This is a genomic window from Mesorhizobium sp. ArgA1 (assembly GCF_053714375.1).
Genome location: NZ_JBSKBQ010000002.1, coordinates 455165 through 512383 on the forward strand (window position 1 = coordinate 455165; position 57219 = coordinate 512383).

Annotated in this window: 50 protein-coding genes (2 of these 50 only partly in view); 32 read left to right on the forward strand and 18 right to left on the reverse strand. The window is 64.0% G+C overall.

What is annotated here, in order from left to right; translation table 11 throughout:
* The 3 genes from ACWGTI_RS09445 to ACWGTI_RS09455 form a co-directional block, all read left to right on the forward strand.
* On the forward strand, window positions 1-49 hold the end of the coding sequence (locus tag ACWGTI_RS09445; RefSeq protein ID WP_454586852.1) for a DsbA family protein. The gene continues 602 nt to the left of window position 1, outside the view; the window shows 49 of its 651 coding nt (coding positions 603-651); the start codon falls outside the window, past its left edge; its stop codon occupies window positions 47-49.
* Between the two features lie 36 nt (window positions 50-85).
* Window positions 86-694: an NAD(P)-dependent oxidoreductase gene (locus ACWGTI_RS09450; RefSeq protein WP_454586853.1), complete on the forward strand. Its 609-nt coding sequence runs from the start codon at window positions 86-88 to the stop codon at window positions 692-694.
* Between the two features lie 157 nt (window positions 695-851).
* Window positions 852-1589 (forward strand): SDR family oxidoreductase, encoded by a 738-nt coding sequence (locus ACWGTI_RS09455; RefSeq protein ID WP_454586854.1) that lies wholly within the window; start codon window positions 852-854, stop codon window positions 1587-1589.
* Here the strand turns inward: ACWGTI_RS09455 and ACWGTI_RS09460 are convergent.
* Window positions 1540-2475, reverse strand: coding sequence for a LysR family transcriptional regulator (locus tag ACWGTI_RS09460; RefSeq protein WP_454586855.1), 936 nt, complete (start codon window positions 2473-2475; stop codon window positions 1540-1542). The genes ACWGTI_RS09455 and ACWGTI_RS09460 overlap by 50 nt on opposite strands.
* A gap of 223 nt (window positions 2476-2698) precedes the next feature.
* Here ACWGTI_RS09460 and ACWGTI_RS09465 point away from each other — a divergent pair, with 223 nt between their 5' ends.
* Window positions 2699-3766, forward strand: coding sequence for a pyridoxal phosphate-dependent aminotransferase (locus ACWGTI_RS09465; protein ID WP_454586856.1), 1068 nt, complete (start codon window positions 2699-2701; stop codon window positions 3764-3766).
* Window positions 3767-3797: 31 nt separating this feature from the next.
* A complete protein-coding gene (locus ACWGTI_RS09470; RefSeq protein WP_454586857.1) occupies window positions 3798-4703 on the forward strand; it encodes an allantoinase PuuE in 906 nt (301 codons plus the stop codon).
* Between the two features lie 26 nt (window positions 4704-4729).
* Here ACWGTI_RS09470 and ACWGTI_RS09475 read toward each other — a convergent pair whose 3' ends face one another.
* From ACWGTI_RS09475 to ACWGTI_RS09485, 3 genes are all read right to left on the reverse strand, one after another.
* A complete protein-coding gene (locus tag ACWGTI_RS09475; protein ID WP_454586858.1) occupies window positions 4730-7150 on the reverse strand; it encodes a GcvT family protein in 2421 nt (806 codons plus the stop codon).
* Window positions 7151-7295: 145 nt separating this feature from the next.
* Complete coding sequence (locus ACWGTI_RS09480; protein ID WP_454586859.1) at window positions 7296-8954, reverse strand: ABC transporter substrate-binding protein; 1659 nt, start codon at window positions 8952-8954, stop codon at window positions 7296-7298.
* Window positions 8955-9149: 195 nt separating this feature from the next.
* Window positions 9150-10037: a LysR substrate-binding domain-containing protein gene (locus tag ACWGTI_RS09485; RefSeq protein WP_454586860.1), complete on the reverse strand. Its 888-nt coding sequence runs from the start codon at window positions 10035-10037 to the stop codon at window positions 9150-9152.
* Window positions 10038-10204: 167 nt separating this feature from the next.
* Between ACWGTI_RS09485 and ACWGTI_RS09490 the strand changes: the two genes are divergently transcribed.
* The 5 genes from ACWGTI_RS09490 (at window position 10205) to ACWGTI_RS09510 (ending at window position 16654) form a co-directional block, all read left to right on the forward strand.
* The gene (locus ACWGTI_RS09490) at window positions 10205-11623 is read left to right on the forward strand and encodes an MmgE/PrpD family protein (protein WP_454586861.1); all 1419 of its coding nucleotides are present in this window, start codon (window positions 10205-10207) and stop codon (window positions 11621-11623) included.
* 85 nt (window positions 11624-11708) lie between these two features.
* Window positions 11709-12617, forward strand: coding sequence for a dihydrodipicolinate synthase family protein (locus ACWGTI_RS09495; protein WP_454586862.1), 909 nt, complete (start codon window positions 11709-11711; stop codon window positions 12615-12617).
* A gap of 10 nt (window positions 12618-12627) precedes the next feature.
* Window positions 12628-13596 (forward strand): D-2-hydroxyacid dehydrogenase, encoded by a 969-nt coding sequence (locus tag ACWGTI_RS09500; protein WP_454586863.1) that lies wholly within the window; start codon window positions 12628-12630, stop codon window positions 13594-13596.
* 20 nt (window positions 13597-13616) lie between these two features.
* Window positions 13617-15158, forward strand: coding sequence for a trimethylamine methyltransferase family protein (locus ACWGTI_RS09505; protein ID WP_454586864.1), 1542 nt, complete (start codon window positions 13617-13619; stop codon window positions 15156-15158).
* 5 nt (window positions 15159-15163) lie between these two features.
* Window positions 15164-16654, forward strand: a complete 1491-nt coding sequence (locus ACWGTI_RS09510) for an N-acyl-D-amino-acid deacylase family protein (RefSeq protein WP_454586865.1) — start codon at window positions 15164-15166, stop codon at window positions 16652-16654.
* Here the strand turns inward: ACWGTI_RS09510 and ACWGTI_RS09515 are convergent.
* The 7 genes from ACWGTI_RS09515 to ACWGTI_RS09545 are packed head-to-tail and all read right to left on the reverse strand — an operon-like array spanning window position 16639 to window position 23754.
* Window positions 16639-17304, reverse strand: coding sequence for a cysteine hydrolase family protein (locus tag ACWGTI_RS09515; protein WP_454586866.1), 666 nt, complete (start codon window positions 17302-17304; stop codon window positions 16639-16641). The two genes, ACWGTI_RS09510 and ACWGTI_RS09515, sit on opposite strands and share 16 nt — an antisense overlap.
* Window positions 17301-18566, reverse strand: a complete 1266-nt coding sequence (locus ACWGTI_RS09520) for a Zn-dependent hydrolase (RefSeq protein WP_454586867.1) — start codon at window positions 18564-18566, stop codon at window positions 17301-17303. The genes ACWGTI_RS09515 and ACWGTI_RS09520 overlap by 4 nt, the downstream gene beginning before the upstream one ends.
* On the reverse strand, window positions 18563-19720 hold the full coding sequence (locus tag ACWGTI_RS09525) for an NAD(P)/FAD-dependent oxidoreductase (RefSeq protein ID WP_454586868.1): 1158 nt from the start codon (window positions 19718-19720) through the stop codon (window positions 18563-18565). The genes ACWGTI_RS09520 and ACWGTI_RS09525 overlap by 4 nt, the downstream gene beginning before the upstream one ends.
* The gene (locus tag ACWGTI_RS09530) at window positions 19717-21045 is read right to left on the reverse strand and encodes a Coenzyme F420 hydrogenase/dehydrogenase, beta subunit C-terminal domain (protein WP_454586869.1); all 1329 of its coding nucleotides are present in this window, start codon (window positions 21043-21045) and stop codon (window positions 19717-19719) included. Before ACWGTI_RS09530 ends, ACWGTI_RS09525 begins: the two co-directional genes overlap by 4 nt.
* On the reverse strand, window positions 21038-21964 hold the full coding sequence (locus ACWGTI_RS09535; RefSeq protein ID WP_454586870.1) for a nitrilase-related carbon-nitrogen hydrolase: 927 nt from the start codon (window positions 21962-21964) through the stop codon (window positions 21038-21040). The genes ACWGTI_RS09530 and ACWGTI_RS09535 overlap by 8 nt, the downstream gene beginning before the upstream one ends.
* Window positions 21949-23379 (reverse strand): dihydropyrimidinase, encoded by a 1431-nt coding sequence (gene hydA / locus ACWGTI_RS09540; RefSeq protein ID WP_454586871.1) that lies wholly within the window; start codon window positions 23377-23379, stop codon window positions 21949-21951. Before hydA ends, ACWGTI_RS09535 begins: the two co-directional genes overlap by 16 nt.
* A gap of 24 nt (window positions 23380-23403) precedes the next feature.
* Complete coding sequence (locus ACWGTI_RS09545) at window positions 23404-23754, reverse strand: RidA family protein (protein ID WP_454586872.1); 351 nt, start codon at window positions 23752-23754, stop codon at window positions 23404-23406.
* Window positions 23755-23976: 222 nt separating this feature from the next.
* Here ACWGTI_RS09545 and ACWGTI_RS09550 point away from each other — a divergent pair, with 222 nt between their 5' ends.
* From ACWGTI_RS09550 to ACWGTI_RS09595, 10 genes are all read left to right on the forward strand, one after another.
* Entirely contained in the window at window positions 23977-25224 is a 1248-nt protein-coding gene (locus tag ACWGTI_RS09550) for an MFS transporter (protein WP_454586873.1), read from the forward strand.
* Window positions 25224-25985 carry an SDR family NAD(P)-dependent oxidoreductase gene (locus ACWGTI_RS09555; RefSeq protein ID WP_454586874.1) on the forward strand — a complete coding sequence of 254 codons (762 nt, stop codon included), beginning with the start codon at window positions 25224-25226 and terminating at the stop codon, window positions 25983-25985. Before ACWGTI_RS09550 ends, ACWGTI_RS09555 begins: the two co-directional genes overlap by 1 nt.
* A gap of 30 nt (window positions 25986-26015) precedes the next feature.
* Window positions 26016-27032 carry an NAD-dependent epimerase/dehydratase family protein gene (locus tag ACWGTI_RS09560; RefSeq protein WP_454586875.1) on the forward strand — a complete coding sequence of 339 codons (1017 nt, stop codon included), beginning with the start codon at window positions 26016-26018 and terminating at the stop codon, window positions 27030-27032.
* A gap of 12 nt (window positions 27033-27044) precedes the next feature.
* Entirely contained in the window at window positions 27045-27968 is a 924-nt protein-coding gene (locus tag ACWGTI_RS09565; RefSeq protein ID WP_454586876.1) for an allantoinase PuuE, read from the forward strand.
* A 15-nt stretch (window positions 27969-27983) separates the two neighbouring features.
* On the forward strand, window positions 27984-29318 hold the full coding sequence (locus ACWGTI_RS09570; protein ID WP_454586877.1) for a dihydroorotase: 1335 nt from the start codon (window positions 27984-27986) through the stop codon (window positions 29316-29318).
* Between the two features lie 106 nt (window positions 29319-29424).
* Window positions 29425-30198 carry an SDR family NAD(P)-dependent oxidoreductase gene (locus ACWGTI_RS09575; protein ID WP_454586878.1) on the forward strand — a complete coding sequence of 258 codons (774 nt, stop codon included), beginning with the start codon at window positions 29425-29427 and terminating at the stop codon, window positions 30196-30198.
* 151 nt (window positions 30199-30349) lie between these two features.
* Window positions 30350-32200, forward strand: a complete 1851-nt coding sequence (locus ACWGTI_RS09580) for an ABC transporter ATP-binding protein (protein WP_454586879.1) — start codon at window positions 30350-30352, stop codon at window positions 32198-32200.
* Entirely contained in the window at window positions 32200-34092 is a 1893-nt protein-coding gene (locus tag ACWGTI_RS09585; protein ID WP_454586880.1) for an ABC transporter ATP-binding protein, read from the forward strand. Before ACWGTI_RS09580 ends, ACWGTI_RS09585 begins: the two co-directional genes overlap by 1 nt.
* A gap of 258 nt (window positions 34093-34350) precedes the next feature.
* Window positions 34351-34515, forward strand: coding sequence for a DUF3309 family protein (locus ACWGTI_RS09590; RefSeq protein ID WP_023667887.1), 165 nt, complete (start codon window positions 34351-34353; stop codon window positions 34513-34515).
* A gap of 92 nt (window positions 34516-34607) precedes the next feature.
* Window positions 34608-35822, forward strand: a complete 1215-nt coding sequence (locus ACWGTI_RS09595) for an NAD(P)/FAD-dependent oxidoreductase (protein ID WP_454586881.1) — start codon at window positions 34608-34610, stop codon at window positions 35820-35822.
* 45 nt (window positions 35823-35867) lie between these two features.
* On the opposite strand, the gene ACWGTI_RS09600 is transcribed toward ACWGTI_RS09595, so the two are convergent.
* Both ACWGTI_RS09600 and ACWGTI_RS09605 read right to left on the reverse strand, forming a co-directional pair.
* Window positions 35868-37043, reverse strand: a complete 1176-nt coding sequence (locus ACWGTI_RS09600) for an MFS transporter (protein ID WP_454586882.1) — start codon at window positions 37041-37043, stop codon at window positions 35868-35870.
* Between the two features lie 97 nt (window positions 37044-37140).
* Entirely contained in the window at window positions 37141-37371 is a 231-nt protein-coding gene (locus tag ACWGTI_RS09605; RefSeq protein WP_454586883.1) for a DUF1127 domain-containing protein, read from the reverse strand.
* 121 nt (window positions 37372-37492) lie between these two features.
* Between ACWGTI_RS09605 and ACWGTI_RS09610 the strand changes: the two genes are divergently transcribed.
* Window positions 37493-39010 (forward strand): winged helix-turn-helix domain-containing tetratricopeptide repeat protein, encoded by a 1518-nt coding sequence (locus tag ACWGTI_RS09610; protein WP_454586884.1) that lies wholly within the window; start codon window positions 37493-37495, stop codon window positions 39008-39010.
* A gap of 167 nt (window positions 39011-39177) precedes the next feature.
* On the opposite strand, the gene ACWGTI_RS09615 is transcribed toward ACWGTI_RS09610, so the two are convergent.
* The 4 genes from ACWGTI_RS09615 to ACWGTI_RS09630 all read right to left on the reverse strand — a co-directional run bounded on the left by ACWGTI_RS09615 (window position 39178) and on the right by ACWGTI_RS09630 (window position 43817).
* Window positions 39178-40278: an alcohol dehydrogenase family protein gene (locus ACWGTI_RS09615; RefSeq protein ID WP_454586885.1), complete on the reverse strand. Its 1101-nt coding sequence runs from the start codon at window positions 40276-40278 to the stop codon at window positions 39178-39180.
* Between the two features lie 12 nt (window positions 40279-40290).
* On the reverse strand, window positions 40291-41670 hold the full coding sequence (locus ACWGTI_RS09620; protein ID WP_454586886.1) for an aminotransferase: 1380 nt from the start codon (window positions 41668-41670) through the stop codon (window positions 40291-40293).
* A gap of 32 nt (window positions 41671-41702) precedes the next feature.
* A complete protein-coding gene (locus tag ACWGTI_RS09625) occupies window positions 41703-43196 on the reverse strand; it encodes an NAD-dependent succinate-semialdehyde dehydrogenase (protein WP_454586887.1) in 1494 nt (497 codons plus the stop codon).
* Between the two features lie 129 nt (window positions 43197-43325).
* Window positions 43326-43817: an Lrp/AsnC family transcriptional regulator gene (locus tag ACWGTI_RS09630; RefSeq protein WP_454586888.1), complete on the reverse strand. Its 492-nt coding sequence runs from the start codon at window positions 43815-43817 to the stop codon at window positions 43326-43328.
* An 81-nt stretch (window positions 43818-43898) separates the two neighbouring features.
* On the opposite strand from ACWGTI_RS09630, the gene ehuR reads away from it, so the two are divergent.
* From ehuR to doeB, 10 genes are all read left to right on the forward strand, one after another.
* Window positions 43899-45284 carry a MocR-like ectoine utilization transcription factor EhuR gene (gene ehuR, locus ACWGTI_RS09635; RefSeq protein ID WP_454586889.1) on the forward strand — a complete coding sequence of 462 codons (1386 nt, stop codon included), beginning with the start codon at window positions 43899-43901 and terminating at the stop codon, window positions 45282-45284.
* 123 nt (window positions 45285-45407) lie between these two features.
* A complete protein-coding gene (gene ehuA, locus ACWGTI_RS09640) occupies window positions 45408-46193 on the forward strand; it encodes an ectoine/hydroxyectoine ABC transporter ATP-binding protein EhuA (protein WP_454573529.1) in 786 nt (261 codons plus the stop codon).
* A 64-nt stretch (window positions 46194-46257) separates the two neighbouring features.
* On the forward strand, window positions 46258-47109 hold the full coding sequence (gene ehuB / locus ACWGTI_RS09645) for an ectoine/hydroxyectoine ABC transporter substrate-binding protein EhuB (protein WP_454586890.1): 852 nt from the start codon (window positions 46258-46260) through the stop codon (window positions 47107-47109).
* Between the two features lie 65 nt (window positions 47110-47174).
* Window positions 47175-47834, forward strand: a complete 660-nt coding sequence (gene ehuC, locus ACWGTI_RS09650; protein ID WP_112620826.1) for an ectoine/hydroxyectoine ABC transporter permease subunit EhuC — start codon at window positions 47175-47177, stop codon at window positions 47832-47834.
* A 34-nt stretch (window positions 47835-47868) separates the two neighbouring features.
* The gene (ehuD, locus tag ACWGTI_RS09655) at window positions 47869-48528 is read left to right on the forward strand and encodes an ectoine/hydroxyectoine ABC transporter permease subunit EhuD (RefSeq protein ID WP_454573526.1); all 660 of its coding nucleotides are present in this window, start codon (window positions 47869-47871) and stop codon (window positions 48526-48528) included.
* 7 nt (window positions 48529-48535) lie between these two features.
* On the forward strand, window positions 48536-49315 hold the full coding sequence (gene eutA, locus ACWGTI_RS09660; protein ID WP_454586891.1) for an ectoine utilization protein EutA: 780 nt from the start codon (window positions 48536-48538) through the stop codon (window positions 49313-49315).
* A gap of 5 nt (window positions 49316-49320) precedes the next feature.
* Window positions 49321-50307, forward strand: a complete 987-nt coding sequence (gene eutB, locus ACWGTI_RS09665) for a hydroxyectoine utilization dehydratase EutB (RefSeq protein WP_454586892.1) — start codon at window positions 49321-49323, stop codon at window positions 50305-50307.
* A complete protein-coding gene (locus ACWGTI_RS09670) occupies window positions 50304-51296 on the forward strand; it encodes a cyclodeaminase (RefSeq protein ID WP_454586893.1) in 993 nt (330 codons plus the stop codon). The genes eutB and ACWGTI_RS09670 overlap by 4 nt, the downstream gene beginning before the upstream one ends.
* Window positions 51297-51334: 38 nt before the next feature.
* Window positions 51335-52513, forward strand: coding sequence for an ectoine hydrolase DoeA (doeA, locus tag ACWGTI_RS09675; RefSeq protein WP_454586894.1), 1179 nt, complete (start codon window positions 51335-51337; stop codon window positions 52511-52513).
* A gap of 5 nt (window positions 52514-52518) precedes the next feature.
* Window positions 52519-53520: a N(2)-acetyl-L-2,4-diaminobutanoate deacetylase DoeB gene (gene doeB / locus ACWGTI_RS09680; RefSeq protein ID WP_454586919.1), complete on the forward strand. Its 1002-nt coding sequence runs from the start codon at window positions 52519-52521 to the stop codon at window positions 53518-53520.
* Window positions 53521-53563: 43 nt separating this feature from the next.
* Here doeB and ACWGTI_RS09685 read toward each other — a convergent pair whose 3' ends face one another.
* On the reverse strand, window positions 53564-54691 hold the full coding sequence (locus tag ACWGTI_RS09685; protein WP_454586895.1) for a serine hydrolase domain-containing protein: 1128 nt from the start codon (window positions 54689-54691) through the stop codon (window positions 53564-53566).
* 536 nt (window positions 54692-55227) lie between these two features.
* On the opposite strand from ACWGTI_RS09685, the gene ACWGTI_RS09690 reads away from it, so the two are divergent.
* Window positions 55228-57219: the 5' portion of a mechanosensitive ion channel family protein gene (locus ACWGTI_RS09690; protein ID WP_454586896.1), read on the forward strand. Its footprint extends 288 nt past the window's final position; only the first 1992 of its 2280 coding nucleotides appear in the window; the start codon lies at window positions 55228-55230; the stop codon falls past the right edge of the window.

Consider the following 57219-nt stretch of genomic DNA (forward strand, 5'->3'; position numbering starts at 1 on the left):
GCTGTTCGGCAGCTACGACAATCTCGTCGCCCATATCCAGGCGGCGTGACCTGAAAACATCCTCCCCAACGAAAGGAAAATCCCCATGAAAATCGCACTCATCGGCGCGTCCGGCCAGGTTGGCTCACGCCTGCTGAAAGAGCTCTCCGATCACGGCCATTCCATCACCGCCATCGCCCGCAATCCCGACAAGATTGCAGCCCTTCCGGGCGTGACCGCCAAGAAGGGCGACGTCTTCGACAAGGATGGTCTTGCCGCCCTGATCAAGGGGCATGACGCAGTGATCTCGTCGGTGCATTTCCTCGACAGCGACCCCGACACGCTGATCGCGGCGGTGCGTGCTTCCGGCGTAAAGCGCTACCTCGTCGTCGGCGGCGCCGGCAGCCTCGAAGTCGCGCCAGGCAAGCGCCTGGTCGATACACCGACCTTCCCTGATATCTACAAGGCCGAGGCTCAGAAGGGCGCCGACTTCCTCGACACGCTGCGGACGGTCAATGATCTCGACTGGACCTTGCTGTCGCCATCGGCGCTGTTCGTTGCCGGCGAGCGGACCGGCAATTACCGCATCGGCAAGGACACGCTGCTGACGTCAGACAAGGGCAGCAGCATTTCCTTCGAGGATTACGCCATCGTCATGGCCGACGAGATCGAAAAGCCCAAACACATCCGCCAGCGCTTCACGGTCGGCTACTGATCGCATTAATGCATAGGAGCCACTCGACGGAGTGGCTCGCGACCCATCGACGATAGCGCCATCGGAACTTCCGATGGCGCTATCGTTTTCTTCCGTTTCCGCTCCTGCCGCCGGTCTGCGAAATCTCGCCCGAAACGGTTCAGGATCGGAACGGAACATGGCAGATACGGAAATCGCGAAATCAAAAATCGTCATTGTCGGTGGCAGTTCCGGCATGGGCCTGGCGCTGGCAAGGCGCTGTCTGGACGCCGGTGCCGAAGTCATCATCGTCGGGCGCAACGCGGACAAACTGGAGTGCGCCGGCAAGACGTTGCAGAACCCAGCCAATCTGAACGTCATCGCAGCCGATATTGCACAGGAAGATAAAGTCGCCGACCTGTTCGGGCGCATCGGCCGGCTCGACCATATCGTCAGCACGGCGGCCGATATCGAAGGCGCCTATGAATTGCTGCCCGCAATCGACCTGAGGGCCGCCCAGAGGGTGGTCGAAAGCAAATTCTACGGGCCGCTGCTGCTCGCCAAACATGGCGCGCCGCAGCTTTCGGCCAACGGCTCCATCACCTTCACCTCGGGGATCGCCGCCTACCGGCCGGCGGCGCGCGGCTCGGTCGTCGCCGCCGTCAACGCGGCGCTGGAAGGTTTGGTACGGGCGCTCGCGGTCGAACTGGCGCCGGTCCGGGTCAACGCCGTCTCGCCAGGCTGGGTCGACACGCCGATCTGGCACTTCGTTGCCGGCGACAAGAAGGACGAGACGCTTGATGCAATGGCCAAGCGGCTGCCGGTCGGACGTGTCGGACAACCGGACGACATTGCCGACGCCATCGCCTTCCTGATGGGCAACGGCTTTACAACAGGGACGGTTCTGCATGTCGAGGGCGGTCACCGGCTGATCTGACCGGGCCGAAAGTCTTGGCTGCCGCCAGCAGCAGTTTCAGCGCCGGCGGCTGCACGCGGCGGCGGCGCCAGATCATCACCAGCGACGCTGTACGGACCGAACCCGGCCACGGCAGTTCGACGATCTCGCCGCGATCGAGCGCATCGGCGACCGCAAGCCGCGGCACAAGGCCCATGCCGACACCGCTCGCCACCAGGCCCACAATGGCGCCGATGCTGCCGACTTCGGCGGCAAGTCTTGGCGCTCCTACACCTGTTTCCGCAAAGGCCGTGTCGAACAGATGCCGGTAGACGCATCCGGTTTCCGTTGCCACGAAACGCAGCGCGGCGAGCGCGGCAAGGTCGTTCTGTCGCGATACAGCCGCATCTTCGGCGGAGGCGACAAGGACCAACGGCTCGGCTGTTAGCGTGCGTCGGGCCAGGCGTTCGTCGAGCCCACCTTTGTCGAAACAGATGGCCACGTCGATCTCGCCCTCTTCGAGCTGCCGCAGCAGAGCATCGCTGCCGGCGATTTTCAGCCGCAGACCGATCTCCGGATGGTCGCCTCGAAAGGCCGCCAGCCATTGCGGAAGTTTCACCGCGGCGATCGTCTCCAGCGCGCCGACCGTCACCGTCGCGGCGGTCGTTCCCGTCATTGCCTCGACAGCAATTCGCGCCTCGTCCGCCAGCTGTAGAATCTCTTCGGCATAGGGTTTCAGCACTTCGCCGGCCGCCGTCAGATCGAGGCCTTGGCGTGAGCGGATGAAGAGGGCAACGCCGACTTCGCTTTCCAGTGACTGGATCTGGTCGCTGACGCTCGACTGCGCCAGATGAACCTCCCGCGCTGCGCGGGTAATGTTGCGGTGCCGCGCCACGGCGAGGAACGTCTTGAGCAATCTTGGATGCATACCGTTTCCGGACCCGTTGTCTCGAACATTTCGGGTCTTGCCCGGCCTTTTGCAACCATTGACGCCGATGCCCATCCGATTGCGCGGACAGAAGGGCCAGAATTTCGCGGCCATTGCGCGGCGAGTTTTTGCTTGTGAACAGGCCGGCGGCTTGTAGCTTGCTCGAAAGCCGGTCCAACGGAGGCAGTTCGGGGGAAATGAGCGTCATCAGGATTGTTCTGGTATGCCGCTGAAGGCCGCCGCCCATATCGAGGCGATGTCGGCCTTCGCGCTGGCGAATTTCGGCGGCAATGATCGGCCGACCCTTGCCCAGAACGAGAGCGCCTTCCCGCCAAGCCCCAAAGCGATCGCCGCTGGCCAGGACGCGATCGCGCGCAGCCATCTCTATCCCGATCCGGATTGGATCATGCTGCGCGAAGCGATCGCGCAAGCTTATGGCGTCGAACGCGGGCTGATCCTGTGCGGCGCCGGATCGATGGACCTGATCAGCTGCACCATCGCGGCATTTGCCGGCCCAGGCGACGAAGTGCTCGCCACCGCCTATGCCTATAATTTCGCGGCCTCCGCCGCCTCGCGTGTCGGTGCTGCCTACATCAAGGCGGTGGAACGCGACTTCGTCGTGTCCGTCGACAGCATTCTCGCCGCCGTTACACCGGCGACGCGGATCGTCTTCGTCTGCAATCCCGGCAATCCGACCGGCACCCGAATCCGCAATGCCGAACTGCTGCGCCTGCGCGCCGGATTGCGCGGCGACGTGCTCCTGGTGATCGACCAGGCCTATGGCGAGTTCGACGACCAGGATCCGCAGCCTGTTTTTGCGCTCGTCTCGCGCGGCGATACCGTCGTGCTGCGCAGCCTTTCCAAAGCCTATGGACTGGCCGGCGCGCGGGTCGGCTGGGGATTGTTCCCGCCTGATGTCGCAGCTGAAATCCGCAAGCTGCAGAACTCCAACCAGGTCACCACGCCAAGCCTCGCAATGGCGGTCGCGGCAATCGACGACCAGGCCTATATGTGCGAGACGGTGGTGCGCACGGCCGCGATTCGCGACCGCTTTGCGCAGGATCTGAGAGCAGCTGGCTACGCCGTTCCCGAAAGCCGGACGAATTTTGTGCTGATCCGCTTTCCCGACACGGGCACAGCGGTGGCCGCAGACGCCGCCTTGCGCAGCGCCGGCATCATCGTGCGCAACCTCGGCGGCTACGGCCTGAGCGATTGCCTGCGCGCAACGGTTGGCCCGCAGGACATGATGGACAGGGCGCTGCGCATCCTGACCGACCTGCGCGGCGGCTGACTTTGCGATGAGATTCGAGGAGATTTGAGCGATGCCATATCTGCCGGCCCGTGACTTCATCGGCTATGGCGAAAAACCGCCTGCCGCAGCGTGGCCCGGTGGCGCCAAACTGGCGCTCAACATCGTCGTCAACTACGAGGAAGGCGCTGAATACAGCATCGACGAGGGCGACGGTGTTTCCGAGACGATCCTGTCGGATCTTGCCGTATCTCCAGCGGTACCCGGCCTGCGCAACCGCAACATGGAATCGCTCTATGAATATGGCTCGCGCGTCGGCGTCTGGCGGCTCGCCTCGCTGTTCAAGGACAAGGGCATCGTTCCGACTTTCTACGTCGTCGGGCGGGCGCTGGAACTCAACCCGGCCGCCGGCAAGGCGATTGCGGAGCTCGGCAGCGACATCGTCTGCCATGGCTGGCGCTGGATCGACTATGCGCCGCTGAGCGAGGAGGAGGAACGCGAGCACATCGCCATGACTGTCGACACGGTGAAGCAGATCACCGGCATCCACCCGCTCGGCTGGTACACCGGCAGGCCCAGCCTCAACACAAGGCGGCTGTTGGTAGAGCACGGCGGCTTCCTGTTCGACTGCGACGACTACAATGACGACCTGCCCTATTTCGTCAACGTCGATGGCAAGCGGCATCTGGTGGTGCCGCATTCGTTCGACAACAATGACAGCCGTTTTTCGCGCGGCTCGGGCCTGGAGACCGGCAGCCAGTTCTTCGACTATGTCAGCGACGGGGTGGACTGGCTGCTGGCCGAGGGCCAGACGACACCGCGCATGATGACGGTCTCGCTGCACTGCCGGCTCGCCGCGCGGCCCGGCCGCATGATCGGGCTCGCCCGCTTCCTCGACAAGATCAAAGCCAATCCCGACATCTGGATCTGCCGCCGATCGGACCTCGCGCGACACTGGCTCGACCGCTTCGGCGGCTGAGCCGTCGCTCCGGTCTAATCGCCTGCTTACGCCCGCAGCCGCTTGCCCTCGGGATCGAAGGGCGGCTCGCTCAACAGCACCGCGTCATGCGGCCTGCCGAGGATCGCGACCGACACCTTGTCGCCCGCCCTGGCGGAGCCCGCCTTGACATAGCCGAGCGCCAGCGACTGCTCGACGAAGTAACCGTAGGCGCCTGACGAGACTTGGCCGATCGGCGTGCCGTCGGGCAGGAAGATCGGCTCGCCGCCGGTGGCGTCGGCATCGTTGGCGGCGATCGACAGCATGATCAGTTGATCGCGCGCCGGCTTGTCGGCGATTGCCGCATAGGCGTCGCGGTTGAGGAAGTCGCCCTTGTCCATCTTGACCAGGCGATCGATCTTGACCTCCTGCGGCCAATATTCGGGCGAGTATTCTCGGCTCCAGCTGCCATAGCCTTTTTCGACTCGCAGCGACATCAGCGCGCGCGAGCCGACCGGGCCGGCGCTGACCTCACTGCCAGCCTTGAGCAGCGCGCTGTAGAGCTCAACTTGATTGGCGACCGGGCAATAGAGTTCCCAGCCTAGGTCGCCGGTGAAGGAGACACGCAATGCCACCACGTCGACGCCGGCGACGGTAATCCGCCGCGAGCGCATGAACGGAAATGTCTCCGTTGACAGATCGGCATTGGTGAGCCGCTGCAGCAATTCGCGCGACTTCGGACCCGCGACGTTGAAGCCTGCCATCTCCTCCGTACGCGAGCGGAAGGTCGTGCCTTCGGGCAAGGGAACCGCCTTGAAGAATCTTTGATGGAAGCGCTCGGCCATGCCGGAGCCGAACACCATGAACTCGTCTTGGCCAAGCTTCGTCACGGTAAAGTCACCGGCAATGCCGCCGCGCTTGCCGATCAGCGGCGTCAGACAGGAGCGGCCGATTTCGGCCGGCATGCGGTTGGCGAACAGCGAATTCAGCCAGGCCTCGGCGCCTGGCCCTTTGACCTCGTATTTGGCGAAGTTCGAGACGTCGATGATGCCCGCATGCTCGCGCAGCATGCGTGCCTCGCGGCCGACCGGGCCCCACCAGTTCTGCCTGGTAAAGCCGTTCGTCTCCTCGCGCGGCTCGCCCTCGGCGGCGAACCACAGCGGATGCTCCCAGCCGAAGTTGAGGCCGAAGACCGCGCCCATCTGCTTCTGCATCTCGTAGGCAGGGCGCGTGCGGACCGGGCGCCCGGCAGCACGCTCCTCATTGGGGAAATGGATCTTGAAGCGGTGGCTGTACTGGTCCTGCACGCGGGCCTTGGTGAAGGCCTTGCCGGCCCAATGGCCGAAGCGCGCCATGTCCCAGGCGAACATGTCGAGCGAAGGCTCGCCCTCGATCATCCATTCTGCCGCCAGCTTGCCCATGCCGCCCGACTGCGAGAAACCGGGAATGATGCCGTTGCAGCAGAAATAGTTGCTGAGTTCCGGCGCCGGCCCGAACAGCACCGCGCTGTCGGGCGACCAGATCATCGGGCCGTTGATGACGCGCTTGATGCCCGCCTTGCCGACCGCCGGCACCCGCGCAATGGCGCGCATCATATTGTCCTCGATGCGGTCGAGATCGTCGGGAAACAGTTCGTGGCCGAAGTCGAGCGGCGTGCCGTCCTCGGCCCAGAATTTCATGTTGCGCTCATAGGCGCCGATCAACAGGCCGAGGCCTTCCTGGCGCAGATAATATTCGCCGTCGCGGTCGGCGACCGAGGGCAGCCGGCGGCCCATGGCAGCGATTTCAGGGATGGTCTCTGTGACGAAATACTGATGCTCGGTCGGGATCAGCGGCAGTTGCAGGCCGGCCATGGCGGCGACCTCGCGGCCCCACAGGCCGGCGGCGTTGACCACCCAGTTGGTGCGGATATCGCCCTTCGGCGTGCGCACGATCCAGCTGCCGTCGGGCTGCGCTTCGGTCGCGGTGACCGGCGTGAAGCGGTGGATTTCGGCGCCACGCTGGCGCGCGCCTGCCGCATAGGCGGCCGTCACCCCGGAGGGATCGACATTGCCGCCTTCCGGTTCGTACATGATGCAGCGTATACCGTCGAAATTGACCAGCGGATGCAGCCGTTCGGCTTCGTCGCGGCCGACCTCGTAGAAATTCATCTTGTAGCGCCGCGCCTTGGCTGCCTGCAGCCTCAGCTGGTGTTCGCGCGCTTCGGTCTGGGCGAGATAGAGCGAGCCTGGCTGGAAGATGCCGCAGCCTTGCCCGGTCTCCGTCTCCAGCTCCTTGTAGAGCGCCATGGTGTAGTGCTGCAGGCGGCTGATGTTGGTGGAGTCATGTAGGCCGTGAATGTTGGCGGCCGCGTGCCAGGTGGAGCCGGAGGTCAGTTCGTCGCGCTCCAGCAGCACAACATCGGACCAGCCGAATTTGGCGAGGTGATAGAGGATCGAGCAACCGATCAGGCCGCCACCGATGACAACGGCTTGTGCATGGGTACGCATATTCGGATTTCTTCCCTTTGTTCGGCGACCGTCTTGTTGTGCTTCCAACCGCGCATTGCGATTGCGCTGTTCCGGTAGATGAATTCGTCTCGTCGCCTTGGCGAAACTCCAAGGGGCGATCAAGCGGCCCCCTGGATATTTCTGCTCAGGCCTTGTCGAGCCAGACCTTCTCCAGCTGCAGTTCGAACGTCTGATGCATCTTGAGGTTTTTCACATAGGTGGCGTGATGGCGGTAGAGCGAGCGCCAGAATGACTGAACCAGAACGCCAGAATCCTGCAGGACGAACTCGACGTCCTTCATCAGCTCCTTGCGCTTGGCCGTATCGGCGATGGCGAGTGCTGCATTGAGCTTCTTGTCGAACTCCGGATTGGCGTAGGCCGTCTCATTCCAGGCTTCGCCGCTGCGATAGGCAAGCGCCAGCACCTGTACGCCGAGCGGACGCATGCCCCATTCGGTGGTCGACCACGGATATTTCGTCCAGTCGTTCCAGAACGAGGTGCCCGGGATGATCGTCCGCTTCACCTTGAAGCCGGCCTCACGCATCTGCGCGGCAACGACGTCGGCAGGGTCCTTCACATAGTCCGAATCGTAGGAGATGAGCTCGAACTCGTGATCCATCTGGCCGGCCTCGGTCATCAGCGCCTTGGCCTTGGCGAGATCGCGCGGCACTTTCGGCAGTTCATAATATTCGGGATGGATCGGGCAGACATGGTGATTTTCGGCGACCTGGCCAAGGCCACTATAGCCGAGCTTCAGCACCGTTTCGTTGTCGGCGGCGAGCTGGATGGCGTTTCGCACCCGTTTGTCGTCATAGGGCTTGTTGCTGACGTTGGTGCGCAGCACGATCGTTCCGGCTGTGACGACGGATTCCTTGACCAGACCCATGTCGTCGTAGAGGTCCACCGTGCCGCCGACGGTCTGATAGTTGCAGTCGATCTCGCCGGCTTCGAAGGCGCTGGCAATGGCCGGATTGGAAGCATCAGTGCCGTAGTCGGTCCAGTCGACACCATCGAGATAGGTTTCGCCGCCAAACCAGGTGAAGTTCTTGCGGCGCCGCACCGAGGCCGAGTCGCCTACCTTGTATGAGATGAGTTCATACGGGCCGGTGCCGGGCGTCTTGGTCATGTCGGCGCCGTTCTTGTCGAAGTCGCGGTGGACGATGATGGCGGGATAGTCGGCGAAGCCGGGGATGATGGTGACATCGGACTGGCCGCATTTGAGCTTCACCGTGTGGTCGTCCACCTTGGTTATGGCGCCGGCGATCGCCTTTTTGGTGGCAGGATCGATCAGCGTGGCCATGCGGCCGGCCATCGAATTGCCCTCGGCCGCCTTGTCGCACCACCGCTCGATGTTGAAGACGATGTCGTCGGCGTTGAGCTCGTCGCCGTTCGACCATTTCACGCCCTTGCGCACATGCAGCGTGTATTCGGTGGCGTCGTCGCTGACGTCCCAGCTTTCGATGAGATGGCCCTCGAAGGTGAAGTCCTGGGTGTAGCGGATCATGTAGTCGTTGCACTGGCGCAGCACATTGGCCATCTCCGACCAGTCCCATGTGCGCGGGTCCTTCATGTCCTTGATGATCATCTGCATCTTGAGGATACCGCCCTTCTTGCCGGGCTCCATTGCAGCAGCTTCGGCCGGCGCGGGTAGGCCGGCCATAGCATAGGCAAACGCCGTCGAGGCGCCCATCGCGCTCGCCATGGCAAGGAATTCGCGGCGGTCCATCCTGCCGCTTCTGACTTCATCTGCGCAGCTTTCGATGACCGCCGGGACGCGGTCACCGTTGCTCCTGAAAAGTGCCATTGTTGCTTCTCCGGTTTGGGCTTTCCGCCCGTTCATTCCCCATTACGCGGGGAATGTTAGAGGCGATGCAAAAATCCCGGAAGGGCTTGAGCCCTCACAAACCGCTGAAATCCGGCTGGCAAGACCTAAAAAAACAATGCCATTGGCGTGTCAAATTTTTTCGTGCGAAGGCAGGGAAGTGCAGGCGAATACCCGTCAGGCGCTGTCTTCCTGCGCCCTCGCCATGATCCATTCGCGCACGGTGCGGGCGATGTTGCCCTTGGAGATATGGGTCTCGGTCAGGTAGTAATTCCAGGGGCTTGGCGGCCGGACCGCAAACGGCTCGACGAGCAGTCCGCGCCTGAGATAGGCATGGGCGAGCGAACGCTGGGTGGCGACGAGTCCGGCACCCATGGCGGCGAGTTCGAGCGCGATGTTGGAGGCGTTGGTCGACAGGCCCTTGTCGTAATCCTGCATGTCGACGCCAAGTGCGGTGGCAACGACCTGCCAGTATTCCTGACGGCCGTGCACGAAGATCCGGTCCACCTTGAGGATATCCTCCGGTACCTTCACGGCGTGCTCGCCTTCGAGCAGCGACGGAGCGCACAGCAGCACCAGCTCGTCATTCCAGAGTGCAATGCCTGCGGGCGGGCGATCGTCGAAGCGCCGCGTCGAAATGGTGATGTCGGCGATCTGTTCGCTGAGATCCTCCCAGATCGTGCCATGCAGTACGATCTCGATTTCGGGATGCTTCTTGCGGAAGGCGGCCATGCAGCCGGCCAACCAGTTCTCCGCCAGGCTCATCGGACAGGAGACGACCACGGTGCGGTTGCGCGAGGAGGTCACGATCGCCTCCGTCGCCTGGTCGATCTGGTCGAGCGCCTGGCGCAGCGTCGGCAGGAACGCTTCGCCCATCTCGGTCAGCTTGAGGCTGCGCGGATAGCGGATGAACAATTGCCGGCCGATGTAATGTTCCAGCGAGCGGACATGGGTGCTGACCGCGGCCTGCGTGTAGCCTAGCTCCTTGGCGGCCATGGTGAAACTCAGATGCCGGGCCGAGCTCTCGAACGATCTGATATAGTTCAAAGGCGGGGGTGGCTTCATCTCCGGCTCCTGCGCTATGCCAGAATAGGTAGACCATGGAGGCGCCGGCGTTCAATTGCACGCAAGCGACATGGCATAGATATTTTTGGCCAAAGCCGCTGAACTAATTGCGTGAAAGCACGATGGACCCAAATTAATGATGTCGTGACGACAGAGGGAGTGAAGAAGTGGCTGTGTCGCCCCATCGCCGTGAAGGGCCGGATGCGAGGCCTGAAACTGCCGTGCGCCTGGCCGACTTCGTCTTGCGCCGGCCGGCATCGGTCTTCCCTCAGGCGGTGCTGGAACAGGCCCGCTACCTCTTGCTCGACACGATTGGAATTGCGATTGCCGCGGGGCCGATGGAGGCCGGGCGCATCGCCCGTGATACGGCCACCCTGCTCTACAATTCGAACGACCCGAAGCATTCCGCACGCATGCTCTTCGACGGCCGCCGCGCCTCAGTGGCGGGTGCGGCTTATGCGGCGGCAACACAGATCGACAATCTCGACGGTCACGACGGCTACAGCCCGACCAAGGGCCATATCGGCGTGGTGGTGGTGCCGGCGCTGGCGGCGCTGGCGGAACAGCTTCCGGAGCTTGGCGGCCCTGACGCACTGGCAGCCCTGGTCGTCGGCTACGAGGTCGCCGGGCGCGCCGGCATCGCACTGCATGCGACGGTGTCGGACTACCATACGTCAGGCGCCTGGAATGCGCTGGGCGTCGCCGCCATGGCGGCGCGCCTGCGCCGGCTGAGCGACGGGCAACTGCGCGAGGCGCTGGGTATTGCCGAGTATCACGGCCCGCGCAGCCAGATGATGCGCGAGATCGCCACGCCGACGATGCTGCATGACGGCTCGGGCGTCGGCGCGCTGAGCGGCCTGTCGGCGGCGGTGCTCGCTGAGCGCGGCTTCACCGGCGCACCGGCGATCACCGTCGAGGCACCTGAAGTCGCAATGCATTGGCAGGATCTCGGCAGCTTCTGGCAGGCGGTGCATCAATATGTGAAGCCCTACCCGATCTGCCGCTGGGCGCATGCAGCCATCGACGCGACGCGCGGGCTGGTTCTTTCACATCATCTGACACCGGCCGATATCGACCATGTCCAGGTCAACAGTTTCCATTATGCCGCGACACTGTTCGACGGCATGCCCGACACGACGTCGAAGGCTCAGTACAGCCTGCGCTTTGCCGTCGCGACCTTCATCCTGCATGGCCGCATCGGGCTGGAGCACATTTCCGGCGCCGGGCTTGAGGACGCCGCCGTTGCCGAGTTGCTCGGCCGCATCATCGTGTCGGAGCAGGAGCGCCACAGCGCCCGCTTTCCGGCAGGCCGCTGGGCCGATGTCGCCATCACCACCACCGACGGCCGGGTGCTGACTTCGGGCGACGTCCACGCACGTGGCGGACCCGAAGCGCCGCTGACATCAGGGGAGATTGAGGCCAAGTATCTGGAGTTCGCGATACCCGTGCTCGGACAAGGCCGCGCTCTGGCCATCCGCGACGCCATCCTGTCGCTGACCGACCCCGACAGCCGCTTTTCCGATCTCTCCGGCCTGCTCTACGATCCTCCGGTGATCAGCAAGATCCTCCAGCGGCCGGCGTGGTAGACTGACATGCCGCTCTGGCAGATCGCGGGGTGGGTATGCTCCATGCCTGCGATGACGAACTTCCCTCATCGATAGAAGGACCTACATGACCCGCCCGCAAGGAACCATCGCCCCGATCCTGACGCCGTTCGAGAACGATGGCCGCATCGCCCGCGATCTCTGGATCTCACACGCCAAATGGGTGCTGGACCAGGGCGCGCATTTCCTGTCGCCGTTCGGCACCACGGGTGAGGCGCTGTCGCTCTCGCTGAGCGAACGCATGCAGGCGCTGGAATGGCTGGTTGCATCAGGCATTTCGCCTGCCCGGATGATGCCCGGCACCGGTGTCACCGCCTTGCCCGAAACGGTCGAATTGTCGAAGCATGCGGTCGGCCTCGGCTGCGCCGGGGTGATGGTGCTGCCGTCGTTCTTCTACACCGCGGCCGGCGACAACGGCCAGGCGCGCTACTACAGCGAGCTGATCGAGCGGGTGGCCAGTCCGGCTCTGAAGATGATCCTCTACCACATCCCGCAGAACTCCGGCGTGCCGGTCAGCCCGGCTCTGACCGCGCGGCTGAGCGCCGCATTTCCCGAAACGGTCGTCGCCTACAAGGACAGCGCCGGCGATTGGAACAATACGGCGGCAGTGATTGCCGCCGCACCAGATGTCGCGGTGTTCCCGAGTTCGGAGGCGCAGCTCACCAAGGGTTTGGCCAGTGGCGCGGCGGGCTGCATCTCGGCGACGGTCAATCTCAATGCGGCCGCCATCCGGGCGCTTTACGACGCAACCATAGCAGGCAAGGACGTCAGCGAAGCGGATGCGGCGATCAAGGCATTCCGCAAAATCATTCAGGATGCCGGCCTGATCCCGGCGATGAAGGCGGTGCTGGCGGTGCGCTCCGGCGACCAGCGCTGGCTGAACCTGCGCGCCCCGCACGAGAATGCAACGCTGGAAAGCGGCAAGGCGCTGCTCACGGCGCTCGGCCCTCTGGCCGATCATATTGGACGCAACTGAGGCCCGCACAATGTCGGCTCGCCCTACCGTCATCCTCCACACCGACCGACCGGCCGCAGCGATGGCGGTGCTTGGGGAGACGCATCCGGATCTCCCTGTCCACGCCTGCGATACCTATGCGGCTTTGCCGGCCCTGATCGAGCAGACTTCAGCCGAGGTGGTCTACACGGTCCGCTTCGACGGCACGCCGCGCTTTCCGCGCCAGGCTCTTGTCGAGAGCGCCACGGTAAAGTGGGTATCGGTCGGCGGTTCGGGGACCGATCATCTCGGACGTTGGGATTCGGCGCGCGTCACGGTGACCAATTCGGCCGGCGTCGCCGCCGGCATGCTGGCGGAATATGCGCTGGGCGCCATGCTGTCCTTCTCGCTCGACCTGCGCGGTTTTGAGCGTCGCCAGCAGGCACGTCAGTGGGGCGGCGGCCGCGTCGAGCCAATCGAAGGCAAGACGGTCCTCGTCATCGGCCTTGGCAAGACAGGCACGGCAGTCGCCGGGCGCGCCAAGGCGATGGGCATGGAAACGCTCGGTATCCGCGCCCGGCCAAAGCCGATGCCCAGCCTCGACGAGGTGCACGACCCGTATGCCTTGCTTGCCCTGCTCGGTCGCGCCGACTTCATCGTCTGCTGCGTACCGCTGCTGGCCAGCACGCGTGGCCTGCTCGGCAAGGCAGCCTTCGCCGCGATGAAACCGTCCGCCGTGCTGATCGATATTTCGCGCGGCGGAGTGACCGAGGAAGCAGCACTGCTCCAAGCCCTCGACGGCAAGCGGATCAAGGGCGCTGCGCTCGATGTCTTCACAGCCGAACCGCTGCCTGCGGACCATCCGTTGTGGGGTTACGACAACGTCGCCATCACGCCGCATTGCGCAGCCGTCTACGAGGGCTGGGACGTCAAATCGGTGCGCATGTTCGCCGACAATCTGAAGCGTTACCGCAGCGGCCAGCAACTGGAAAACACAGTCGATCCGGAGCGCGGCTACTAAGCCGGGAGGGGACGAGAGAGATGAACCAGGACAGGCGCGGCGGTGGCCGCCGATCGAAGCTCGGGCGAAGCGGGGGCGGCATCGCGCAACTGCCATGGCAGCATGTCGAAAACCCCTATCCACCGATGCAATTGCTGGACGAAGATCGGATGCAGCAGCTGCACGACACCTCGATGCGCATCCTGTCGGAGCTCGGCATCCGCGTGATGAGCGAAAAGGTGATGGATCTGTTTGCCTCCGCCGGCGCCATTGTCGACCGCGAGGAAAAGACCATCAGGATCGACGAAAGCCTGGTGACCGAAGCGTTGAGCGCGGTACCGTCCTCCTTCACGCTGACCAGCCGTAATCCCGAAAAGCAGGTCCACCTTGGCGGCAAATCGCTGGTCTTCGGCCTGGTCGCCGGTCCGCCCAATGTGCATGACCGGATCAATGGCCGGCGCCAGGGCAATCTGGCCGACTACCAGAACTTCATCCGGCTGGCGCACCACTTCAACGCCATCCACATCATCGGCAACCAGGTGGTGGCGCCGATGGAATTGCCGGCCAATGCGCGCCATCTCGACACCTATTACGCCAATCTGACGCTGAGCGATCTCTCTTTCCACTGCACGGCGATCGGCCGCGCCCGGGCGATGGACGGCATCAACATGATGGCCATCGCGCGCGGCATCAGCCACGAGGAGATGCGGGCTTCGCCCGGTGTGACGACGATCATCTCGATCAACTCGCCACGCCTGTTCGACGATGCCATGGCCGAAGGCCTGATTGCGATGGCCGAGCACGGCCAGCCGGTGACGGTCACCCCCTTCACCCTGATGGGCGCGATGACGCCGGTGACGCTGGCAGCGGCCCTTTGCCAGCAAAACGCCGAAGCGTTGTTCGGCGTGGTGCTGACGCAGCTGGTCAATCCAGGCACGCCTGTGATGTACGGTGCGTTCACCTCCAATGTCGATATGAAGTCGGGCGCGCCGGCCTTCGGCACGCCTGAAAACGCCAAGGCCAACATCATCGCCGGGCAGTTGGCGCGGCGCTACAATCTGCCCTACCGCACCTCCAACGCGAACGCCTCGAACGTCGTCGATCTGCAAGCGGCCTACGAGACGGAGATGGCGACATGGGGCGCGGTGCTCGGCGGCGCCAATCTGATCTATCACGCGGCGGGCTGGCTCGAAGGCGGGCTGACGGCGTCCTACGAAAAGCTCGTGCTCGACGTCGAGATCCTGCAGAACATGATGGAGTTCCTGCGGCCGCTGCCGTTCCAGGAAGACGATCTCGGATTCGAAGCCATCAAGTCGGTGCCGGCCGGCGGCCATTTCTTCGGCGCCGAACATACGATGTCGCGCTACACCACCGCCTTCTATCAGCCGATGCTGTCCAACTGGCAAAACCACGGCGCCTGGGAGGAAGCCGGCGGCAAGGATGCGCTGGAGCGCGCCACCGAGCTCTGGCAGCAGGCGCTGCATGACTATAAGGAGCCGGTGATGGATCCTGCGGTCCGCGAGGAGCTCGATGCCTATGTCGCGCGCCGCCGCGAGGAGATCGCCGCCAATCCGGACGGCTGACAGCCATGCCATACGATCTCGTCATCCGTAACGCGACGCTGATTTCAGGCGACGGTTCCGATCGCTTCGCGGCCGATCTCGCCATCGACGGCGACAGAATCGCCGCCATAGGCGACCTCGGCCACGCACGTGGTGCACAAGAGATCGACGCTGCTGGCAAGATCGTCGCGCCGGGCTTCATCGACGTGCACACCCATGATGACGGCGCACTGCTGGCGCCCGATGGCATGATACCGAAGGTCAGCCAGGGGGTGACCACGGTGATCGCCGGCAATTGCGGCATCAGCCTTGCGCCGCTGCTGCTCGACCGCGCGCCGCCGCCGCCGTTCACGCTGGTCGGCGGCCAGGAGAATTTTCGCTTCAACCGCTTTGCCGATTACGTCGCGGAGCTGAAGCAACGCGGTATCGCCACCAACGCGGCTTTGCTCGTCGGCCACACAACCTTGCGGCAGCGCTGCATGCCGGTGACCGATCGCCCTGCCAACGCGGCGGAGACGGCGGCGATGCAAGAATCAGTCGTTGAAGCAATGGCCGAGGGCGCGTTCGGTCTCAGCACCGGGCTCGACTATCCGCCGGCGGTCAATTCATCAACCGACGAGGTCAAGGCGCTGGCGGCGACGGCGGCAAGGCTCGGCGGGCCGTACGTCACCCATACGCGCAACTATTTCGAGACGATGGATGAGGCGATCGAGGAAGCCATCGACATTGCCGGCCATGCCGGCGGCAAGTTGTTCATCTCGCACCACCAGTGCACCGGCCGCCCCAATTTCGGCAAGAGTGGCCCTTCCCTCCAGCGGATCGACAAGGCGCGCGAGACGATGGACATCGGCATGGATGTCTATCCCTATGCCGCGGGTTCCACTGTGCTCAGGCTCGAGCGTTGCGACACCGGGCTGAAGGTCCTCATCACCTGGTCGACGCCGCATCCAGAAATGGCCAATCGCGAGATTGCCGACATCGCCCGCGAATGGAACTGCAGCGAACGCGAGGCGGGCGAACGGCTGCTGCCGGCGGGTGCGGTCTATTTCCAGCTCGACGAAAACGATGTGCGCACCATCCTTGCCCATCCGCGCAGCATGGTCGGGTCAGACGGGTTGCCGCACGACATCCACCCGCACCCGCGCCTGTGGGGAACGTTTCCGCGCGTGCTCGGCCACTATGCCAGGGATGTCGGTCTGTTCAGCCTGGAAGAGGCGGTGCATCGCATGACGGGTCTGCCGGCGCGTGAATTCGGCATTGAGCAGCGCGGCACGCTGGCGGTCGGCAATTTCGCCGATCTGACGATCTTCGATCCAGAGACGATCATCGACACCGCCACCTTCGAAGAGCCGCGTCAGCCGGCCGCCGGCATCGAGCATGTCTTCGTCAATGGTGTGTCCGTGTGGCGTGACGGCAAGGCGACCGGAACGCTGCCGGGTGTGATGCTCAAACCCAACGCTTCAAAGAGAAACGTCAAAAGCGCCTGTGGCTGCGGCGCCGATCACAGCGCTTCGTAGAGCCGGTCAACGGTTTCCAGCGTGTAGGCGAATTCCACCGGCCGCGTGCAGCGCCAGCCGTCAAAACTTTGGCCGGCGAGCGCCTTCAACGCCTCAGGCATGCGCAGTATGCCGCCGCCATAAAGGCGGTTAGCCATGTCGAGCATGCCGGTGCGGTGCATGGCTTCGCTCATGCTGCCGCAGGCCTCCTTGACCAGCCAGACGCGAAAACCCTGATAGACCGCGTCGAACACGCTTTCGGTCACGCAGCTGTCGGTGAGCACGCCGGCGACAACAAGGTTTTCGATTTTGAGATCGGCAAGCCTCTGCGAAAGGTCGGTGCGGCGAAAGGCGCTCGGCCAGTGCTTGTGGATGACGATGTCGCCAGGCAGCGCCGCGACTTCGGTGCAGATGTCGGCGCCTTCGCTGCCGGCGACGGCGGAGCGAAATTTCTCGGTCAGGATTTCTTCCCGCCTGGCATAGCCGGCGCGTTCCTCCGGCTTCACCCAGGCCTGCGCGTGGATGACGGGGACGCCGGCGGTGCGGGCAGCGGCGATCAGACGGACAGCATTGGCGAGCACCGCGTCGTAGCCGACGACCGGCCAGGCAGCGCCGGGGCGGTATTCGTTTTGCAGGTCGATGACAAGTAAGGCCGTTGCGGCGAGGTTCATGGCTGATCCTTGTCGAAATCGGTGACGAAACGCAGGAGCAGGCGTATCGCCTGATCGAGATCGGCAATCTCCATCGCTTCATGCGGATTGTGGCTGCCGTTCTCGTTGCGTACGAACAGCATGGCGGTCGGAATATCGGCGCCGGCAAAGGTGGCGGCATCGTGCCCTGCCCCGCTTGGCACATGCGGTGCCGGTATTTGCAAATCGGCGGCAGCGCGGTCCAGTCTTGCCATCAGCGCCGGCGACATGGTGGCGGGCTCCCAGGTAAAGTATGGACCGGCTTCGAAGGTGACCCCGCGTTTCGCGCCGACCTCCGCGAAGAGCGCGTGCAGACGCGCCTCGATCCGCTCCAGCACAGCGGCGTCGGCGCTGCGCACATCGAGGGTGAAGCCGAGTTCGCCGAGCACCCGGCTGCCGCCATGCTGGCTCGGATCGGATTCCACCCGACCAAAGGTGATGGTGGCTTCGTGCCCTTCCCGCTCAAGCACATCCCATTCCGCCTCAAGGCCGGCAACCAGATCGGCGAAACCGAGCACGCTGTCATGCCGGGCAAAGCGCGGCTCGGCGCCGGAATGGGCATATGAGCCAAGACACCTGGCATCGACATAGCGAAACCCGCCGGCAATGCCGGTGACGATGCCGACCGACACGCCGGCGGCGACCAGGCGCGGCCCTTGCTCGATATGGACTTCGACGAAAGCGGCGATGTCGCCGGCATCGATGCCCGGCACGCCGCGCCTGACAGCATCGGGGTCGAAGCCTTCGTCGCGCATGTGATCGGCAAGGGTGCGTCCACTGTCCGACCGTTTCGCTTCCAGCGCCGCCGGCTCCAGCAGGCCCAGCGCGGCCTGGCTGCCGGGATAGGACAGCGGAAACCACACCGCTTCCTCGGCGCGCGTTACCAGTACGATCAGATCGCGCGGCATGCCTTGCCCGACCAGTTCGGCCATCACTGCAAGACCGGCCACGACACCGGCGGCGCCATCAAAATTGCCGCCATGCGGCACGCTGTCGAGATGCGAGCCGATGACGATTGCCGGCAGAGCCGGGTCGCGACCTTTCAGTGTCAGATAGAGATTGCCGGCCGCATCGACGCGCGCAACCGCGCCGAGCCTTTCCGCTTCCTCGCGCACGAGACCATGGGCAAAGCGCTCGCCGGGTCCGTAGGCGACGCGCGTGATGCCCGGCGCATCGGTGGTGGCTTGCGCCAGTGTCTCCAGCAGACGCCCGGCCAGAATGCCGCCGCCCGTCAGATCAGTCATGACGCGGGGGCCTGCTCAGCGGTCCGCAACCGATGCGGGGTGAGGTCTGCCAGCGACACGCCTTGCTTCGCGACATCGTCCGGCAGGCCACCGCCGGCGATCAGGCTGGCGCAGACGCGCGACAGAGCGGGCGATGTCTTGATGCCGTAGCCGCCCTGCCCGACCAGCCAGATGAAGTCCGGCACCTCGTCATCGGGGCCAACGACGGGCGAACCGTCAGCGACAAAGGTCCTGAGACCTGCCCAGGAGCGCGACACCCGCTGCACCTCGATCGTGGTGGCCCTTTCGAGACGTTCGGCGCCGATGGCGACATCGATGTCCTCGGCATAGGCATCCATCGGCACCGACAGCGTCGCATCGGCCGGCGAGACGAACAGCTGGCCGGCATCCGGCTTGAAGTAGAACTCGGCGCCGACATCGTGGACCAGCGGCCAGTCCGATATGTTGACCCCGGCGGGCGCCGGGATGTTGAAAGCGGTGCGGCGCTTCGGCTGCAGGCCGACCGGGTGGACGCCGGCCATGGTGGCGATCTCGTCACCCCAGGCGCCGGCTGCGTTGACCAGGCGTGGCGCAAGGAATGTTCCGGCCGGGGTTTCGACCCGCCATCGACCGCTCTGGCGGCCGATGGCGTTGACGCCGGCATTGGTAACGATCCTGGCACCGCGCGCGCGGGCGCCGCGCAGAAAACCCTGGTGCAGGCCGTTGACGTCGATGTCCATCGAATGCGGCTCGATATAGGCCCCGGCAACATAGTCGGCCCGCAGCACCGGCACGCGCTGGATCGCTTCGTCCGGTGTCATCGCAACGATGGATGGAACCAGTGCCTGCGCAGCCTGCAGATCCTGCGCCAGGAGGTCGAGCTGATCGGCGCGCGCGACGGTGATCATGCCGCGCTTGCTGAGCAGTGGGTAGTCGGCGAAGCCCGCCGGCGGTTCCACCATGAATGACCGACTCGCCAGCACGATGCGGCGGATGACGCCATTGCCGTAGTTCTCTGTAAAACTTGCCGCCGACCGGCCGGTGGTGTGGTAGCCGCAATGGCTTTCGCGCTCGAGCAGCACCACTTTGGCCGAACGGCTGATCTCGAAGGCTGCGCCGGCGCCGGCCATGCCGCCGCCTATGACGATCACATCGGTTTCTTCAGCGACGCTCATGTAAGTCCATCCTCCGCCATCACGGCTTCGCCGCGCGGCACCGGGCGCGGTTCACCCAGCCGCCCGCGTTTGGCGCGGTCGTGGGCGCCGCGGCCCTCAGCAAGATTGTCGGCCAGCGTGTTCCGCCGGGCGCAATCCTTCAGGGCAAGATCGGTCACGACCGGCACCGGCTTGCCGGCGATCTCGATGCCTTTCAGCCTAGCCCACACCGCGCGGCGCTTGCGCGTTTGGTGCGATTGCAGTTCGCCGAGTTCGGCAAAGCTGGTCTCGCGCTTTATCGCCAGAGCGCCGGCCGCAACCGCTGCATCGAACAGTTCCAGGCCGCGCTTTGTGCGCACGATGATGCCGTTGAGCGCCTCGTCTTCGACCGCCGGCCCGCCTCTCAGCCAGGCATCGGTAGCGACGATGTCGGCGACCTGGCCGATCGCGTCGGGACAGATCTTGCAGCGCGGCTGGATCATCCATTTGTCCTCGTCTTCCCAAAGCTGGCGGTAGGTGAGCTGGAAGGCGCGGCCGTCTTTGGTCTCGATCCGATTGAGGCCGGGATTGCCGTAGCCACGGTAGCGGAACAGCGCGAGCTCATCCTCGCTGAGGCCGAAGCGCTGCAGCACCTGTTCCGATTTCGACAGGTCCGAAGCGCCACCGCAAGCAAAGGTGAGCGCATAGCCCATCAACTCATCGACGCGCGGATCATGTCGCGCCAGATTGCGGACGGCGGTGATGTCGCAAGGCTTGGCGATCAACGCGAAAGGTTCGCCGCGCGCAAGGATGTCGCTAAAATCCTCCAGCGGCGCCACTGGGCCGTAGCGCGAGCCGGCGCCTTCGAGAACCGAGGCAGCATCGAAGCTCAGCCGCCGCTCACTGCGCATCGGCGCAGTCCGCGAGGCCGAGACGTGAAGGACGAAGTTGACGCGGCCGGATGCCAGCAGGAACTGGCCGAGTGCTGTCAGCACGCCACCGCTCGATGCCTGAAACCGCACCGCCGGATCGCCGGCATAGACGAGGCTTACCCGCTCGGCCAGGCCCCAAACCGTGTCGGTCAGCGTCGCGGCATCTGTCTGCGCCTGCGGTGGTCCTGCGATCCGGGTTCCCGGGCAGACGGCGTTGATGCGAGTCAGGGTCGAATGGCTCAGTGCCGCGCGGGCGACTGGCCGAAGACGCCCTTCCGGCGTCATGATCATCTCGATCTCAGCCGGACCGGCCAGCGACCGGCAAAGCCCGCAGCCGATGCATAGCCCGTTCTCGACGATCTCGCCGAGCGACAACGGGACGACCAGCGGCGGCTCCAGGCATTCGGGTGATCGGTCGCGGCCCAAATCAGACATGCGAACCGGCGGGCTCGCTGATCAGGCGATATTGATCGGGGCGGCGATAGAGCGCGAAGTCGAAATTCACCTTCCGGCAGGTGGCGATGAGGTCGAGGTCGGCGCGATGGACGATGACTTCGTCGCCGAGCGAAATCGCCTGCGCCGCGATCTCGCCGGTCGGTGCGATGATGCAGGAGCCGCCGATCAGCGCCTGGCCATCTTCGAGCCCGGCCTTGGCAGCCGCGGCCACCCAGAGCGTGTTCTGGTAGGCGCCGGCCTGCATCGGCAGATGGTTGTGGAACATTCTCAGATGCGCCAGCGCCGGCGCTTCGTCGAGCAGCAGCGGCGTGTTGTAGCCGAGCACCGCCACCTCGGCGCCGTTGAGACAGAGCATGCGGTAGGTCTCCGGCCAGCGGCGATCGTTGCAGATCGCCATGCCGACGCGGATGCCGCCATAATCGAAAACCGGGAAACCGAGATTGCCCGGTTCGAAATAGCGCCGCTCGAGATGTGTAGTGGTGCCTTCCTCCGGCTCGGCCGAGCCCGGCACATGCATCTTGCGGTAGCGGCCGATGAAGCGCCCATCCGGACCGACCAGATCCATGGTGTTGAAATGGCGCGTGCGGCCGTTTTCCCTAGAGATCTCGCAATAGCCGAGCGCAAAACCGACTTTGAGTCGCGCGGCCGCATCATAAAGGCGCTGCGTTTCCGGCCCCGGCATCGCGCTTTCGAAGAAGGCGTCGATCTCGGCCTGGTCGTCGATGCGCCAGCGTGGGAAAAAGGTGGTCAGCGCCATCTCCGGAAAGACAGCAATCTCCGCCCCGGCCGCGGCCGATTGCTCCAGCAATTGGACGAGGCGACCGACCGTCTCGGCATGCGTTGCGCTGCGTTGGATGGGTCCTGTCTGGCAGACCGCTATGGTCAGGCATCGAGCCATGGCGTCGTCTCCTCGACTGGTTTTCCCGAGCGGGCCGGATCGGCGGCGGTGCGCTCCACGAATTGTCCGAAGCCGGGTTGTGCCTTCAGCACGCCGTCGGCGATCACCGGCACGCTGCGGACCAGAACGGTGGTCGGCTTGCCCGTCACGCTTCTGCCCTCGTACGGCGTGAAGTCGACGCGCGAATGCAGCGCGGCGTGTCCGAGCGTCCAGGTGGCTTCGGGATCCCACAGCGCCAGGTCCGCATCGAGACCGACCGCTATGCTGCCTTTGCGATCGGCGAAGCCGTAGATCGCCGCGGCATTGCGCGATGTCAGATCGAGGTAGCGGTCGAGCGTCAGCCGGCCGGTCAGCAATCCTTCCGAGAACAGCAGCGGTAACCGCGTCTCGATGCCGGGAATGCCGCTCAGCGTCGTGGTGAAATCGGGCGTCTGCGATCCGCCGATCTTGTCGGCGAAGTAGTAAGGCGAATGGTCGGAAGACCAGAGATCGATACCGCCATCGATCAGCGCCTGCCACAGATGCGCATGGCTGCGCGGCGAACGCGGCGGCGGCGAAAAGACGAAACGCGCCGCATCGAGTGCCGGGCGGTCGAGATCGGCGCCGCCAAGAAAAAGATACTGCGGGCAGGTTTCGGCAATCGCGTCGACGCCTCGCACGCGCGCCCGCACCACCTCCTCTGCCGATTGCCAGGACGAGACGTGGACGATGGTCATGCGCGCGCCGGTCATTTCGGCGAAGGCGAGCGCACGGTGCGTAGCCTCGCGTTCCATGGTTTCGCTGTGGGCGACGACGTGGTAGCGGATGTCGGTGCGGCCGAGGTCGATCAACCGCTGGCGCGTGCGCCTTATCGCTGCGTCGTTCTCGGCATGGACCATGACAATCCAGCCGAGCGTGTGGGCGGCATCGAGCACCTTGAAGAAGAGGTCGTCGTCTACGGCAAAGCCCTGATAGGTCATGAACAGTTTGACCGAGGCGATGCCGCGGCCGGCAAGCTCGAAGAGCTGCTGTTCGACATCGGCGCCGGTGCCCATGGTCACCACCGCATGCAAACCATAGTCGATCACCGCGCGGCCCGCCGCGCGATCGAGCGCGCGGTCGATGGCACCGACCGTCGACATATCAGGACCCGGCATGCCGAATGGGACGATGCAGGTCGTTCCGCCGAAGGCCGCCGAAATGGTGCCGGACTCGAAATCGTCGGCGTTGCCTGCGCCGCCCCAGACCGGCTGGTCGAGATGGCAATGGGTGTCGATGCCGCCGGGCATGACCCAGCGCTTGGCTGCGTCGATCAGCGTCTTGCCTGACAGGCCATTGCCGATGGCTGAGATGCGGCCGTCATCGATGCCGATGTCGCAGTCGGCCCAGCCGTCGTCGAGCGCGACGCGTCCGCCTTTGATGACTACCTCATGCATTGCGTTTGCCCACCCCAATCGGCCTCAGCCGACAGCCGCCGTCACCATGATCTCGACGCGATACTGATCGCCGGCAAGCCGCGCCTCGACCGTTGCGCGCACCGGCATGGCGCCGCGGTCGATCCAGGCATCCCAGGCCGTATTCGTCATCTCGAAATCGGCGATGTCCCGGAGCCAGATCTGGGCGCTGAGCAGTTTCGACTTGTCGCTGCCGGCCTTGGCCAGAAGCGCGTCGATCTTGGCGAGGATCTGTTTGGTCTGCGAGGTGGTGTCGCCGGACAGATCGTCGGCCGTCAGGCCGGCGACATAGACGGTGCCGTTGTAGCGCAGCACCCGGCAGAAACGTTGGCCGTTTTCAAGACGTTCGATCGTCATGGAACTCCTCCTGGATGTCGGCGGATGTCGGCGACTTGCCTATGGTATGGACGGCACAAAACCGCTGTAAAGCCCGCCGGTGGCCTAGACGCCGCTTTCCGCCACCGGCATGGCCAAAAAAATCAAAGCCATAGCCGTATCAATCTTCGTTTGCAGCAATCGCTGCCGCGTGTAGCTTCTGCTCGGGGTGGCGTCGTCGACGGCGCCGCCAGGGGAGCAGCCATGAGGTCGATCGCCCAATCCGCGATGCGGCTGTGGCAAAACGCGGAGCGCTCGCGCGCTCTGCTGCCGATCATGGCAGGCATCTGCCTCGCCTGCGTCGGCAGCGCCATGCTGACCACCGCCGTCTCGCTTCACCTTGGCAAGCCCGGCATTTCGCCCGATGTCGTCCAGATCGTGCTTACCGCCTATCCCGTCGGCTTTTTTGTCGGCTGCCTGGTTACGCGCCCGGCCGTCGCCCATTACGGCCACGAGCGCACCTTCGTGGCGGTCCTGGTGCTGGCGCTGTTGGCGGCCATGGGTTTCGTGTTCACCGATTTCGTGCCGAACTGGATCTGCTTTCGCCTGCTCGGCGGCATGTCGATGGCTTCGCTCTTCGTGGTCTGCGAGAGCTGGATCAACCTCTATGCCGAACAGCACAATCGCGGCGCGCTGTTCTCGCTCTACATGCTGACCACGGCGATCGCGGTGCAGCTCGGGCAACTGCTCGTCGCGCTGGTTGGGCCGCAATCGCCGCATCTGTTCCCGGTGGCGACGGCGATGGTGCTGCTGGCACTGGTTTCCAAATTCATTGGCGGTCGCTGGCCGGCCCTGCCTGCCTCTCCTGCCGAGCCGGACCATGCGAGCGGACCTGTCAAACGCCTCGGCCCGCTGGCGCTGTTCCGCCTGGCGCCGGTGACGGTGGTCGCCATCTTCCAAGGGGGCATCACCAACATGAACATATTCGTGCTGACGCCGATCTACGGCACCCAGATCGGGCTGTCGGCGGGAACGACGGTCGGGCTCGTAACCACGATCAGCATTGCCGGCATGCTGGCGCAGACGCCCGTCGGCTGGCTGTCGGACCGGTTTGAAAGACGACTTATCCTGCTGGCGCAAGGCCTGCTGTCGGTCGCGCTTTGCGCGGCAATCGCATGGCTTGGCAATTTTTCCGAGTCGCTGCTGTTCGTGCTGTTCTTCCTCTACGGCGCCACGGCACTGACAATCTATCCGGTGGCGATGGCGTTCGGCGCATCGCAATTGCACAGCCGGCATATGGTCGGCGCCTCCGGCACGCTGCTTTTGCTCTATTCGATCGGCAATGTCGCGACTCCGGGCGTTTCCGCCGGATTGATGGCGCATATGGGCGCACCGGCGATGTTCCTGCTGCTTGGCGGCGGCGCGGTGCTGGTGACGCTTGCCGCCAGCTACAATCTCCTGCGCCGGCCGATCGCGGCGAAGATCGTGCAAACCGTCGAGGAGCGGGTTTGATGACGACCGCCATGAGCCGCCTGCAAGACAGCGTCATCCTGATCGCGGGCGCCGCCAGCGGGATCGGCGCTGCGATCGCCAGGCGATGCATCGCCGAGGGCGCGAAGGTGGTCTGCGCCGACTACGATCTCGAGCCGGCAGCGCAGCTTGCCGATACGCTCGGTCCTTCGGCTGCAGCCTGCCAATGCGACGTGACGGATAGTGGTTCCGCCCGGGCCGCCGTCGAATTCGCGCGACAAAAATACGGGCGGCTGGACGGGCTGGTGCACAATGCCGCCGCCCCTTCGACCAGCGCGACGGTCGTCGATCTTGACGAGAGCGCATGGCGGCGAGAGCTCGATGTCGGCCTGACCGGCGCGTTCCTGATGAGCAAGTTCGCAGTACCGCTGATCGCGGCAAGCGGCGGCGGATCGGTTGTCTTCATCGGCTCGCAATTCGGTCGCGTCGCCACCACAAAGGCTGTCGCCTACTGCGCCGCCAAGGCGGGGCTGATCCATCTCGCCAAGGCCATGGCTGTCGACCACGCGCCCGACAAGGTGCGCGTCAACAGCCTGTCGCCGGGCGCGGTGGCGACGACGCGGCTACTGCGCCGCTTCGCGGATTTCGAGGCAGCCAATGCCACACTCGGGCCGGCGCATCTGCTCGGCCGGATCGCCGAGCCGGAGGAGATCGCCGCAGCGGCTGCCTTCCTGCTTTCGCGGGATGCGTCCTTCGTCACCGGCTCCGATATGCTTGTGGATGGCGGCTATGCGACGCGCTGAATTGTTCAGGTCGAATCTACAGGAGATCCCATGACGCTTCTCGTCACCGGCGGCACCGGCTTTGTCATGAGCGTGGTGGCCCGTGAATGGCTGGACCGCGATGTGCAAGCCCGCGCCGTGATCCTCGATCGCTCGGGCCTCGACGCCATCGCGGAAAAATTCTTCGCGCCGGTGCGCGACCGCCTAACCGTGCTCACCGCCGACATACTGGATCCCACGCAATGGGCGGCAGCGCTCGACGCGCATGGCATCACGACAATCGTCCACGGCGCGACGGTGACGCCGAATTCGCGCCCGAGCGAGCCGACACAACCGCCCGAGGCCAATGATCCGGCTGCCATCGTCGATGTCAATCTGATGGGCACGGTGCGCATGCTGGAATGGGCGCGCGGCCGCCCCGGCATCAAGCGTTTCGTCTATGTCAGCTCCGGCTCGGTCTATCGCCACAACGGGCCGGACTGGAGCGGCGAGCCGCTGCCCGAGGACGGCTATGTCGCGCCGCTGACGCTTTACGGCATTTCGAAATTCGCCGCCGAAATGGTCACCAACCGCTATGCCGATCTGTTCGGCCTGTCGGCCATCTCGGTGCGTCTGTCCTCGGTCTATGGGCCGATGGACCGCGTCACCGGCAGCCGCAATGTCCGTCATCTGCCGAACCGCATCGCGCATATGGCGCTCAGCAACGAGACGATACGGCCGAACAGTCTTGAGCCGCTCGGCGACTATGTGCTGTCGAGCGATGTCGCCAAGGCAATCATGGCGCTGCTCGATGCCAAGACCTTGCGCTACCGCCACTACAATATCGGCAGCGGCGGCACGCAGACCGTCGGCGACTTCATCGGCTGGGCCGCCGAACGTTTCCCCAGCCTGAAGAGCGAGGTCCGCCCGCAAGAGACGGCGAACATAGTCATGAACGCAGCCCTGAAGACGGGCATGTGGGGCGAGTACGACCTTGCCCGCATCGAGCGCGATACGGACTGGCGGCCGACGCCGGCGAAGCAGGCCTTCCATGATTACATCGACTGGATTGCCGCCAACGAAAGCTGAGGAGCAGAGCCGATGCCGACCGATTTTCAGCAACCGCGCGACTTCGTCGGCTACGGCCCGAACCCGCCATTCATGACCTGGCCGGGCGGCGTCAAGCTCGCCATCAACCTCGTGCTGAACTACGAGGAAGGCTCGGAATATTCCTGGCTCGAGGACGGCCGCAACGACAATTGGGGCGAGTACAATCTCGCCACGAGCCCGCCAGTGCGCGACCTCGGCACCGAGACCCATTTCGAATATGGCAGCAGGGCCGGTGTCTGGCGCCTGGCGCGGCTGTTAGACCGCTACGACATCCCGATTACCGTCTCAGCCTGCGCCGTCGCGCTGGAGCGCAACCCGGCGGTCGCCGAATGGATGAACGCGCGCGGGCACGATCTGCTCGGCCATGGCTTGCGCTGGGTCGATTACACGACGATGGAGCGCGCCGAGGAGGAGCGCCAGTTGCACGAGGCGATTGCGCTCTACGAGAGGCTGATGGGCAGGCGTCCGCTGGGCTGGAACTGCCGTTCGCTGCCGAGCGTCAACACGCGCGACCTGCTGGTGCGCGAAGGCGGCTTCCTCTACCACTCCGACCCCTGCAATGACGACCTGCCTTATTTCCTCGACCACCAGGGCACCGAGATCCTGGTCGTGCCCTATTCCAAGGCGCTCAACGACAGCCGCTACCTCGTCGCGCCGGGCTACAGCAATCCACGCGACTTCGCCGAGGATTGCCGCTCGGCCATCGACTACATGCTGGGCGAAGCCGACGAGACCGGTGGCCGCATGCTGACGATTGGCATTCATGCGCGATGGATGGGCCAGCCCAACCGTGCCTCCGGCTTGCGCGAAGTGATCGAGCATGTGAAGTCGAAACCGGCGGCCGCCTTCATGCGGCGCGAGGACATTGCCCGCTTCTGGCTGGAGAACCATGCCGGCTTCGAGCGGCGTGCCTGACGGAAGCGGGACGGTATGTTCGAGACGCTGATTAGGGGCGCGACGATCGTCAATGCCGACAGGCAGGAGCGGCGCGATGTCGGCATTGCCGGCGGGCGCATCGCGGCGCTGATCACACCCGGCGAAACGGCTGAAGCCGCGACGGTTCTCGATGTCTCGGGCTGCCTGCTTCTGCCCGGCCTGGTCGACGCGCATGCGCATCTGCGCGAGCCGGGCCTGACGCACAAGGAAGACTTTTCCTCGGGCACGCATGCCGCAGCCCTTGGCGGGGTGACGACGGTGCTCGACATGCCGACCGACGAGCCATGGACGGCCAGCGCCGAAGAGCTGGCCGACAAGATGGCGATGGCGACAGGCCGCCTCCATGTCGATGTCGGTTTCCAGGCGGTGGTCAGCCGCGATTTGTCGCGCATTGCCGGCCTGCTCGCGCTCGCACCGGTGTCGTTCGAACTGTTCACCGCCGATGTGCCGGAGGCCTTCCTGTTTCGCAATTTCGACGCGGTTGCCGAGGCGCTCAGGCATTTCGGCCATGCCGACACGCTGATCGGCATCTCGCCGGGCGATCAATCGATGCTGACCGGCGCCAATAAGCGCAACAAGACGGGGACCATCGCAGCCTTTCTCGACAGCCGGCCAACGCTTGCCGAAGCCGGCGGCGTTGCGCGCGCCGTGCTTGCCGCCGCCGCGACAGGCGCGCGCGTCCATATCCGGCAGATCAATTCGGAGCAGGGCGTCGAAGCGTGGAGCCGGCTGCGCGACCGGGCGGACGCCAGCGTCGAGACGACACCGCAGAATTTGTTCTTCACCGCCGACGATTACGAGACGCAAGGCGCCCGACTGAAGGGTTCGCCACCGTTGCGGTCGCGGCAGGATGTCGAAGCCTTGCGCGCTGCGCTCAAGGGCGGGCTGATTGACATCGTCGCCACCGATCACGCGCCACACGCGCCGGCCGAGAAGGCCGCCGCATACGCCGCCTTCGCCGATATACCCGGGGGCATGCCGGGGCTGCAGACGCTGCTTCAGGTAATGCTGAAACTCGTCGACGAGGGACTGATCACTCATGCCGATGTGGCGCGGATGTGCGCGCGCAATCCGGCCGAGCGTTTCGGGCTCGGCAAGCGCAAAGGACGCATCGCCACCGGCTACGACGCCGACCTGCTGATCGTCGATCCGCGCGTATCCAGCTCCATCTCCGACGCCGAGCAGGTTTCCCGCGCGGCTTACACGCCGTTCGACGGCTGGAGCGTGAAGGCCCGACTGACCAATGTGTTCCTGCGCGGGCGAGAAATCGTGCGGGATCAGAAGCTGATCGGTGCGGGGCAAGGCAAGATCGCGCGCCGGGAACACTAGACCGGTTCACCGTTTCAGGGAAACGGCGGCCCTATCTATTTGTTTTTACGCAATTTCGGACAGAACACCGCTCACACTTTTCATGGAATTGCTCAAAGGAGAAGAAATGCCATTGCTCGATAACAAGGTTGCGATCGTCACCGGCGGAAGTTCGGGCATCGGCCGTGCGATCGCGCTCAAATTCGCGGCGGAAGGCGCCGCCGTCATCGTCGCCGACACCGGCGAATTGCCGATCGAAGGCGGTCAGAGCACCGTCGATCTGATCCAGTCGACCGGCGGCACGGCGATGCATGTCACGACTGACATTGCGGACTGGGATGCGGTCGATGCGCTGGTCGGCGTGACGGCCGCGCGTTTCGGACGGCTCGATGTGATGGTCAACAATGCGGCCATCTACACCAGCACCAATCTGATCGAGACCACGCCGGAGCAATGGAACCGCGTCATCGGCGTCAATCTGACCGGCTTCTTCCACTGCTCGAAACGTGTCGTCATGCAGATGCTCAGCCAGACACCGGTCAACGAGGTGCGCGGCCGCATCATCAACATTTCCTCGCAGCACGGCATGGTCGCCTGCCCCGGCGATTTTCCTTATTCGGTGAGCAAGGGCGCCATTGTGCAGATGACGCGGCAGATCGCCGTCGATCATGCCGAGGACCTGATTGTCTGCAACGCGATTGCACCCGGCAAGATCATCACCGGCAAGCCGGGCGTTGCCAACGATCCCGACGCGCTCGCCTATTCGCACAGCCGCACCCCCTGGCCGCGGCTCGGCACGCCGAACGACGTGGCAGGCGCCGCGCTGTTCCTTGCCAGCGACATGGCAAGCTACGTCACCGGCATCAATCTGATGGTAGACGGCGGCTGGCTGGCGGGGTGACAGGAATTGCGCCGCCGTTCAGGTACAGTGCGATGGCACCATTGGCCCTTGAACGGCCCAAATGGAGGCGTACCATCTCGGCATCTGAAACTGAGTCTGCTTTCATTCGTCTGGGCTAATGTCCGGACCGGATTGGGTATTTTCCTTGGCAATGGACGCAACCAGCGGCGCGGCGAAGCGCGGCAAATCGTTTGCCCATGTGGCGGAGGCGTCCTGGGGCAAGGGCCTCAGCACGCTGCTGCGCATCGTGCGCATGACGCTGCGCCATCCCTGGCAGGTGGCGATCACCATCGTCTCGACCTTCATCGCCGCGACGCTGCAGCTGTTCATCCCGCGCCTGCTCGGACGCGCCATCGATCAGGCGCAAGGCGTGATGGCCGCAGGCGGTGGCGCGGCGGCCGAGCAGGCCCTGTGGACGACGGCGATCACGCTGCTCGTCGTCAGCATCCTGCGCGGCCTCTTCACCATGGCGCAGAACTATTACGGCGAGGCTGTCGGCCACCGCACCGGCTATGAACTGCGCCTGGCCTTCTACGAAAAGATCCAGCGGCTGAGCTTCAGCTTCCATGACCGGGTGCATACGGGCGACCTGATCACGCTCGGCTTGCTCGATCTCGACGGCGTGCGCATGTTCTTTTCCACCGGCATCTTGCGCGTCGTCCTGCTCGGCGTGCTGATCGGCGTCGGCTCTTACCTTTTGATCAGCACCGACCTCGAACTCGGCCTCCTCAGCCTGAGCTTCGTACCGTTCGTCGCCTGGCGGTCCTCGGTCACGCAGCTCAGGCTGCGCAGCACCTGGCTGACGCTGCAGGAGCGGCTGTCGGTGCTGAGCCGAGTGATGGACGAAAATCTCGGTGGCATCCGGGTCGTGCGCGCCTTCGCCGCGCAGCGGCATGAGCTGGAAAAATTCGACCGCGCCAAAAAGTCGGCGCTGGAGCTTGCCGACCGGCGCGTCGACATCCGGGTGTCCAACACCAGCGCCATGAATTTTTCCTTCCTGGCGGCGATGGGTCTGGTGCTGTGGTTCGGCGGCCAGAAAGTGATGGCGGGCGAGATCAGCGTCGGCACGCTGGCCCAGTTCCTGACCTTCATGACCATCCTGCAGATGCCGGTGCGCCAGCTCGGCCTGATGGTCAACTCGTTCGCCCGCGCCTCGACCTGCGGCACAAGGCTGTTCGAACTGCTCGACGCCGAGCTCGACATCGAGGACGCACCGGGCGCCAAGGATCTCGTGGTCAGCGAAGGTGTGCTGCGCTTCGACAATGTCGGCTTCCGCTATGCAGGCACGGGCGGCCGGCCGGCGCTGTCGGGCATCTCCTTCGAGGCCCGGTCCGGCGAGACCGTCGGCATTGTCGGCCCGCCGGGCAGCGGCAAGTCGACCATCGCGCATCTGATCCCGCGCTTCTACGACGTCACCTCGGGCGCGATCACCATTGACGGACAGGACATCCGCGAGGTCACGCTGCAATCGCTGCGCAAGGCGGTCGGCGTTGTGCAGCAGGACGCCTTCCTGTTCACCACCTCGATCGAAAACAACATCGCCTATGGCAATCCCTGGGCGCGCGAGACCCGCATCGGACAGGCTGCCGAATACGCCCAGCTGCACAACTACATTATCGGGCTTCCGGCCGACTACAAAACGGTCGTCGGCGAGCGCGGCGCCTCGCTTTCGGGAGGCCAGCGGCAGCGCCTGACCATTGCCCGCACCCTGATGCTGCGGCCTTCGGTGCTGGTCTTCGACGATTCCACCGCGGCCGTCGACGCCGGCACCGAGCAGCGTATCCGCACCGCCATGAAACGCTTCACCAAGGACCGCGTGACCCTGATCATCTCGCATCGGCTGAGCTCGCTGATGCATGCCGACCAGATCCTGTTCGTGGAAGGCGGCCGCATCGTCGAACGTGGCACGCATGAAGAGCTGCTGGCACTCAAAGGGCGCTACCGCGCGCTCTACGATTTGCAGCTGCGGCCGGATGAAGACCGGCTCGAAGGAGCCGCCTGATGTCGAAGCAGGATGATGACGAAAAGGACGACAAAAGCGGCCGGCCGACCAAGGCCGTCGTTGGCTCGCATCGCGACGAGGAGGAGGTTTTCGGCAAGGCCTACGATCCGCGCATCGTGCGCCGCATCTGGAGCTTCGTAAAGCCGTATCAGGGCCGGATCTTCATCTCGGTTGCCGCGGTGCTGGTGTTCACGCTGACGCAGCTGGCGATCCCGCTGGTCATTCGCTACGCCATCGACCACGGCATGGTGGCAGGCAAGGTCGACCGGTCGGTGATGAATTGGGCGATCGGCGCTTTCGGCGCGATCATCCTGATCAACTACGGCGCCTCCTACGTGCAGGAGAGCGTCGTCGGCAAGGTCGCCGAAAACGTGCTGTCCGACCTGCGCCGCGCCATGTTCAGCCATCTGCAGCGAGTCTCGCTGAGTTTCATGGACAAGACCGAAGTGGGACGGCTGATGTCGCGCCTGCAGGGCGACGTCAATTCGATGCAAGAGTTCCTCGAGACTTCAGTCATGTCGGTGGGCGACATCGTGCTGTTGTTCGGCATCGTCACCGTTCTGCTCTGGCTCGATTTCCGACTCGGCCTGCTGACGTTGTCGACCATGCCGGCGCTGTTCATCGTGCGCCTGTTCTGGCTGCCGCGCGCCAAGGTCGCCTTCATGGCCGCGCACGAGACCAACTCGATCGCCAACGGCGCGCTTGCCGAAGGCATCCATGGCGTGCGCACGGTGCAGAGCCTGGAGCGCCAGCACGTCAATTTCGATCTCTATGACGAGAAGGTGCTGGCCAATTTGAGGACGCACCTGACCTCGGCCAAATATGCGCAGGTGATGGTGCCGATCGTCGACACGCTGACCGGCATCGCCATGGCCACGGTCATCGTCGTAGGCGGCTCGATGGTGCTGTCGCACAGCCTCGACATCGGCGTCATGGTGGCGTTCCTGTTCTACATCCAGCGCTTCTTCGACCCGATCCGCTCGCTCACCATGCAGTACTCGGTGATGCAGCGCGCCATGGCTTCGGGCCAGCGCATCTCCGAAGTGCTCGACGTGCCGGTCGACGTCAGCGATAAACCAGGCGCAGTCGCTCTGTCGCGCGACATGGACGGTTCGGTCGAATTCAGGAACGTCACCTTCGGCTATCGCAAGGGCCAGCCGGTGCTGAAGGACATCTCGTTTCGCGTCAATCCCGGCGAGACGGTCGCTCTTGTTGGGCCGACCGGATCGGGCAAGTCGAGCTGCATGGCGCTGGTGCACCGCTTCTACGATGTGTGGTCCGGCGAAGTGCTGGTCGGCGGCCATGATGTGCGCGACGTCACGCAGGATTCGCTCGGCGACCAGGTCGCGATGGTGCTGCAGGAACCGTTCCTGTTTTCAGGTACGGTGCTGGAAAACATCCGCTACCACAAGACCGGCGCCAGCCGCGAAGAAGTGGTGCGCGCGGCGCAAGCCGTCGGCGCGCATGATTTCATCGAGAACCTGCCCGACGGCTACGACACCGAACTCGAACAGCGCGGCGGCAACCTCTCGCTTGGCCAGCGCCAGCTGATCAGCTTTGCCCGCGCGCTGGTGGCGGATGCCAAGATTCTGGTGCTCGACGAGGCTACGGCCAGCATCGATTCCTACACCGAGATGCTGATCCAGAAGGCGCTGGTGACGCTGCTCGAAGGCCGCACCGGACTGGTGATCGCCCACCGGCTGGCGACGATACGGGGTGCCGACCGCATCATCGTGCTGCAGAATGGCGAGATCGTCGAAAGCGGCAACCATGACCAGCTTATGGCGAGGCAAGGCCTCTACGCCCGCCTCTACAACATGAACTACGCTTCATTCGACGACGTGTCCGAGGATGAGATGACGACAGGCGCACCCGCCGGCAGGGCGACGTGAACGTGGCCTGTTGAGCCCGACGGAAACTCACGGGAAGGGCAGAGCGGGTCAGCGATTCCATCAAACGCCTAGCCCCTCCGGGGCCAGCAGATAGGGTTCCTGCTTTTCTTAGCCGTCAAACAGAGACCGTAATCACGCCGGCTGCGCTTGCCCTTGGCTCGCAAGGGTTGCAAAGGCATTGGAACAGGATGGCCTGCCGCGAGTTTCTGTCTTCGAGCCGCGCGGCGTGAATGGCGCGGCAGCGCAAGGAGACGGCATATGGGCCTGGGTACCATTCTTATTATCATCCTGATCATCGCGTTGCTAGGCGGCTTCAGCGGCCTCGGCGGCGGACCCTTTTATGGCACCGGTTACTATGGCGGCGGCGGCCTCGGGCTGGTGCTGATCATCGTCATCATTCTGGTTGTTCTTGGGCGCATATAGCGCCGCTGCCAGCGGCCGCCGGACCTCGGCGGCCGCTCTCCGTTTGAAGACATTGGTTGGCAGCTGAACAGGGCCGGCGTCTGGAGATATTGGTGGCACGCAAACTCGACCTGCGCAGCGGCCGGCCGGTGTGGTTTGCCTATCGGGCACCATCGGTGCCTACGGAAAAACTTAAGCGCGATGTCAAGACCGACGTGCTGATCGTCGGCATGGGGATCAGCGGCGCCATGGCCGCCGAAACGCTGACCGCCTCCGGTCATTCGGTCATCTGCATCGACCGTCGTGGTCCGCTGCTCGGGTCGACCTCGGCAACCACCGCCCTGGTGCAGTTCGAGCTCGACCAGCCAATGTCGAAACTTTCGGCAATGGTCGGGAAGGCCGATGCCGGACAGGCATGGCGGCGGTCGCGCCTGGCGGTATCCAACCTTGGCGGACGGATCGCCGAACTCGGCATCGACTGTCGCCTGACACTATCGTCCTCGCTCTATCTGGCCGGCGATGCGCTCGACCCCTCTGCACTGCGCGATGAGGCAGAGGCGCGCCGGCAGATCGGCATCGGCGCAAGCTACCTAGCCCGCAAGGCGCTCGCCGACGAGTTTGGTATCGATCGCGCCGGCGCCATCCTCAGCCACGGCAATCTTGCGCTCGACCCGCGCAAGCTGACGGCTGGCCTGCTGCTGAAAACCCTGCAGCGCAAGGCGCGTTTCCATGCGCCGGTGCAGGCGACGGCGATAGAGGACAGCCGGGACCAGGTCGTCGTCGCCACCAGCCTCGGCCCGACGATCACCGCGCGGCATCTGGTGCTGGCCACCGGCTATGAGCTGACTGACGTCATCCCGAAGACCGCGCACGGCGTCGTCTCGACCTGGGCGATCGCCACGGCGCCGCAACCGAAAAACATCTGGCCGGGTGCGGTGCTGATCTGGGAGGCGTCGGAACCATACCTGTATCTGCGCGCAACAGAGGACGGCCGCGTCATCTGCGGCGGCGAGGACGAGGAATTCACCGACGAGGCACGTCGCGACGCGCTGATCGCCGACAAGGCGAAACGTCTGGCGAAGAAACTGCATCGCCTGCTGCCGCGGCTCGACGTGAGGCCCGAATTCGCCTGGACCGGCTCATTCGGAACAACCGGCACAGGCATGCCATATATCGGCGCCCTGCCCCGGCATCCACGCATCCATGCCGTGATGGGCTATGGCGGCAACGGCATCACCTTCTCGCAGATCGCTTCGGAGATCGTTGCCTCGGCGATCGGCGGCATCGAAGACTCCGATGCGAAGCTGTTTTCATTCAGCAGATCCTGATCGAGAGGCCTCCGTTCACCGAGCTGCACCCTGGAATCGCTCTCGTCAGGCCGGCAGATTTGTGCGTCTCTGCGCCATCAGAAACACCACAAGCACACAGCACAGCAGGCCAAGCGTGGATGGCAGCCCCTGATGTCCGGTCAGCTGCATTGCCAGTCCCGCCACCGGCGAGCCGACGATGCCGCCTATGCCCCACACGAAGGCGAAGGCTGCATTCCCGGCGATCAAGGCTTGACCGGTGAAACGCTCGCCGAGCTGGATCAGAGACAGCGTGTAGATCCCGAACGAGACTCCGCCCCAGATGAAGAAGAGCGGCCAGATCAGCCACGTGTCGAAGAGCAACGGCAACAGCAGGCAACCGGCAAGGCAAAGCAGGACACAGAACAGCATCATCCGCTTCGAGCCGAACCGTTCTGCGGCGCGCCCGAGCACAATCTGCAGAACGGCATTGCCGGCGATGAAACAGGTGATGAGCGAAGCGATGCGCTGTTCCGCGCTGCCGAGTGCGGCGCCATAGACCGCGAACAGGGACAGCAGAACCTGCTCGAAGGAGGCAGCGGTGAAGACTGCGAACAAAAGCAGCGGCGCCAGCGCGAAGAAGCCGCCGACCGACATCGCCTCGCCCTCGAGCGGCATGTCGGGCAGCCGCTGCGAGACGGCAAGCACGATCAGGCCGCAGACCAGGAAGGCCGCGCTGCCTATCATGAAGGGCCGCCACCCCTGCGTGCCGACCAGGCCGAGCGACAGCGGGCCGAGGCCGAAGCCGGCCGAAACAATCGAGGAATAAAGGCCCATGATGCGGCCCCGGCGCGCGGCGGGCGTGATCGAAACCAGCCAGGTTTCGCTGATCACGTAAAGCGGATTGGCAAAGAAGCCGAGCAGGAAGCGCAGTGGCATCCAGGCCCAGACGTCCTGCGTCCAGGCAATCGCGATCAGCGCGGTTGCCGCCAGAATGGAACACAGGACCGCAAAGCGCGCCGCCCCCACGCGCCGGACCAGCGCCGGCGTGAAAAGCGAGGATACGATGAAGCCCAGTGGCGTCATGGCGGCGGAGAGGCCGATCAGGCTCGGTGTCGTCCCCTGCCGTTCCAGGATGAAGCTGAGCAGCGGATAGGTCAGCCCCTGCGCCACGGCGAAAACCGTGACGGTCGCGATGATACCGGCCATCGCGGCCGATGGGATGCGGCTCTCGCGGGGTGACGTCGCGTCTTCGGCGCTCATGCAGCTTTCGAAGCAAGATCGGTACATTCCGGCAAGTTCAAATACCGGCGAAGCGCCGCAGTAGGCTGAAAGTGGCGAACCGGTTTCATCTGCGGCCTTACACTTCCCAAAAGCGCTTGACGATCTCGGCCTCGACCTGGCGTCTGGTCAGGCCGATATCGTCGATCAGATGCGGATTGGTATCCGCCATCTGCTTCAGGTCCCAGCGAAAGCGTATCCGCTCACGCCAGGCCGCAATCATGCCGCGCGGGCTCGTCAGGCTCCGGCGCGATGACGCCGTTGATTGTTCCGGCCAGGCTGCCGAAGCAGAAGCAAGGGTATCGTTCATGGCAACCTCCATTCGGTTTGAGAGCAAGAGCCCTCGGTAGGAGGCTGAACTGTGCAGCATGCGGACGGCGCCGTAATTAAGCGCAGCCAAATAGTTCTCAAAAGTTCCAAACCGGTTATAGATGCGCGCTATGCAAGGATCGCGCTTTGCCTTTGGTCCGTTCGTGCTTGATCCGGGTGCGGGAACGCTCCTTCGGGACGATGTCCCCGTCGCCGCCGGCCATCGCGGACTGCAGCTGCTGGCGGCGCTCGTCGCCCGGCCCGGCGAGATCCTGGCCAAGGCCGAGTTGATGGACGCGGCATGGCCAGGCACGGCCGTCGAGGAAGGCAACCTCACCGTCCAGATCGCGCAATTGCGCAAGCTGCTGGGTCCGGCCGCGAACGGCGGTGAATGGATATCGACGGTTCCGCGCGTCGGCTATCGCTTCACCGGCGCCATCGAACAGCTCGGCGATGCGAAGCGACAGGCTTTGCCGCTGCCCGCCAAACCATCGATAGCCGTTCTGCCCTTCGCCAATTTCAGCAACGACCCCGAGCAGGAAGCCTTCGCCGACGGGTTGACCGAAGACCTGATCACCGACCTGTCGCGGATAGGCGGCCTGTTCGTCATCGCGCGCAACTCGACCTTTGCCTACAAGGGCAAGGCGGTGGATGTGCGCGAGATGGCCAGGGAGCTTGGCGTGCGCTATCTGCTGGAGGGCAGCGCCAGACGTGCCGCGGGCCGTGTGCGCATCAACGCCCAGCTCGTCGACGCGCTGAGCGGCGAGCATCTGTGGGCGGACCGCTTCGATCGCGGCCTGGAAGATATCTTTGCCGTCCAGGACGAGGTGACGGCCAAGATCGTCGAGGCGCTGCTTGGCCGGCTGCGCGCGCCGCCGCCGCGCAACCGGCCGAGGAATTTCGAGGCCTACGATCTTGTCGTGCGGGCGCGAAAGCTGATCGACGATTCGCCGCAGTCGGCGCGCGAAGCGCATCTGATGCTGACGCGCGCGCTCGCGCTCGATCCGGACTATGCCGAGGCCTGTCGCTGGCTTGCCATGAACCACTGGATGGGATGGGTGCATTGGGGCGACCCCATTGAGCCTGCCCGCCGCCTCGCCCTGGACCTGGCGCGCAAGGCCGTGGCGATCGATCCCAACGATGCCGGCTGTCACTGGGTGCTTGCCAACCTGCTTGCCTATGAGCGCAGATTCGACGAGGCGGACGCGGAATTTGCCAAGGCGTTCGAACTCGACCCGAACGAGGCCGATGCCTGGGCGACATTGTCCGACATCGCGGTGCTGGCCGGGCGCGTCGAAGAAGGCCTCGAATACATTCGCAAGGCGTTCCGGCTGAATCCGTTTCCGGCAAGCTGGTACTATCTGACACTCGGCCAGGCGCAATATGCGGCGCGCGACTATGAAGGCGCCGTCGAGACGCTGCGCCGGGACGAGACCTATCGGACAAGCTCGCGCCGCTTCCTGGCGGCAAGCCTTGCCCAACTCGGCGACCTCGGCGCGGCGCGGGCCGAGGTCGACCTGTTCCTTGTCGCCAACCCGCATTTCACCACTCGCCACTGGGTCGAGACCGAGCCATTCCGCGACACTGCCACGCTCGAACATTTCGTCGATGGCTTCCGCAAGGCCGGCCTTCCGGAGTGACGGACCGGTCCGCGCTCGATTGATGACGCAGCGCCCGTACGATGCCAGCACTGTCGGCTCAGATAAACTGGTCGACCAGCCTCTGGCGACGAGGACTGGGGGCAAAGCGCGCTCCGCCATAGGGACAGCTCACGATGATTTTCTTGCCCGCAGCCCGTCCTGCCAGGTCAGCTATTGATCCACATCGCGTCCGGCACGACTACCAGCTTGCCGACGAAATCCTTGGCCACGAAGTCGGCCTGCGCCTTGTGGAACTCTGACAGTTTGTAGACACCGCCGACCAGCGGCCGGATTTTCTTTGCCTCGATATATCCAACGATGCGGCGAAAATCGGCACGCGTGCCCTGGCTGGAGCCGTGCAGCTGCAACTGCTTGAGATACATGGTCCGTAGATCGAGTTGCACGACCGGGCCGGCGATGGCGCCGGCGGTGGTGTAGCGGCCTTCGGGCCGAAGGATGCGCAACAGGTCGTTGAAGATCGCGCCGCCGACGAGATCGGCGACCACATCGATTGGTTGGCCGCCGGTCGCTTCATTCACAGCGGCCGGAAGGTCGGCGACGCCACGGGTAATGACGGCCTCGGCGCCGATGTCGAGCACCGCCTGCTCCTTGCCCTTGCCGACGATCGCATAAGGAATGGCACGGCGCGCCCTCGCCAGTTGCACGATGCCTGAGCCGACGCCGCCTGAGGCGCCGGTGACAAGCACGCGCTCGCCGGCTTTCAGCCCGGCGCGCTCCAGCATCTGCTCGCCGGTGAGGTAGGCGCAGCAGAAGGTGGCGAGTTCGACATCGCTCATCTCGGTGTCGACAACATGCGCATTCTCGGACGGCACCGCCTGGTACTCGGCATAGCCGCCGTCCCGGCCATGGCCCATATAGTCGATGTCGGCGAGTGAATCGTCTTCGCGGTTGTAGATGGAAAAGTCGACCATCACCCGCTCGCCGATACGGTCCGGCGAAACGCCTTCGCCCACGGCAGCGATGGCGCCAACCGTGTCGGTGCCCTGGATGCGCGGGAAAACAAGCGTGTTGCCTTGCCGCCGCCAGGTCGACACCGCGGCAGAATCTTCCTCCGTGCCATAGGCGCCCTGTCGCACCCAGACATCGGTGTTGTTCATCCCGCAAGCGCTGACGTTGACCAGCACTTCGCCGGGCGCGGGCACAGGCACTCTGACATCGGTGCGGTAGACAAGTTTTTCCGGCCCGCCATGCCCGGTGAGCAGCACAGCGGCCATGGTGGCTGGGAGAGTTTTGGCCATGGCATTCATCGGTGGTCGATCTCAGAGATTGGCAAACACGCTCGTCACGGCATCGGCGGTCTTCGAAACGACGATGTCTGCTTCCTCGCGCGTCAGGCAGAGCGGCGGCGCGAAGCCGAGTATGTCGCCCTGCGGCATGGCGCGGCCGATGACACCGCTCGCGGCGAGCGCTGTCGCCACCTGCGGCCCGATCTTCTGCGCGGCATCGAAGAAGACGCGGTCGTCCTTGTCGGCAACGAACTCGATTGCTGCCAGCATGCCGTCGCCGCGCACGTCGCCGACGTGCTTGTGGCCGCCGACAGCCTTGGCGAGTTCGGCGCGGAAATAGGCGCCGGTCTCGCTGGCATTCGTCACCAGGTCCATCTCGTCGATCAGTTCGAGATTGGCCACGCCTGCGGCAACGCAGATCGGGTGCGCGGCATAGGTCCAGCCATGACCGAGCGAGCCCAGCCTGTCGGAACCCTGCACCAGCACCTGCCAGACCTTGTCGGCGACGATGACGCCTGACAGCGGCGCATAGGCCGAGGTCAGGCCCTTGGCGATGGTGATCAGGTCGGGCTTGATGCCGTAGTGGTCGGAGCCGAACATGGTGCCGAGACGGCCGAAGCCCGTCACCACCTCGTCGGCGACCAGCAGCACATCATACTTCTTCAGCACGCCTTGCATCTTTTCCCAATAGCCGGCGGCCGGCGGCACGATGCCGCCCGTGCCGAGGATCGGTTCGCCGATGAAGGCGGCGACGGTTTCGGGACCTTCAGCCAAGATCATTTCCTCGAGCTTGTCGGCGCAGTGCTGCGAGAACTGCTCCTCGCTCATCGAGCGGTCGGCACGCCGGAAATAGTACGGCGCCTCGGTGTGCAGGACGGGCGCGCGCGGCAGATCGAAGGCGTTATGGAAGAGATCGAGCCCGGTCAGCGATCCTGTCATCACGCCTGAGCCATGATAACCGCGCCAGCGCGAGATGATCTTCTTCTTTTCCGGCCGTCCCAGCACGTTGTTGTAGTACCAGATCAGCTTGATGTTGGTTTCGTTGGCATCCGAACCCGAGAGACCGAAATAGACCCTCGACATGCCTTTCGGCGCGCGGTCGATGATCATCTTGGCCAAGGTAATCGAGGCCTCAGTGCCGTGGCCGACATAGGCGTGGTAATAGGCAAGGTTCCTCGCCTGGGTGGCGATGGCGTCGGCGATCTTCTGGCGGCCATAGCCGACATTGACGCAATAGAGCCCGGCAAAGGCATCGATGCTCTTCTTGCCATTGTTGTCCCACACGGTAACTCCCTCACCACCGGCCATGATGCGCGTCGGCGATTCACCGCGTGCATGCGTGCCCATATGGGTCGAGGGATGGAAGAAGTGGTCGCGATCCCAGGCGTTGAGTTCGTTGGACTGGTCGAGCATCTTTTGACTCCTTGAGATATGGCCGTACGGACTTAAGCGACGTCCAGGCAGAGGTACTTCAGATCGGTGAAAGCTTCGAGCCCGTGGCGCGAGCCTTCGCGGCCGATGCCGGATTGCTTGACGCCGCCGAACGGGATCGGCGCGCCGGTGATCTTGACACGGTTGACGGCGACCATGCCGTAGTCGAGCGCGCGGCCAAGGCGCTGTTGGCGGGCTCCGTTCTCGGTCACGACATAGGCGACGAGGCCATATTCGGTGGCGTTGGCGCGGGCGATGACCTCGTCCTCGCTATCAAAAGGCGTGACGGCGGCGACCGGCCCAAAGGTTTCCTCGCGCATGATCAACGCTTCGTCAGTGACATCTGCCAGCAGCGTCGGCTGGTAGAACAACGGCCCAGCCTGATGCCGTTTGCCGCCGGTCAGGCAGCGCGCACCATGAGCGACGGCGTCGGCGACCTGCTCCTCGACCTTGGCGACGGCGCGCTCATGCATCAACGGTCCGATGTCGATCTTGTCGGCAAGCCCATTGCCGGTCCGCAGCGCCTCAATGCGCCTGGCAAAGGCGGCGCAGAAGCGGTCGTAGATCGGGCGCTGGACATAGATGCGGTTGGCGGCGAGGCAGTCCTGGCCGGAGGTGGCGAATTTGGCGTCGACGGCAATATTCACGGCCTTGTCGACATCGGCATCGGCAAAGACGATCAGCGGCGCGTGGCCGCCAAGCTCCATCACCAGCCGCTTCATCGTCGGCGCACTTTGCGCGGCGATCAGCCTGCCGATCTCCGTCGAGCCGGTGAAGCTCATGGCACGAACCCGTGCATCCTCGCACATGCGCCCGACGATGACAGCAGCCTTGCCTGTGATGACATTGAAGACACCGGCGGGCAGGCCGGCGCGCTCGCCAAGTTCCGCCAGCGCCAGCGCCGACAGCGGCGTCTCCGAGGACGGATGTGCGACGATGGTGCAGCCTGCGGCAAGGGCCGCGGCCGCCTTGCGTGTAAGCATGGCCGACGGGAAATTCCACGGCGTGACGACGCCGACGACGCCGAGCGGCTCGCGCCGCACCATCATTTCCGCATTCGGCAGATGGCTGGTGACGCTCTCGGCATTGAGGCGTTTTGCTTCCTCGGCATACCACTCGACGAAGGAGGCGGCATAGTCGATCTCGCCGAGCGACTCCCGCAGCGGCTTGCCCTGTTCCAGTGTCATCAGCAGAGCAAGGTCATCCTTCGCCGCAGTGATCAGTTCGAACCATTTTCGCAGGATTTTGGACCGCTCCTGCGGCAGCAGCGAGCGCCATGCCGGAAAGGCGCGCGCGGCGGCATCGATCGCCTTTGTCGTCTGGTGCGCGTCGAGCGCCGCGACAAAGGCGACGGTGGCGCCGGTGGCCGGATCGGTGACCTCAAAACTTTCCGCCGCTTCGCTCGCCGTCCAATGGCCGTCGACATAGGCAAGTTCGCGCAGAAGTCGGCGGTCGGCGAGGCGATCAAGCGCTTCGTGGCGATGCGAGCGGGCAAAATGTGCGGACATGGTCGAAGCCTCCCGGTTCGGACGATGCGGGAAGACTATCGGCCAGAAGCAGACAGAGAGACTGTTTGCATGCCTTGAAGGAGAGAGAGTCTCTCTATTGTGCCGTTCCGGCAGACAATCTCTCCGGCTTCACGACGATGCCGGCACCAGGTCGGCGATGGGGAGAACGATCTCCTCCTTCACCGTCTTGGTGACGATGTAGGTGAAGTAGCGGTCGATGCCGATCTCACGCTCGAGCAAGCCGTCGACCAGCCGCTGATAGGCGTCGATGTCGCGCGCCATCACCTTCAGCACATAGTCGACGCCGCCGCCCACCGACCAGCAGGCGACGATCTCGGGAATATCGCGGATGACGCGTTCGAAGCGGTCGAAATCGGCCTGGCGGTGGCTGGCCAGCGTCACCTCCACCAGCACGGTGGCGACAGGCGCCACGACACGCATGGCGATCCTGGCGTGATAGCCCGAGACGATGCCGGCCTTCTCCAGCTTGCGCAACCGCATCCAGCACGGCGTCGGCGACAGGCCTACCTGTTCGGCCAGCGCCAGCTTGGTGATGCGCCCGTCGCGCTGGATGGCGTCGAGGATTTTCAAGTCGATCGCGTCGAGTTTCGCTGATGTCATCGGCGTCCACTTTTTGTCGACACCACCATGATGGCGCATTATTTCGATTGTCAATTGCACTGATTTCGATCCTAATAAGTCATGACATTATGGCAACCCGATCCCGCGCTCCTCCGCCGGCCAGCCTATCAATCGCTGGCCGACCAGTTCGCACGCGCCATCCATGACGGGCGGCTCGCCAATGGCGCGCGGCTGCCGACGCACCGAAGGCTGGCCGACGACCTGAAACTGTCGGTGCAGACGGTCAGCCGCGCCTATGAGGAACTGATCCGGCGGGGCCTGATTTCCGGCGAGATCGGCCGCGGCAGCTTTGTCCAGACGCAGCGCCGCGAACCGGAACCGCCCTATCTGCCGGAGCGCCTCGGCGAAGTCATCGACCTCTCCATCCTGAAGCCGGTCTGCGAGCCGATGCATCTGGAGCGGCTGAAGCAGGCCTTGGGTTGGCTTGCCGAAAACCTGCCGTCCAGTTCGGCGCTGTCGTTCCGGCCCAACATGGTGTTTCCGCGCCACCGCGCGGTGGCGGTGGACTGGCTGAAACTATGCGGGCTGGATGTCTCGGCGCAGAATATCAGCCTGACCAACGGCGCCACCGCCGGGATGACGGTGGCGCTGATGAGCGTCGCGCCGCCCGGCTCAACCGTCGCCACCGAAGCAATTGGCCACCACACGCTGGTGCCGCTGGCGCGCTATCTCGGCTTCAACCTCGAAGGCCTGCCGATCGACGGCAACGGCCTGATACCGGAAGCGCTCGACGAGGCCTGCCAGCTTACCGACATTCGCGCGGTGTTCGTGCAACCTTCGGTGATCAACCCAACGGCGACGCTGATGGACGCACGTCGGCGCGAAGAGATCGCCGCGGTCGCGCGCAAGCATGACATCGCCATCATCGAGAACGATGTGCTGGGACCCCTGGTCGAGGACCGGCCGCCGCCGGTCGCGGCTTTCGCGCCGGAGCGTACGCTCTACGTCACCTCTTTCACCAAGATCACCGTGCCCGGCCTGCGCATCGGCTATCTCGCCGCGCCCGACCGCTACGTTGCCGCCGTTGCCAACCGGCATCTGGTGTCGAACTGGATGGCGACGCCGCTGGTGGCCGAGATCGCCACCAAATGGGTGGCCGACGGCACCGCGATGGAGCTCGTGCGCTGGCAGCGCGCGGCGTTGCGGCGCCGCCAGGACATGGCTGCCGAAGTGTTAACCGGCGTCGACTATCGCGCCCGGCGCGACGGGCTGCATGTCTGGCTGCAGCTGCCCGCCGACCGCGCCGAGGAAAGTTTTGTCGCCCAGGCCCGCTTGCAAGGCGTGGCAATCGCGCCCGGCACCTCCTTCCGCATTTCCGACGCACCCTGGCATCCGGCAGTACGTATTTCGCTGGGCTCGACCACCGAGGGGGAACTGCGCGCCGGCCTCGGCGTTGTCACCAAGCTGTTGCTTGGCGATCCGGAGCATCTGCTGCTCGCGATCTGAGCTGAAATTGCCCTGAAATCATGCAATGCGGAAATATTGTCATGATTTAATTTTCCAGATTGACATGATTTGGCGCGTTCCGCATCGTTAAGGGCACAGGCTTCTCCAGCAGGGGAAATTCATTTGTCCGCACCCATCATCAAGGTCGACGCCATTTCGAAGAGCTTCGGCTCGTTCAAAGTGCTCGACGGCCTGTCGATGCAGGTCATGCCCGGCGAGAAGCTGGCGCTGATCGGCCCGTCCGGCTCCGGCAAGACGACGATCCTGCGCATTCTAATGACGCTGGAAAAGATCGATGGCGGTCATATCCAGATCGATGGCGAGCAGCTCTACCACATGGAGCGCAACGGACAGCTGCTGCCCGCCGACGAGCGGCATCTGACCAAGATGCGCCAGAAGATCGGCATGGTGTTCCAGCTGTTCAATCTGTTTCCGCACAAATGCGTCATGGACAATGTCACCTTGGCGCCGATGCTGACCAAAGGCACGCCGCGCGCCGCTGCCGAGAAGCGGGCGATGGAACTGCTCGACATGGTCGGCATGGCCGACAAGGCGAAGTCGATGCCGGCGCAATTGTCCGGTGGCCAGAAGCAGCGCGTGGCGATCGCGCGCGCGCTGGCGCTGTCGCCAAAGATCATGCTGTTCGACGAGGTGACCTCGGCGCTCGATCCGGAGCTGGTCGAAGAGGTGCTCAACGTCATGCGCAAGCTCGCCGCCGAGACCGACATGACTATGCTGCTCGTCACCCACGAGATGGGCTTCGCTCATGACTTCGCCGACCGTGTGCTGTTTTTCGACCGCGGCAGGATCGTCGAGGAGGGCAAGCCCGATGAGATTTTCCGCCATCCCAAGCAGGAGCGCACGCAAGGCTTCCTGAAGAAGATCATCGCGGCCGGACATCGTGTCTGACCGCTTTGCGGGGCGGAAGACCGCCCCAGACAAAACCAAGACAAGAAACAAGGAGTTGGGAACAATGAAGAAACTTGGCATTCTAGCCGGCGTCGCCGGCCTCGCACTGACAGCGGTGCTGGCCGCGTCAAGCACCGGTTCGGCTGACGACAGCAAGCTTGAGCAATTGAAGGCGCAGGGCTTTGCGCGCGTCGCCATAGCCAACGAGCCGCCCTATACGGCGGTCGCCGCCGACGGCAAGGTTTCGGGCGCGGCGCCGGACGTGGCCCGCGAGATCTTCAAGCGTCTCGGCGTTGGCGACATCGTCGCGTCGATTTCGGAGTATGGCGCGATGATCCCCGGCCTGCAGGCCGGCCGCTTCGACGTCGTCACCGCCGGCCTGTTCATGAAACCTGAGCGCTGCGCGGCGGTCGTCTATTCCGAACCGGTGCTGTGCGACGCCGAGGCGATGCTGGTCAAGAAGGGCAATCCGAAGGGCTTCAAGAGCTACGAGGACGTCGCCAAGGACACGTCAGCCACGATCGGCGCGCCCGGCGGCGGCACCGAAGAGAAGCTGGCGCTCAACGCCGGCGTGCCGCGCGAGCGCGTCATCGTCGTGCCCGATGGCCAGAGCGGCCTGAAGATGCTGCAGGACGGACGTATCGACGCCTATTCGCTACCCGTCCTGTCGATCAACGACCTTGTCAAGAAGGCCAACGATCCGAACCTCGAAGTCATTGCGCCAGTGCAGGGTGCGCCGGTCTATTGCGACGGCGCCGCCTTCAAGAAGGGCGACGAGGCGTTGCGCGATGCCTTCGATGTCGAGCTCGCCAAGATGAAGAAATCCGGCGAATTCGCCAAGATCATCGAACCCTACGGTTTCTCGGCGGCGGCCGCGATGTCGACGACCAGAGACAAGCTCTGCGCCGCGAAGTAGCGCGCCTTTTGCCTTCTCCCCGTTCACGGGGAGAAGGAAGCTAACCGCAAAACGTGGAACCCAAGATGACCCAGTGGTCCGGCTATCTCGGCCTGATATTGCAGGGAGCGCTTGTCACCATCGAGCTGACGCTGATGGGGTCGGTGCTCGCGCTGATCATGGCCTTTCTCGCCGGCATGGGGCGCGTGTCGCGCTTCTTTGCGCTGCGCTGGCTGGCCACCGCCTATATCGAATTCTTCCGCGGCACCTCGATCTTCGTGCAGCTGTTCTTTGCCTATTTCGTGTTGCCGTTGATCGGCCTCGAGCTGACCCCGCTGCAGGCCGGCGTGCTGGCGCTGGGCCTCAATGTCGGCGCCTATGCGGCCGAAGTGGTGCGCGGCGCCATCCAGTCGGTCGGACGCGAACAATATGAGGCCTGCATCGCGCTCAACCTCGGCCGCTGGCAAGGCATGCGCCACGTCATCCTGCCGCAAGCGCTGCTGATCATGCTGCCGACCTTCGGCAACAATGCCATCGAGCTGCTCAAGGCCACGTCCGTGGTGTCGCTGATCTCGCTCGCCGATCTCACCTTTCAGGCGCAGGTCGTGCGCTCGCAGACCGGCAACACGCTGGTGCCCTTCACCACCATCCTGATCATCTATTTCGCGCTGGCGCTGATCATTTCCTGGGGCGTGCGTTCGCTGGAACGCCGTATGGCGCGCGGCCTCGATGGGGTGCGCGTCTGACGGCCAATGCCCTTCTAATGAATTGGGCCCTCTGATGGAATGGGACTGGAACTTCGTCTGGGAAATCATGCCGACGCTGATCCAGGGCGTGAAGATCACCATCCTGGCGACGCTGCTTGGCTCCGTGCTGGCCGCCATCGTCGGGCTGGGCATTGCATTAGCGCGGCGCTCGCCCAACAAGGTGCTGTCACGCACCGTCGGCTTCCTTGCTGAATTCATCCGCGGCACGCCGCTTCTGGTGCAGCTCTATTTCATCTTCTACGTGCTGCCCGATTTCGGCATTCTGCTGCCGCCGCTGGTCGCCGGCGTCATCGGGCTCGGCCTGCATTACGGCACCTACACGGCGGAAGTCTACCGCGCCGGCATCGACAACGTGCCGCGCGGTCAGTGGGAAGCTGCCAAGGCGTGCAATCTGAGCGCCACGCAGACCTGGACCAACATCATCATCCCGCAGGCGATCCCGCCGATGATCCCGGCGCTGGCCAATTATTTCATCGCCATGTTCAAGGAGACGCCGCTGCTATCGGCGATCACCGTGCTGGAGCTGATGAACCAGGCCAAGAGCGTTGCCAACACCTACTATCGCTACATCGAGCCGATCACGCTGGTCGGCGCTTTCTTCCTCGTCATCAGCCTCTTTTCCGTCGTGCTGCTGCGCTGGCTGGAACATCGCTACGGCAAGATCGAAAGGTAACTCTGAGATGAAACCGTTGCCCGAAATCATGCAGATGCCGACAAGGCCGGCACTCGACGCGCGTCCGCTGGAAAAGCGCGTCGGCCTGATCATCCTTGCCACCGACCACACCAGCGAACCGGATTTCCGCCGCATGGTGGCGAGCGAGCGGCTTGGCGTCTATGTCGCGCGCATCCCCTACAAGAACCCGACCACACGGGAGAACCTTCGCAAGATGCAGCCGGAGCTGGCGGCGGGTGCGGCATTGATCCTGCCCGACGAGACGCTCGACGCCATCTGCTATTCCTGCACCTCGGCCTCGGTGGTGATCGGCGATGCCGAAATCGAGGCCGCGATCCAGTCTGCCAAATCAGGCGTTCCCGTCGTCACGCCACCCATGGCCGGCGTGCGCGGGCTGAAGGCGCTGGGCGCGAAGAAGATCAGCATCCTCACCCCTTACACCGTTGAAACTTCCAGGCCGATGGCGGCATACTTTGCGGCGCGCGGCTTCGATATTGTCAGCTTCACCTGCCTCGGCTTCGAAGACGACCGCGAGATGGCGCGCATTGCGCCGACAGCGATTGTCGAACTCGCACGCGAGGCTATACATGCTGAGGCCGAGGCGCTGTTCGTGTCCTGCACGGCGTTGCGCGGTGCGCTCGCGATCACGGGAATGGAGGAGGCGATCGGCCGCCCGGTGGTGAGCAGCAATCAGGCCAGCGCCTGGAACTGTTTGCGGCTGTGTGGCGACGAGACATCCCTCCCCGAATTCGGCCGCCTGATGACGCTGCCATTGCCGCGCGATTGACGAACATGACGACAGTTACCCTCAGCGATATTGGTGCCTCGCATGAGCGCATAGCCGGCAAGATCGAGCGCACGCCAACAGTCTTGTCCCATAGGCTCTCGGATCAACTGAGCGCTCCCGTCCACCTCAAACTCGAACATCGCCAGATCACCGGCAGCTTCAAGCTGCGCGGCGCCTCGAACGCCGTCGCTTCGCTGAGCGCTGAGGAGAAGGCGCGCGGCGTCGTCGCGGCGTCGACGGGCAATCATGGCCGCGCGCTGGCCTATGCCGCAAAGCTCGAAGGCATGCGCGCGGTGATCTGCATGTCGCGGCTGGTGCCGGGCAACAAGCTCGACGAAATCCGCCGGCTTGGCGCGGACATCCGCATCGTCGGCAACAGCCAGGATGAGGCGCAGCAGGAGGTCGAGCGACTGGTGGCGCAAGAAGGGTTGGTCATGCTACCGCCCTTCGACCATCCCGCCATCATTGCCGGGCAAGGCACGCTCGGGTTGGAGATGGTCGAGCAGGTTCCGGATGCAGCTCTTGTTCTGGTGCAGCTCTCCGGCGGCGGGCTGGCCTCGGGCATCGCCGCCGCCGTCAAGGGCATCAACCCTCAGACAAAAGTCATCGGTGTTTCGATGGCGCGCGGCGCGGCGATGAAGGCAAGCCTTGAGGCAGGCAGGCCGGTCGAGGTCGAGGAGTTACCGACGCTGGCGGATTCGCTCGGCGGTGGCATCGGCCTCGACAACCGGCTGACCTTCGCCATGTGCCGCGAGCTGCTGGACGATGTGGTCCTGCTTAGCGAGGACGAGATCGCTGCCGGCATCCGCCATGCCTATGAGCACGAGCGCGAGATCGTCGAAGGCGCCGGCGCCGTCGGCATCGGCGCACTGCTTGCCGGCAAGGTCAAGGCGAACGGGCCGGTGGTCGTACTGCTGTCCGGACGAAACATTGACATGCACACGCACCGCAAGATCGTTTGCGGTGCGGTAGCCGCGGAGCGCACCTCATGAGCCGGATGACGATCCTCACGGAGAGTGAGCTACGCAAGATCGTGCCCCTCGATCTCGACGCCGTCGCCTGCGTCGAGAACGCCTTCCGCGCTTTGGCCACTTTGCCGGTGGCGATGCCACCGATCCTGCGGCTCGACATTCCCGAGCATCGCGGCGAGGTCGACGTGAAGTCCGCTTATGTGCCCGGGATAGACGGTTTCGCCGTCAAGATAAGCTCTGGCTTCTTCGACAATCCAACGCTCGGCCTGCCGAGCGGCGGCGGCATGATGGTTTTGCTCTCGGCCAAGACCGGTGTGGTCGAGGCGCTGCTGCTCGACAATGGCTATCTCACCGACATCCGCACGGCCGCCGCCGGGGCGGTAGCCGCGAAGCATCTATCGCGGCCGGAGTCGTCTGTTGCAGCAATATTCGGCGCCGGCGTGCAAGCCGGGCTGCAGCTCGAAGCGCTCATGCTCGTCCGGTCGATCGCCGAAGCGCGGATCTGGGCCCGCGATGCGGTCAAGGCGGAGGCGACAGCAGGCGCGCTGCGCGAGAAACTTGGCATTCTGGTGCGTGCCGAGCCGGACGCGGCAACGGCCGTTGGTGGCGCGGACATCATCGTCACTACCACGCCTTCGACCGAGCCGCTGATCAAGGCCGGCTTCGTTTCGGCCGGCCAGCACATCACTGCGATGGGGTCGGACGCAGAGCACAAGAACGAGATCGCGCCCGTCATCCTGCGCATGGCCGATCTCTACGTCGCCGACAGCGCGAAGCAGACACGGCGTCTCGGCGAACTTCATCACGCCATCGCTTCGGGCGTTATGGGCGCCGATATGGAGGTCACCGAGCTCGGCCAGATTATTGCCGGTGAAAAGCACGGAAGGCGCTCAGCAAGCGACATCACCATCGCCGACCTCACCGGCACCGGCGTGCAGGACACGGCGATCGCCACGCTCGCCCGCGACCGCGCGCGGGCGGCAGAGTCCGGGACCACTTTCGAAAGCTGATACCGGCCGCGAGGCCCAACAAACGAGGACCAAGAACAATGCAACCAAACCTGAAATTCTCGCGCGCCGAATTTGCGGACCGCCTCGCCAAGACACGGCAATCCATGGAGGTGAATGGCGTCGATCTGTTGATCGTCAGCGATCCGTCCAACATGGCCTGGCTGACCGGCTATGATGGCTGGTCGTTCTATGTGCACCAGGCGGTCATCGTGCCGCCATCGGGTGAGCCGGTCTGGTACGGCCGTGGCCAGGACGCCAACGGCGCCAAGCGCACCGCCTATCTCGCGCATGACAACATCGTCGGCTATGCCGACCACTACGTGCAGTCGACCGAGCGCCACCCCATGGATTTTCTGGCCAGCGTGCTCAGTGATCGCGGCTGGAGCAAGCTGACCATCGGCGTCGAGATGGACAATTACTGGTTCTCAGCGGCGGCGTTCGCCGCGCTGCAGAAGCATCTGCCCAACGCCCGCTTCGTCGACGCCACCGCGCTGGTCAACTGGCAGCGCGCCGTGAAGAGTCCGACCGAGATCGATTATATGCGCAAGGCAGCTCGCATCGTCGAAGCCATGCACTGGCGCATCGTCGACAAGATCGAAGTCGGCATGCGCAAATGCGATCTGGTCGCTGAGATCTACGATGCCGGCACGCGCGGCGTCGACGGGATCGGCGGCGACTATCCGGCGATCGTGCCGCTGCTGCCCTCGGGCGCCGACGCTTCGGCACCGCATTTGACCTGGGACGATCAGCCGATGAAGTCGGGCGAAGGCACCTTCTTCGAGATCGCCGGCTGCTACAACCGCTACCATTGCCCGCTGTCGCGCACCGTCTTTCTGGGCAAGCCGACACAGGAGTTCCTCGATGCCGAGAAGGCGACGCTGGAAGGCATGGAGGCGGGGCTTGCGGCGGCGAAACCCGGCAACACCTGCGAGGACATTGCCAACGCCTTCTTCGCTGTCTTGAAAAAATACGGCATCGTCAAGGATAACCGCACCGGCTATCCGATCGGCCTGTCCTATCCGCCGGATTGGGGCGAGCGCACCATGAGCCTGCGCCCCGGCGACCGCACAGAGCTCAAGCCCGGCATGACCTTCCATTTCATGACCGGCCTGTGGCTGGAGACGATGGGACTGGAGATCACAGAATCCATCCTGATCACCGAAACCGGTGTAGAGTGCCTGGCCAACGTGCCGCGCAAGCTGGTGGTGAAGAATTGAAAACGATTTCCAGTCTCCGCCCATCGCCGATCGCGCCAACTGTCGATTTCGACCAGGACGGCGTGCAGCACGGTTTCCTGCGCCTGCCCTACAGCCGCGATGACTCGGCCTGGGGTTCGGTGATGATCCCGATCTGCGTCATCCGGAACGGCAAGGGACCGACGGCGCTGCTCTCGGGTGGCAATCATGGCGACGAATATGAAGGGCCGCTGGCGCTTTACGATCTCGCCCGCACGCTCGATCCCAAACAGATCACCGGCACCGTGATCATCGTGCCGGCCATGAACTATCCGGCCTTCCGCGCCGGTACCCGCACCTCGCCGATCGACAAGGGCAACATGAACCGCGCTTTCCCTGGCAGGCCGGACGGCACGGTGACAGAAAAGATCGCCGACTATTTCCAACGTGAATTGCTGCCGCGCGCCGACCTCGTCTTCGACTTCCACTCCGGCGGCAGGACGCTGGACTTTGTGCCGTTCTGCGCCGCGCATACTTTGGTCGACAAGGCACAGGAGCAGAAAGCCTTCGACGCGGTCTCAGCATTCTCGGCGCCGTTTTCGATGCGCATGATCGAGATCGACTCGGTCGGCATGTACGACACGGCGGCGGAGGAAATGGGCAAGGTCTTCGTCAGCACCGAGCTTGGCGGCGGCGGCACCTCGCGTGCCCAGACGGTTCGGATTGCGCGGCGCGGTATCAGCAATGTCCTGCGTCATGCCGGCATCGTTGCTGGGGCGGTCGAGAAGACTCGAACCCAGTGGCTCGACATGCCGTCAGGCGATTGCTTCTCCTTCGCCGAGGATGACGGCATGATAGAAACCATGGTCGATCTTGGCGAGCCTGTCACAGAAGGCGCGGTGCTGGCGCGCATCCATTCCACCGGGCGCACCGGCATCGCTCCGCAGGAAATCAAAGCGAAAATGTCCGGCATGCTGGCGGCGCGTCATTTCCCCGGCCTGGTCAAAGCCGGTGACTGTGCCGCAGTGGTTGGCGCTCTGGTCTCGTGACGTTCGGAATGAGCGAAATCAAAGACCAGCGTGTGTGCTTGTATCAGAGCGCATCGTAGACGGCGTCGATCACACCCTTGCGGCGTGGATCGAGGTCGTCGAAACCGAGCATACGATTGGTGACGTAGCCGAACCCAACACCGGCGGCGGGATCGGCAAAGCCGATGGCACCGCCCCAGCCGCTGTGGCCGAACGTTTGCGGCGACGCGCGGCCGGCATAGCTGGGATCCTCCATCTGATAGCCGGCGGCGAAGGCTGTCGGCAACGCGAAGCTGTCGTCCATGCCGCGAATGCGAGGTCTTCCTGCTTCTTCGACTGCGGCAGGGCCGATCAGAGGCTTGCTCTCCCACACGCCGCCGGCCGCCATCATACCGTAAATGCGGGCCAGTGCGTTGGCAGTCGACTGGCCATTGCCGCCCGGCACCTCGGCGGCGCGCCAGGCGCGATCGTTGGGCGCCCTTGCCCGGGGTGTCGGATTATCCGATGCGTGGGGAAAGGGCGAGGCGCGGACAAACTCGACCCAGTCCGAAGTTTTTGGACCTTCAATCATCTCGGCGACCCTGGGATCCTCACTGGCCGGCAGACCGACATGAAAATCGGCGCCAAGCGGGCCGGCGATCTCTTCCGCGATGAAGCGGCCCACGCTTCGCCCGTCGACACGTCGCAGCACTTCGCCAGCGAGGTGGCCATAAGTGAGAGCGTGATAGACACAGCGGCTGCCGGGCTCCCATAGCGGCGGCATTGCGGCAAGCGCGTCGACAAAGGGCGTCCACGCCAACAGCCCTGCCTCGTCCATCGGCACGGCGAGACCGTTCAGCCCGGCCTGATGCGACATCACCTGATCGAGCGTGATGCGCTCCTTGCCGCCTGCCGCGAATTCCGGCCAATAATGCGCAACGGGGGCGGCATAATCGAGCTTGCCGCGCTCCACCAACATGGCGATGGCCAAGGCCACAACGCCTTTGGTGCAGGACCAGACATTGACCAGCGTGTCTTGCCGCCACGCGCGGTTGCGCGCGGCATCGGCGTGGCCGCCCCATAGATCAACGACGGTCCTGCCATGGACCACGACCGACACGCCGCCGCCAAGCTCGAGCCCTTGGTCGAAAGACCTGCCAAACGCCTCGCGCACGCCTGCAAAGCGGGGATCGCAGATACCGTCCATGTTCATGGGCGAATTCTCATTCCGTAAGAGGTGGTCGTCGACGCGATGCAGTTTCAATGACTGCCCTTGGTTTAGCAACCAAGCTGTGGCGACCAGCACGGAGACATGGTGCCGCAGTCAGTCCGGAGGGCAGTGGCGTGCCTACCACCACACGACCTTGCCGCAATAGCATCGATCGCACGGCGGGTGACGCGCGCGTCTTCCTAGAGAGATACGGTCGGGTTCGGGACGACGCTGACGGTGTAGCGCCATCCTTGGTGAGGATGTCATAGGCGCCCTTCCATCCCGTCACGGTCAATTTCGTTTTAAGGATATTGTGCATCCTTGTGGATATAAGATATCCTTAATTGGCGAACTTGAAAGGCCATCCGACATAAGGGACAGACGACAGCCTTGCCGGTTGCCAAGTGCCCTGCCCAACGGACTAGCCAGAAACGATGAGACTTGCACCACAACATCGGCTTGTCCAAGGTAGGTGCAACGACGGACCTAGCTGTCTTTGCTCGCCGATTTGACCGGAAGGTTACCGCACGATGCCACTCATGAATCGACGATTGGGAGCCAAGACTCTGGCGCGCCGGGCACGACGTCTCGGAGACCTGGCGGCGATGTTTGTCCTAATTGCCAACCCGCTCGTCTTTGGGATCGCCCTTTTGTTGGCTGCTCAGGCACATGCGCAAACGCCGGCGGCCGCCCCACCTGAAAGGGTCAATCAATTGTTCGAGCTTCTCGACGATCCGTCGGTGAAGGCCTGGGTGGCCGAACAACGAAATCAGGATAGCGGGTCAACGGAGACACCTGCCGGGGCGGGCGCTCCGTCGGGCGGCACCGCGGCTGCGCCAGGCCAGATGAACACGATGGCCTCCTCGACGCTCGATCGGATCAAACATCATATTGAAAAGATCGTGCGAACCTTGCCCTCGCTACCGGGCCAGTTTGCGCGCGTCCGGGCCAATACCATGGACGATATGTCCAACAAGGGGCCAGCCAGCATATTGGTGCTGGTCGCGATCTTCATCGCCGCTGGCCTGGCGCTCACCTGGGCAACGTACAAGCTCACCCGTCCATTTCGTCTTTGGATCATCGCACAGCCGAAGGATACGCCCGTCGGGCGGGCCAAGAAGATTGGCGGTCGCACGCTTTATTCCAGCATGATGATCGTCTCGTTCGCGCTGGGCAGCGCCGGCGCATTCATGCTGTTCGAGTGGCCGGGGCTGATCCGCGAGATTGTACTGACATTTCTGATTGCCGCGGTCTTCACCTGGGGTGTGCGCCTGTACGTCATGGCTATGCTCGTCCCCTCCTTTATGGAGGTCGAGCACGCCGCCGAGGTTCGTGCCCTCCCGATCACCAACGAGACCGCTGACCATTGGGCCTATTGGTTACCCCGGATTGTCGGGTTTTTTGCCTTCGTCTTCGCCGCCTTTATCCTCTTGCCGGGTCTCGGCATCGATCAGGACGGAATGACGGTCCTGTCCGTGGTCGCCGATTTCCTCCTGCTGTCGCTCGTGTTGGTTGCCGTCTGGCGTCGGCCCAGAATCCAGCGGGACGGCGCCCGCCAAAGCGCCCATACGGCAACGACATGGCTGTTGACTGCCTATTTCGTCGCTCTGTTCCTGCAGCGCATAGCCGGCCTTTACACCTTGTTCTGGTTTACCTTCACCGCATTCTTCCTGCCCATGGCAATCGTTCTGACCGAGCGCGGGGTTAACTTCATCCTGCGGCCGGGTTCGGAAGAAGCTGGCCGGCCAACGATCCCGGCGGTGACGATCGCAGCCATCGACCGCGGAATCCGGATGATTTTTATTCTGGCGGCGGCTTACTTCCTTGCGCGTGTCCTGGGCCTGGACATGCAATCAATGCGGGACGGCGATACGATCACCACGCTGATATTGCGCGGCTTGATCAATGTCGTGGTCATCGCGCTTGCCGCCGATTTCGGCTGGTCGATCATCAAGGCCTTGATCGAACGAAAGCTGGGCATCGAGATGCCGCAGGCGGCAATGGGCGAGGAGGAAGTCCCGACCCTCGACCCCCAGCAGGCGCGGTTGCGCACGCTTTTGCCGATCATCCAGAACATTCTGCTTGCAGTGATCGTCGTGATGGCGGTGCTGATGATGCTCGCCTCAATCGGTATCCAGATCGGCCCGCTGATCGCCGGCGCCGGCGTTGTCGGCGTCGCCGTGGGTTTTGGCGCACAAACCATCGTCAAGGACGTCATCTCGGGCGTGTTTTATCTGCTAGACGATGCTTTTCGTGTCGGCGAATACATTTCCTCAGGCAGCTACAAGGGTACAGTGGAAAGCTTTTCGCTGCGCTCGGTGAAGCTGCGCCACCATCGTGGTCCGCTGTTCACGATACCGTTCGGTGAACTCGGGGCAGTCCAGAACCAGAGCCGTGACTGGGTTATCGACAAGTTCAACATCACCGTCGGCTATGACACCGATATCGACTTCGCTCGCAAGCTGATCAAGCGAATCGGCCTCGAACTGGCGGAAGATCCCGAGTTCAAGAACTGGGTGCTCGACCCGATC

Excerpts from the sequence above, each read along its gene's own strand:
- ACWGTI_RS09525 (WP_454586868.1), bottom strand. The coding sequence starts at position 19,720 with ATGAGCGTCGCTGAAGAAACCGATGTGATCGTCATAGGCGGCGGCATG.
- ACWGTI_RS09590 (WP_023667887.1), top strand. The coding sequence starts at position 34,351 with ATGGGCCTGGGTACCATTCTTATTATCATCCTGATCATCGCGTTGCTA.
- doeA (WP_454586894.1), top strand. The coding sequence starts at position 51,335 with ATGCAACCAAACCTGAAATTCTCGCGCGCCGAATTTGCGGACCGCCTC.
- ACWGTI_RS09605 (WP_454586883.1), bottom strand. The coding sequence starts at position 37,371 with ATGAACGATACCCTTGCTTCTGCTTCGGCAGCCTGGCCGGAACAATCA.
- ACWGTI_RS09500 (WP_454586863.1), top strand. The coding sequence starts at position 12,628 with ATGTCGGCTCGCCCTACCGTCATCCTCCACACCGACCGACCGGCCGCA.
- ehuB (WP_454586890.1), top strand. The coding sequence starts at position 46,258 with ATGAAGAAACTTGGCATTCTAGCCGGCGTCGCCGGCCTCGCACTGACA.
- ACWGTI_RS09560 (WP_454586875.1), top strand. The coding sequence starts at position 26,016 with ATGACGCTTCTCGTCACCGGCGGCACCGGCTTTGTCATGAGCGTGGTG.
- ehuC (WP_112620826.1), top strand. The coding sequence starts at position 47,175 with ATGACCCAGTGGTCCGGCTATCTCGGCCTGATATTGCAGGGAGCGCTT.
- ehuR (WP_454586889.1), top strand. The coding sequence starts at position 43,899 with ATGACATTATGGCAACCCGATCCCGCGCTCCTCCGCCGGCCAGCCTAT.
- hydA (WP_454586871.1), bottom strand. The coding sequence starts at position 23,379 with ATGCATGAGGTAGTCATCAAAGGCGGACGCGTCGCGCTCGACGACGGC.
- ACWGTI_RS09600 (WP_454586882.1), bottom strand. The coding sequence starts at position 37,043 with ATGAGCGCCGAAGACGCGACGTCACCCCGCGAGAGCCGCATCCCATCG.
- ACWGTI_RS09575 (WP_454586878.1), top strand. The coding sequence starts at position 29,425 with ATGCCATTGCTCGATAACAAGGTTGCGATCGTCACCGGCGGAAGTTCG.
- ACWGTI_RS09510 (WP_454586865.1), top strand. The coding sequence starts at position 15,164 with ATGCCATACGATCTCGTCATCCGTAACGCGACGCTGATTTCAGGCGAC.
- ACWGTI_RS09625 (WP_454586887.1), bottom strand. The coding sequence starts at position 43,196 with ATGTCCGCACATTTTGCCCGCTCGCATCGCCACGAAGCGCTTGATCGC.
- eutA (WP_454586891.1), top strand. The coding sequence starts at position 48,536 with ATGAAACCGTTGCCCGAAATCATGCAGATGCCGACAAGGCCGGCACTC.
- ACWGTI_RS09610 (WP_454586884.1), top strand. The coding sequence starts at position 37,493 with ATGCGCGCTATGCAAGGATCGCGCTTTGCCTTTGGTCCGTTCGTGCTT.
- ACWGTI_RS09535 (WP_454586870.1), bottom strand. The coding sequence starts at position 21,964 with ATGGCTCGATGCCTGACCATAGCGGTCTGCCAGACAGGACCCATCCAA.
- ACWGTI_RS09570 (WP_454586877.1), top strand. The coding sequence starts at position 27,984 with ATGTTCGAGACGCTGATTAGGGGCGCGACGATCGTCAATGCCGACAGG.
- ACWGTI_RS09470 (WP_454586857.1), top strand. The coding sequence starts at position 3,798 with ATGCCATATCTGCCGGCCCGTGACTTCATCGGCTATGGCGAAAAACCG.
- ACWGTI_RS09555 (WP_454586874.1), top strand. The coding sequence starts at position 25,224 with ATGACGACCGCCATGAGCCGCCTGCAAGACAGCGTCATCCTGATCGCG.
- ACWGTI_RS09480 (WP_454586859.1), bottom strand. The coding sequence starts at position 8,954 with ATGGCACTTTTCAGGAGCAACGGTGACCGCGTCCCGGCGGTCATCGAA.
- ACWGTI_RS09485 (WP_454586860.1), bottom strand. The coding sequence starts at position 10,037 with ATGAAGCCACCCCCGCCTTTGAACTATATCAGATCGTTCGAGAGCTCG.
- ACWGTI_RS09505 (WP_454586864.1), top strand. The coding sequence starts at position 13,617 with ATGAACCAGGACAGGCGCGGCGGTGGCCGCCGATCGAAGCTCGGGCGA.
- ACWGTI_RS09515 (WP_454586866.1), bottom strand. The coding sequence starts at position 17,304 with ATGAACCTCGCCGCAACGGCCTTACTTGTCATCGACCTGCAAAACGAA.
- eutB (WP_454586892.1), top strand. The coding sequence starts at position 49,321 with ATGACGACAGTTACCCTCAGCGATATTGGTGCCTCGCATGAGCGCATA.
- ACWGTI_RS09670 (WP_454586893.1), top strand. The coding sequence starts at position 50,304 with ATGAGCCGGATGACGATCCTCACGGAGAGTGAGCTACGCAAGATCGTG.
- ACWGTI_RS09475 (WP_454586858.1), bottom strand. The coding sequence starts at position 7,150 with ATGCGTACCCATGCACAAGCCGTTGTCATCGGTGGCGGCCTGATCGGT.
- ehuD (WP_454573526.1), top strand. The coding sequence starts at position 47,869 with ATGGAATGGGACTGGAACTTCGTCTGGGAAATCATGCCGACGCTGATC.
- ACWGTI_RS09455 (WP_454586854.1), top strand. The coding sequence starts at position 852 with ATGGCAGATACGGAAATCGCGAAATCAAAAATCGTCATTGTCGGTGGC.
- ACWGTI_RS09460 (WP_454586855.1), bottom strand. The coding sequence starts at position 2,475 with ATGCATCCAAGATTGCTCAAGACGTTCCTCGCCGTGGCGCGGCACCGC.
- ACWGTI_RS09615 (WP_454586885.1), bottom strand. The coding sequence starts at position 40,278 with ATGAATGCCATGGCCAAAACTCTCCCAGCCACCATGGCCGCTGTGCTG.
- ACWGTI_RS09530 (WP_454586869.1), bottom strand. The coding sequence starts at position 21,045 with ATGTCTGATTTGGGCCGCGACCGATCACCCGAATGCCTGGAGCCGCCG.
- ACWGTI_RS09495 (WP_454586862.1), top strand. The coding sequence starts at position 11,709 with ATGACCCGCCCGCAAGGAACCATCGCCCCGATCCTGACGCCGTTCGAG.
- ACWGTI_RS09465 (WP_454586856.1), top strand. The coding sequence starts at position 2,699 with ATGCCGCTGAAGGCCGCCGCCCATATCGAGGCGATGTCGGCCTTCGCG.
- ACWGTI_RS09580 (WP_454586879.1), top strand. The coding sequence starts at position 30,350 with ATGGACGCAACCAGCGGCGCGGCGAAGCGCGGCAAATCGTTTGCCCAT.
- ACWGTI_RS09550 (WP_454586873.1), top strand. The coding sequence starts at position 23,977 with ATGAGGTCGATCGCCCAATCCGCGATGCGGCTGTGGCAAAACGCGGAG.
- ACWGTI_RS09630 (WP_454586888.1), bottom strand. The coding sequence starts at position 43,817 with ATGACATCAGCGAAACTCGACGCGATCGACTTGAAAATCCTCGACGCC.
- ACWGTI_RS09685 (WP_454586895.1), bottom strand. The coding sequence starts at position 54,691 with ATGAACATGGACGGTATCTGCGATCCCCGCTTTGCAGGCGTGCGCGAG.
- ACWGTI_RS09450 (WP_454586853.1), top strand. The coding sequence starts at position 86 with ATGAAAATCGCACTCATCGGCGCGTCCGGCCAGGTTGGCTCACGCCTG.
- ACWGTI_RS09585 (WP_454586880.1), top strand. The coding sequence starts at position 32,200 with ATGTCGAAGCAGGATGATGACGAAAAGGACGACAAAAGCGGCCGGCCG.
- ACWGTI_RS09565 (WP_454586876.1), top strand. The coding sequence starts at position 27,045 with ATGCCGACCGATTTTCAGCAACCGCGCGACTTCGTCGGCTACGGCCCG.
- ACWGTI_RS09520 (WP_454586867.1), bottom strand. The coding sequence starts at position 18,566 with ATGACTGATCTGACGGGCGGCGGCATTCTGGCCGGGCGTCTGCTGGAG.
- ACWGTI_RS09620 (WP_454586886.1), bottom strand. The coding sequence starts at position 41,670 with ATGCTCGACCAGTCCAACGAACTCAACGCCTGGGATCGCGACCACTTC.
- ACWGTI_RS09545 (WP_454586872.1), bottom strand. The coding sequence starts at position 23,754 with ATGACGATCGAACGTCTTGAAAACGGCCAACGTTTCTGCCGGGTGCTG.